Raw genomic sequence first — 56,574 nt, 5'->3', positions numbered from 1 at the left:
GATGCCGAGCACCAGCGGCACCGACAGCGCCACCACGATGCCGGTACGCCAGCCCAGCGCGACGAACGAGACGAACAGCACGATCGCGAGCGCCTCGACGAAGGAGTGCACGAACTCGCCGACGGCATGCTCGACCACCTTGGGCTGATCGGCGATCTGCTGGATGTCGATGCCCTGCGGCACCGCCTTCAGGAACTCGGCGGTCGCCTGCTGGACCTCTTTGCCGAGCTCGAGGATGTTGGCGCCCTTGGCGGTGACGACGCCGATGCCGAGCGCGGGCTTGCCTTCCTGGCGGACCTTGAAGGTCGGCGGATCGACATAGCCGTGGTTGACGGTTGCGATATCGCCGAGCCGGAACACGCGGCCGTTGCTCTCGACCGGCGTTTCGGCAACCGCCTTGACGCCGTCAAGCGCGCCGGTGACGCGCAGCGGCACGCGCTGCGACGACGTCTCGACGGTGCGGCCGGGGTGACATTGTTCTGCTTGGCAAGTGAATCGAACAGCGCCTGCGGCGTGATGCCGAGCGTCGCCAGCTTGGCATGTGAGAACTCGACGAAGATGCGCTCGTCCTGGGTACCGTAGAGGTCGATCTTGGTGACACCCGGCACCTTCAGCAGCCGCTGCCGGAAGCCTTCGGCGACCTTCTTCAGCTGCGCGTAATTGGCGCCGTCGCCGGTCATCATATAGAGGATCGAATCGACGTCGGAGAATTCGTCGTTGACGACGGGGCCGAGGATGCCGGAGGGCAGCTCGCCCTGCACGTCGACCAGCTTCTTGCGCAAGAGATAGAAGAGATAGGGCACGTCCTTCGGCGAGGTCGAATCCTTGAAGGAGACCTGCATCGCCGTGAAGCCCGGCTTGGAATAGGTCTGCACCTTGTCGAAGAACGGCAGCTCCTGCAGCTTCTTCTCGATCGGATCGGCGACCTGCATCTGCATTTCCTGCGAGGTCGCGCCCGGCCACATCACCGAGACGTTCACCACCTTGACGGTGAAGAACGGATCCTCGGCGCGGCCGAGCTTCTGATAGGAGAAGAAGCCGGCGGCGCGAGGATGATCATCAGGAACAGCACCAGCGTCGGATGGCTGACCGCCCAGGCCGAAAGGTTGAAGCGCTTCATCGAACTCTCCAAGTTCTAGACCAGGTCCCAGAACCGTTTCTGCTGATATTGCGAGGATCAGAACGACAGCGACGACACGACCCGCACCTTCTGGCTCGGATCGAGTTTCTGCACGCCGAGGGCGACCACCTTGGCGCCGTCGTCGACGCCGCCGGAGATCACGACGTTGTTGCTCTCATAGGCCTTCACCTTGACCGGCTTGAGCGCGACCTCGCCCTTTTCGTCGACGATGTAGAGCGAGGGATCGCCGCCCTGGCTGTACAGCGCCGACAGCGGCAACTTGGCGACGCGCTCGCTCGCCTTGTCGGCCAATGTTAGCGTCGCGGTCATGCCGAGCGACACGGCGTCGTCGGCATCCGGCAGCGAGAATTTCGCAAGATAGGTGCGGGTGGCGGGATCGGCCTGCGGCGCGACCTCGCGCAGCTTCGCGGCATAGGTCTTCTTCGCATCCGACCACAGCGTCACCGTGGCAACGCCCGACCTGGCACGAGCAAGAAGCGTCTCTGGGATCGCGACGACGGCTTCCTTCTCACCAAGTCGGGCGACACGGATCGAGGCCTGGCCCGCGGCAACCACCTGGCCGGGCTCGATCATGGTCGCTGTGACGACACCCCGGGTGTCGGCCACCAGCGTTGCGTAAGAGAGGGAATTCTTGGTCAGCTCGACCGAGCGCTCGGCACGGTTCAGCCGGGCGCGGGCCTCGTCGCCGGCCGCCTTGGCGGAGTCGAGCGCCGCATCGGTGGTCCAGCCCTTGGCCTTCAGGTCCTTGGCGCGCTGCTCGGCGGCCGCGGCCTGCGCCAGCACGCCGGTGGCGGCGCGGAATTCGGCCTCCGCCTGCTCGGCCTGCAGCTTCAGATCGACCTCGTCGAGGGTGGCCAAGGGCTGGTCGACGTCGACTGTCTGTCCGACCTCGACCAGCCGCTTGGCCACCTTGCCGGCAACCCGAAAGCCCATATCGGCTTCGATACGGGGCTTGATGGTGCCGACAAAGCTGCGCTCAGGGGTTTCAGCTTCGTAATGGACGGTCGCCACCAGAACCGGGCGTCCCGGATCAGCGGTTTCGGCCGCCTTTTCGTTGCAGCCGGTCAGCGCGAATACCGCGAAAGCTAACGATGCTCCCGTCAAGAGCCTGTAATAGCTCGAGAAAATAGAACGGCCGAACATCTGAATTCTCCATCGGGCTGACGACTGATGAAGAGTATCGATTTATCACTGATGAATGTCAATAATCATCAGTAGTAACCTGTTCGTGAGGACGGCCGTGAACGGCGCCGGAAGTGGCCAATGTTTTGGGTTGCGTAGCCCGGATCGAGCGGAGCGAAATCCGGGAGGCGGCCGATGCGACAATGGTCCGCGGACTACGCTTCGCTCTACCCATCCTACGCAGCGGCGCGAGCGTTACGCGCCGCTACTTCGCTTCCACGAACTCGGTCTTGGTCTCGTGGCTGCCGAGGAACACCAGCAGGCCGCCGATCAGCGGCAGCAGCGACAGCACCAAAAGGCCGGTCGATGTGCTGCCGGTGCTCTCCTTGACCCAGCCGATCAGGTACGGCCCGAGGAAACCGGCGAGGTTGCCGATCGAGTTGATCAGCGCGATCGCACCGGCGGCCGCGGTGCCGGACAGCCAGGCGGTCGGCAGCGTCCAGAACACTGCGAAGGTGCAGAAGACGCCGATCGCGGCGACCGTCAGGACGACCATGGTCAAGATCGGATCGGAGATGTAGCTGGAGACGGCGAGCGCGAGCGCGGTCAGGAGCAGCGGGGCGCCGACATGAAACACGCGCTCGCGCGTGGCATCCGAGCGGCGCGCCCACAGGATCATCGCGATGGTGCCGAACACATAGGGGATCGCGGTGACGAAGCCGGTCTGCGCATTGCTGAGGCCGAACGCCTTGACGATCTGCGGCAGCCAGAACTGCATGCCATAGAGCGCGGCGACGAAGCCGAAATAGATCGCGCTGAGCGCCAGCACCTTCGGCGAGCACAACGCTTCGAGCAGCGTGAAGTGCCTGGCCGCCTGCTTGGCCGCCACCTCGGCATCGAGCTTTGCCTTCAGCCATGCCTTCTGCTCGGCCGAGAGCCAATCGGCCCGCTCCGGCCGGTCGGTGAGATAGAACCAGGTGACGATACCGAGCAGCACCGAGGGAACGCCCTCGATGATGAACAGCCACTGCCAGCCCTTCAGCCCCATCACACCATCGAGCCCGAGCAAGAGGCCGGAGATCGGCGCGCCGATCGCGGTCGAGACCGGGACGGCGATCGCGAAGGCGGCGAGGAAGCGGGCGCGATATTCGGCCGGGTACCAATAGGTGAGATAAAGGATGATGCCGGGGAAGAAGCCGGCCTCGGCCACGCCGAGGAAAAAGCGCACCGCGTAGAAGCTGTGCTCGTCATAGACTGCCGCCATCAACGCCGACAGGATGCCCCAGCTCACCATGATGCGGGCGATCCACTTGCTGGCGCCGAACCGCTCCAGCGCCAGGTTGCTCGGCACCTCGAAGACGAAATAGCCGATGAAGAAGATGCCGGCCCCAAACGAGAACACCAGGGGCGAGAACTTCAGCTCGGTGTTCATGGTGAGCGCCGCGAAGCTGAGATTGACGCGGTCGAGATAGGAGAAGAAGTAGGCCAGGATCAGGAACGGGATCAGCCGCCAGGAGATCGCGCGGATCGTGGACGTCTCGACCTCGCTGTGGGTGCCGCGATCGGGCGCAGCGGTTGCGGTCTGGCTCATCTGTTTCCCCCAAGGCAAATGCTTGGCTTGAGGAATATTGTCTGGCCCGGCATTGGGCAATGGCAAAGAGTCGCAGCACGCGGTGCAAACGGGAACGCCGAGCGTTATCCACTGCGTCATTGCGAGGGGCTCGCGACAAGATTGCAGAGCAATTTTGCGCTGAAGCGACGAAGCGATCCATCCGTCCGTCTTGCGGTGCGATGGATTGCTTCGCTTTCGCTCGCAATGACGGATAGAGAGTTCCGGGACCTACTCCGCCAGCTGGAAGCGCTCGAAGCGGTCGAGCTCCTCCTCGATGCGGCGCTTCAGCTCCTTGCGCCCCGCTTGCCTCTTACCGTTGCCGACCCAGCTCCATTTCTGCATCAGCAGCTTCCTGTTCTGCCGGTCGGTCTTGAGGTCGAGGGCGGCAACGATGTCGTCGCCGACCAGCACCGGCAGCGCGAAGTAGCCGAACAGGCGCTTCTGCTTCGGCACATAGGCCTCGAAACGATGGCCGTAGCCGAAGAACAGCTCGGTGCGCTTGCGCTGGATGATCAGGGGATCGAAGGGCGAGAGGATGTGCACGAGCGCGGGATCGCCCTCGCCGCTCGCTTCCAGCGCCTCGGGCCGCGCCCAATGCTCCTGCTTGCCGGCGCCATCGAGCGCGATCCGGACCAGCTCCTTGCGGCGCACTCTCGCCTCGATCAGGCCGCGCACCGCCTTCTTGCTCGGCGCGTCGAGATGGCAGATCGAATCCAGGCTGACGATGCCCTGCGAGCGCAGTGCGCGGTCGAGCAGATAGGCGGTCCTGGCCGAGGCCGGCGCGGGCTTCGGCGGCTTGTTCCAGCCGAAATGCCTGTTCATCAGCTCGTAGGTCTTCAGCATGCCCGCGCGCTCGCTGATCGTGACCACGCCGCCATAGAAGGCGAGCTGCAGCGCACGCTTGGACGGTTTGCGGCTCTGCCAGAGATGCTCCTTCTCGGTCAGCACGTCGTCTTCGATGTCGCGGATGGTCAGCGGACCCTCGCGCAGCAGCCGCATGATCTTGCGCGTGTCCGCCGGGGTCACCGACGCGAACCATTTATGGCCGTCGCGCTTATGCGCCCTCATCGCCGGCAGGAAGATGTTGATGTCCTTGGACGGCACGTAGGACAGCGCGTGCGTCCAGTATTCGAACACGCTCTTGTCCTGGCTCTGCGCCTGCTTGAGGTCGGCGCGGCGGTAATCCGGAATCCGGGTGAACAGGATATGGTGATGGCAGCGCTCGATCACGTTGATGGTGTCGATCTGCACATAGCCGAGATGGTCGACGGCGGCCGCCACGGCTGACGCGCCCTCCCCGAACGGCGCCGTTGTATCGAGCCGCTGCGCACGCAGCCAGATATGGCGAGCGGCGGCATTGTTCAGGGATAAGGGTTCGGCGGCGCGAGGCATTGCTCCGGCAATGTAGTGAGATTCGCGCCGCTGTGGAGAGCCGCGCGAGGGAAATCGGCCGTGCATGATCATCGCCCCTCGACGTTGCGCGGCGCTTCGGGCCGCCTACGGCGGACCAACGGCTCCCCGCAACCAGGGAACGTCCGCCAGCGCCGCCGCGAGCGCGGCGTTCTCCTCATGGAAGACCCGGGACGAATGGCCGCCGATCGGAAACCAGCCGCGGCCATCTTCGACGTCGCGCCGATATTCTTCGAAGCCGATGCTGCCGTCCGGACGCAGGAAGATATCAACGCAGCGCGAGCCACCTTCGTCATTGATCGAGCGAAGGACGCGATTGACGTGGGCCATATGATCCTCCTCTCCGCCAAGCGCCCCGGCCTGGCACAGGGCTGGGCCGGCCCATGCAACCGTGACCTAGATCACATTCGGGGCTTTGAACCCGTCCTAGGTTCCCAGCATCAAAACGATAGCAGCCGGATTGGCTGGCCGGACATTCAAGGACCAAGACCATGACCCGCTCCCATTTCCTGTCTCTTTTGACAATCGGCGCTGCGCTGTCGATAACGGCGGGCGTCGCACTGGCCGGCAGTAACACCGTTCCCGCCGCCCAGATCCTCAATGCGCTAAAGCCGAAGTCAGCCACCCGCAGCCTCTCCGCCGGCACGCAGGTCGACCCGGCCGCTTCGGCCAAGGAGGCGAGCTTCCTCAATACCGTTCGCAACCGGCAGACCCGCTCGCTGTCACTGGGCGAACGCCAGGAGATCGCAGACATCGCCGCCAACAAGCCGAAGATCGATTTGGAGATTCACTTCGACTACAACTCGGCTGAGATCGCCAAGGGCTCGGCCCAGGCGGTGCAGGAGCTCGGCAAGGCGCTGTCGGATGCCAGCATGAAGGGCTCGACCTTCGTCGTCGCCGGCCACACCGATGCGATCGGCAGCGAAGCCTATAACCAGGATCTCTCGGAGCGCCGCGCCGACACCATCAAGACCTATCTGGTCGAGCATTACGGCCTGAACGGCTCCGATCTCGTGACCGTCGGCTACGGCAAGACGCGGCCGAAAGACCCGAACGCGCCGATGGACCCGACCAACCGCCGCGTGCAGGTGGTCAACATGGATACCAAGACGGCGCAGCAGTAATCTCCCGAACTTCCGATCCGCCTGTCGGACCCGACAGGCCGATCGCTTGTTTCAGGGCTTCAAATCCAGTTCTGGAACAGCATCAGCCGATTGAAGGTCGCAATCGACGTCTCGACGGCAGCGACCGTGATCGGCAGCATCGCGATGAAGCCCGCGCATCCGACTGCGACGAAGGCCCACAACAACCAGCGCGGCGCGCCCTTGCGCGTCAGGGCATAGACCAGCACGAGGCTCGCGGTGGTCGCCGCCGGCAGATAGTAATAGATGAAGCCGAGCGTGCGCGGCAGCAGCGCCCAGGCGAGATACGGACCGAGATAGAACGCAAGCACGAGAAACGCGTCGCGGCCGCGCTCGACGATCCAGTCGCGCAGCGCGACGATCAGCGCGATCAATGCCGGCCACAGCACCAGCGGATTGCCGAGAAACACGACCGCCGCGAACCTGTCATCGCCGACCTTCTCGAACAGATACCAGACCGGGCGCACCAGGAACGGCCAGGACGGCCATGAGCTCATGTAGGTATGGCCCGCAATCGCGGTCGTGGTGTTGTCGGCAAAGATGCGGCGCTGCGCCTCGACGAGGCCGCTGAACGAAAAGCCGACCAGCGGCACGAAGGTCGCGAGATAGACGGCCGACGGGATCAGCACGAAACAGACGATGAAGTGCGGTAGACGGAAATCCGGCCACAGGTCCGGCCGGTACCAATCCTCCGCATTGGCGTCGGCGAAGCGCGTGCGCCAGCCCTGCATCAGGCGGATCACCACGACGATCGCGATGCAGGTCGCGAGCACGAACAGCCCGCTCCATTTGCAGGCGCTCGCCAGCCCCACGGCCAGGCCCGCCAGCGCGAAGGCAGCGTGCGGCCGCGTTTGCCTGAAGCCGCGGATGAAAGCTGCGATCGCCAACAGACAGAAGGCGAGCGCGAAAATATCCAGCATCGCGATCCGCGACTGCACGAACAGCATCTGGTTGAAGAACGCCAGCAGCATGGCAGCAATCGCGCGCTCCTGCGACCCAAACAGCGCGAGCGCGCCGAGATAGACGCCGACCAGCGCCAGCGCGCCGAACAGCGCGGCGGGATAACGCCATCCGAGCGGCACGTCGCCGAACGCCTTGATCGAGAGGGCGATGATCTCCTTGGCAAGCGGCGGATGCATCGGGTTGAGGATCGGCCCCTCGACCACCGGCTGGAGCATCTGCCGCGCCGCCGGCACGTAATGCACCTCATCGAAATAGAGCTTGTCCGGCGCCGTGATCCCGAGCAGCAGCACGACATGGGCGACGATGAAGATGATCGCCGCGACGATCGCCGTGCGCGCAGGGGCACGCCGCAGAACGGAAGGAGATTTGGATGCGATGATCAAAGGGCGGGCACGCTGCGAGGAGGACAAGTGTGAGCGAAGTGTGAGCTACGATCGCGCCGTCGCACGCGGCGAGTGTGACCTGTGTGATCGGAACTCACTTTCACATCCATGGCGTTGAACGTGATCGAATCGACAGAGACTAACCATCCAGTCACCTCGGGGGGAGCTTGTGACATATATACAATATCAGATGCATGCCCGATCCGGTACGATGATGGCGTTCAGTCGATCGGTATTGCAATGAATTCGCCTCACAGCCTTTTCTCCCTGCTAGCACTCGGTCTTGCCGTCGCCGTGACGGCGCATCCCGCTCAGGCGCAGACACGCGTCGGCGAAGCGGCGATGGTAAAGAACGAGGTCGTCCGCGTTGCCGCTGCAACCACGCCGATCAATGTCGGCGATGCGCTGCTGCGCGATGAGACGGTGCGCACCGGTCTCGAGAGCGCGGCGCGGCTGGTGATGGCCGACAGCACCAACCTCTCGCTCGGGCCGAATGCCTCGCTCAAGCTCGATCGCACCGTGTTCGACGACGAGCATCACTATCGCGATGTCGCGGTCCGCCTGACCTCGGGTGCGTTCCGCTTCGTCACCGGCCACTCGGACAAGGCGGCCTACAAGATCACGACGCCGCTTGCGACCATCGGTGTTCGCGGCACGGTGCTCGATATCCTGTCACAGCGCGGCAAGACCACCGTGGTGTTGCAGGAAGGCGCTTCGACCGTGTGTACGTCGAGCCGGCAGTGCATCGATCTGACCCAGCCCGGCGACACCGCGATCATCACGTCGAGCGGCGGCCGCACCACGATCCAGAAGACCAACAACCCACCCTGGACTTTTGCCGCAACCTGCACCCAGGCCGCAGGGCTCTGCACCGTCACCCAGTTCGCGGATGCATCACCGGTGACGCCGCCGGTCGACGACGCCGGCATGCTGTGCGGACGGTGACAATGGCACTGCGCATCCATCACGTGGTCCTGTCGACGGCTCTGACGTTGGCACTGTCGCTCGCTATGCTGCAGGCGCTGGCTGGGCCGGCACAGGCTCAATCTCCAACGCCGAACTGCAACTCGGACAGCCCGTCGTCGAACTGTGGAGCGAGCCCCACACCGACGCCGACACCCACTGCCACACCATCGCCTACGCCGACCCCCATTCCCACGCCGACTCCAACGCCGAGCCCGTCGCCGACACCGATCACCGGCGCGCGTCGAGCGGCGGTTCGATCAACGGTCTCGCCGACCAGCGCTTCAACCAGATGATCACCAACCGCGTGCTCGGATCGGTGCTGCTCGGCGTCAACGAGCAAGTCAATTGCGACGACTGCATCAGCGCCTTCGGCTCCGCCGGCTCGTTCTCGGCCGGCATCCATGGCCGCAAGACCATCACGCCGAATCTGTCGCTGCTCGCCGGCATCGCCTACACGCAATATGGCGAGGGCGGCTACAACGTCACCAGCGCACCGATCGGCGCCTTCGCGCTGCGCTATGACTTCGTCGACTGGGGCTCGTCGCGGCCGTTCTTCGATATCGGCACCATCCTCTCGCCGTCCGAGAAGGTGCGCTACACCCGCAGCTACACGACCAGCCTCGGCCCGGTGTCGGTCACCGGCCAGACCTCGAGCGAGAATTACGGCGTGTACGGGCGCGCGGGCTGGATCAGCCGATTGTCGGCGCGCGACGAGGTCGCGGCCTCGGTCGAGGTCTGGCAGCTCTGGCAGCGGGTCAAGGGCTACAGCGATCCGGCGGTCGCCTTCAATCCGTTCGACGCCACCATCGCCGACGGCACCGATCGCACCAGCCTGGTCAAGATCGGCGGCCAGTGGACGCATCTGTTCGGATCGAACATCGAAACCAACATCAATGGCGGCTGGGTGCAATCCTTCGCCACCCATTCCGGCATCGTCGCGACCGTCACGGGCGATGGGACGATCGTGCCGACAATCGGCAATCAGGGCTGGTTCGAATATGGCGGCCGCGTCGGCTTCCGTATCACCAAGGGCTGGATCGCCGACCTGTTCCTCAACGGCACCGCCGGACCGCAACCGGTCGGCAACACGGTCCACGGCGGCGTCGGGCTGCGGATCAGTTACTAGGACGGGGGTCGTCGCCGGCCTCCAGCGAAGACACCCAATCGCGTTCAATCATTGTCCCAGTAGCCGTCGGAATATCCTTCCCGATACCCGGAAGTATATCCGTGATCATATCCGCCGGGATATTCGTCGCCGTATTCGTACACGTGACGATGATAGTGGACGACAGGGGCCGGCGGATAATACTCCCTCTCGTAGACATAGGCTGGATCTGCCCGGGCGGTCATGGTCGAGCCCAGCAAGGCGCCGACGGCGAGGCCGCCAACGATGCCGACAGCCACGGCATCTCCGCGCCGGCTACGCGCCGCAGCTTCTGTCGACGCAAGACTGCCCATGACGATCACGACGACAGCCGAAGCAACAGCTACTCGTTTCATTCAATCATATCCTCATTCGAGTTCGATAGCCACGCCGGCCGATGGCAGCGATCGACTATCGGGCTTACCGCAGGATGACATCGCGGCGGAACCGGCGTTCTCCGTTGCGCAACTGCGCGCTCCTAGAATGTGACGAGGTCCTTGATCTCGATCCTGACAAATCGCGGCACGACCCGTCTCGCCACGAAATCGTTCCAATCCTTGAACTTCGACTTCGCCCTCGCCTCCGTGATCGCGGTGACCCCGCGGACGCTGAGATGCGGAATCTTCACCAGCTCGCTGACAGGCGCGGTGTTGAGGTTGACCCTCTCGACATGACTGGTCGCCTCGCGTGTCGCGGGCGCCTGGTGGGCCGAACCGGTCTTCGATGGCGATGTCTGTGCCAACGCGGTGGCACCGATGACGGCGCACACGCCGAGGCTGATGCAAACCAACCTGATGAACATGGAGTGCTGTCCTTCGTGATATGACGCCCCTGACCCGGCTGCCGATAAAGCGGCGATCGATTACCGCAGGATTACAATTGCGATCGTCGCGGCGACATCCGACCGATGCCTCCGGTCAACGCATCAAGACGAGCAGGCCCTGCGACTCCGTGATTCCATCTGCGAGGATACGAGTCCTGGCCGGAGCAACATCATTGGCGAGGCTTGAAGCTGCGCCGCCCGGTTCGCGAAGCGGCGCCACCATGAATGCAACGAGGCTTCGCCTGACGCCCGGGATTCCGAACAAGCTCGATTGAACGGAGAATTCGCGCCTGACATAGCTTCCGGCCCGCGCCGCCATCTGTTCAGTCCATTCAAGGCAATCGTCTTGATCGGCGAAGCAGAGCGCAGCCCAACCGCGCTCCGGCGTTACCTGGCGAGGCAATGCCAAGGAGTACTGGTAGGCAAAGGAGCCGCCATAGTGCGGGTGATCCGAGCTGTAGAATGCCACCGCAAGCCCAAGGCTGTCATTGCCTCCAACGATCGACAGCGGCGTACGCATCTCTTCGTGCCACAGCCGGGTGAGCTCGTCGGCGGCCTGATGATAAAAGCTTCGTCCTTCATCGTAGCCGTGGCTGTTGCGGTAGAGCGCGTGAACCGGGGCTGCGACTACAGCGGCAGCGATCGCTATCCCTGCGACGAGGAGCGCGGCATTGACCGTGTAGAAGTGCTCGATCCGGTAGCTGGTGCTGCAAACGATCGGCACGGCGAGCAGGAACAATCCCTGCAGAGCCCATAGCGACGGCAAGTCGGTGCAGAGGAATATGGAGGTAACGACGGGAAGCACGATCGTGCCGATCGCGACGTGGAAGATGAGCTTCAGGTTTGGATCCGACGCCACGAGGTCTCGAGACAGCCGCCTCATTCGATAGCCGGCGATCATCACCCACGTCGCGGCGGACACGCCCACGGCCGCAGCAAGGCCCATCAGGAAATTGGCGGTATCTTGCAGAGCCGTAAAGAAATCGGCCCGCACATGCGTCGCGGCATAATGGACGGGCTCTGCGCCTGTCGTGGCCAACCAGTGCAGGTGGGGAAACAGCGCAAGCAGCCCCGCGGCGGCGGAGATCCAGGGCGAACCGGAGGTGAAATAGGCGCGCCGCGACGGGTGAATCATTGCCGACAACGCGAAGCTCGCGACCAGAAAGATGGAATAGTACTTGCCCAGCATCGCAAGGGAGGCCGTCAGACCTGCGGCAATCGCCCAGAGCGGCGCCCGTGTTTCAAAGGCGCGAAGGAAGCAATAGGTCGCAAGCGGCCAGACGGCGAGCAACACGGCGTTGGCATTGAAGCGCTGTGCGTGAAACTGGTACGCCGGGGTCAGCATGAGCAGGAGCAGCACGATCAGGCGCTTGTGGCCGCTCACGAACCGTCTTGCGATCAGGTCGACGAACCACAATGCCAACGCTGCATTCGTCATCGCCATCAGTTGCAACGACCAGTCGGTCAGCGGAAAGACCGAGGTCCACGCGCCCGTCACCCACCCCATCAACGGAGGGTGCTTGGGATACCCCCACGCGAAATGCCGTCCATAGGTCCAGGTCTCCAGCACGTCGGGGTGCAGGCCCGCGCCGTGATAGGCCACGGCCAGATACACCGTCCAGATGCCGACGAAGCAAGCGAGCAGCAGCGGCACCGCCCATCCCGCTTCGACCCCTTCCAGCCAACGATTGAACGGTCGGCGCCACCGCGCCGGGCAGCGGTCCGACTGCTTGGCCATCGCCGACAACGCAAAATCCACCGGCATCAAGCCTTCGTTTTCTTATCGCTAACGTCATGTCGGCGACTTCCATCGGCATGCTCTTCACAGCCACCATTACGACAGCCTGACGTGGCTCGACCCACGTCGCCGTGGATGCGTCCGCGCAGCGCCGATGGCGGTCATTTGGCGGTAATGCTGATGGATGCCTCTGGCGGAGAAATCTCGTCGCGGAGACACACATGCACAGACTTGCCATCATGATGATCATGACGCTGCTCGGCTTCGGGGCGCTTGGTGTTCGGAGCGGCGCCGGTTACGGGGCAGCAGTGGCCGCAGGGGTCATTGACGCGATCGCATCAGCCGCAGCGGCGAACCGTCGCGGGAGCGATTGAGCCGGATCTGCGCCCATTCTGACGGGCCTTGCACTGGGCCGCCGATCGCGCCGCAGCCTCACGCTCGCGGGATCAAAAAAGCGGGTGGAATCACCAGAAAGCGCTCAACACGTCAGTGTATTGAGATGAAAGATCGCAGTTTTCCGGCCAGCCGTAATCTTATGGTAATCCGTCCGTAATGGTAGAAGCCGTGTCTCATGCTTGGGAGAATGCGGTGCGAGTTCTGGTCGTGGAGGATGATCCTCAGCTTGGGCCATGGTTGCGGGATACTCTGGGAACGGCCTTCGGTTCATCCGACATGGTCACGACGCTCGAGGAAGGCCGGGCCGCGGTGGCCGTGCGGAATTTCGAACTGGTGGTGATCGACCGCGGACTACCTGATGGCGATGGCCTGGCCTTGCTGCGCGACCTGAAGCAACAGAAGCCCAGCCCCGCGACGATCGTGCTGACCGCGCTCGATGATCCCGTCGATATTGCACGCGCCCTCGACGACGGGGCGGACGATTATGTGGCCAAGCCGTTTGAACCGATCGAGCTGGTCGCGCGAGCAAAGGCCGTGCTCCGACGCCTCTTTCTGGATCGAGGGGCCGTGGTTCGCATCGGCAATCTGAGCTACGACGTGCTCAACCGCGAGGTCTGCGTCGATCACCAGCCGATTGTCGTCCCGCGCCGCGAGCTGGCAATTCTGGAAGCATGGTGCGGCGGATCGGCCGCGTTGTCCTGCGCGAGACCCTTGAAGTTGCGGCCTATGATTTTGACGACGAGATTCAATCAAACGCGATCGAGGCACATGTTTCGCGGCTGCGCCGGCGCCTCCGTGCGGCCAATTGCAGGATCGTCATCAAACCGGTCCGCGGCCTTGGATATCTGCTGAGTGGTGAATGATGATGTTGAAGTGGCAAACGCTCAAGCGCAGCCATCGCTCGATCGCGGTGCTGTCCGCGACGCTGATCGGCGCGGTGACGACCATCATGCTGCTCTGCGCAGCGGCCCTGCTGATCCGGTTCGGCGGTGACGATGATGGCACCTGGGCGGCGGCCGACGTCGCCGACGCATTGAAGGAGGCCGTCACACGCAACGAAGCCGGGCAACTCGCGCTCAAGCCGACGTCGCGGCTGGACGAGATCACCCGCAATTTCCCGACATTCTGGTACGTCGTGTCCGACAAGAGCGGAGAGGTCAGCTACGGCCCGGTACCAAAGTGGCGGCCACAGAAGACTCAGACATCTCGTGACGGGACGAGTTTCCTCGCCTACGCGTTCGACGGCGAAACCACGAAGCTGAAGAAGATGGCCGCGATCAGGAATACGCCGGTGGGTGAGGTGTGGATCGAAACCGGTGGCGTGGCCTATACGGCAGGCCAACTGACGACCGGAATGCTCACCGATGCGACCATCGTTGCGCTCCCCATCATCCTCGTCCTGGCGGCGACCGCGTTTACCGCCATGGTTTTCGTGCCGACGCTCATCGCGCGTCCCGTTCGAGCGGTCGCCGCGGCCGCCGAAATGATCGACGGGGTTTCGGACGGCCGCCGCCTGCCGGAAGACAATGCGCCATCCGAGCTCCTGCCACTCGTCGTGGCTTTCAATCGCGCGCTGTCGCGGATAGACACCGCTTCAAAAGCGCAGCGGAATTTCCTGTCGAATGCGGCACACGAACTTCGGACGCCCTTGACCAATGCGCGCACCATACTCGAGCAGGTCGAGGACGCTCCGTTGCGTACCAGGCTGATAGCCGAGAACCAGAAGCTGTCGTCGATTGTCACCATGCTGCTTCAGTTGGCGCGCATCTCCGCGGATCCTGCCGAGCTGATCGACATGGACCTCGGTGCGCTTGCGCGCAGGGTTGCGGCCGAACACGTGCCGATGGCGTTGAAGAACGGAAGCGACATTGCGTTCACGGAGCCGCGTCACCCGATCCGGGTGCGTGGCTCGGAAGCCGCGATCGCCGTCGCGCTCTCGAATCTGATCCGAAACGCCGTGACCCATGGAAGTGCCGGCGGCTCTGTCCTCATCAAGGTCGAAGCACCGGCGCGATTGAGCGTCGTTGACTTCGGGTCCGGCCTTGAGCCTGGCCAGCCCGAACGTCTGCTTGAGCCCTTCAGACGTGGAAACACCAGCGCGGAGGGGACTGGGCTCGGGCTTTCGATCGTTTCCCAGGTGATGACCACCCACAACGGGACCGTTGCTCTGTGCCAAACGCCCGGCGGCGGCACCACGGTCGAACTGAACTTTCCGGTCCCGGCCTGTCAGCCGTCCGACACGCCGTCAGGGAGAAAGGCCGGCCACGCCATCACCGACGCGCGGCCGAACGGCATCCCCGCCGCCTGAGGCCTTCATTCGATCTGTCCCGGCCTTTGCGGCCGGGCCGTCGATCGTGTTGCGCTGGATGGGAGCCCGGAGGTTGCGAGACGTAAACGTTCGCCGCCTCACCGTCGAACCACAGGCAGACTGGCACCTCTGACATCGATGGGCTCCTTGCCGCGGCGATCAGGCGGTAGCCGCAGCGGACTGCTTCGTCGCAGCCTCGACGTCCATCCACATCACTTCCCAGATGTGACCATCGGGATCCTCGAAGCTGCGGCCGTACATGAAGCCGAAATCCTGCTTCGGCGCCGGATCGGCGGTGCCGCCCGCGGCCTTCGCCTTGGTCACGTAGCCGTCGACGCGTCGCGGTTGGCCGCCGACAGGCAGACCAGGACCTCGCTCGTGGTCCGGGCGTCGGCGATCTTCTTCGGCGTGAACTGCCGGAATTTGTCGTGGGTCAGCAGCATGACGAAAATGGTCTCCGAAATCACCATGCAGGAGGCGGTGTCGTCGGAGAATTGCGGATTCTTCGTCGCGCCGATCGCCTCGTAGAACGCAGTGGCATGCGCGAGGTTGCTGACCGGCAGGTTGACGAAGATCATCGTGGGATTGGCCATGAAAGGCTCCTGTTGGCGGGGTTGTGCCCAGAGGACGAACCGTCTAGCCGCTTCCCGACATCGCCGCGCAAATTTTTGTTGCGGCGTCGTGCCGCAGGTTGGCTCAGGTCACGATCGGCGTCGGCATGGTGAGAAATGCCCGCGTCACGTGCCAGAACAGCTCACGATTGGTGGCGAGCACCACCGAATGGGCGGTACCGGGCAGGATGATGAACTGGCGGTCGCCGTTCGGCAGCTTGTTGAAGAACTCCTCGAGATCGGGCACCGACGCGATCCCGTCATACTCGCCGCGGACCAGCAGCACCGGCGCCAGCACCTTCTCCGGATGCACCACCGGCAGATTGGCGGTCATGTCGAGATAGGTGCCGGTCGGGATCTGGTCGCCGAACTGCATCTCGACATCGGCCAGCACCTCGACCACGGCGGGGTCGGACGTGCCCGGTTTGTCGCGGGTCGCGATCGAGCGGATCATGTCGCGGTCGCGCTTGCGCATGTTGTGGCTGCGATAGTAAGCGAGCTGCTCGGCGCGCTTTGCCAGCGTCGGCGAGCCCTCGCCCTTGTAGGTGAAGGCCGCGAACACCAGCCGGCCGATCCGCTCGGGCGCGGCCATCGCGAAGGCGCCGGCCCGCAGCGCGCCGGAGGATTCGCCGACGAAGTGATATCTGGCCAGCCCGGTCTCATGCGCGATCACCTCGACCGCCGCCTTCAGGTCCTCGACGCCGCTCGCGATATCGGCGTTGCCCGAGGTGCGGCCCGACCTGCCGTAGTTCTCGTGATCCATGGTCCAGCAGTCGAAGCCGTAGCGCGCAAACACGTTGAGCAGCGAATACTCGCCCTTGCCGGGCACCGTGAGGTCGAACACCTGCGATGTCACCGACGAGCCGTGGACGAAGAACACCACGGGCCGCGCCGGCTCGCCCGGCTTCGGCGCACCGATCCGCTTGCGGAACATCCACAAGGGGATCTCACCCTTCTTCGCCCAGTATTCGTTGCTCCATATTTCTCCTTCGGTGGGAATTGCGACAGTGGCCTGTGCCGGCGTCGCGCCGAGTGCACCGGCGGCCGCAGCAACGCCGATACCTTTGATGATGGCGCGCCGCGAATGGTCTGCTGGCATCATGGTTCGCTCCCTTCCGGATTTCTTCGTCCGATCCGCTGCGATCGAGCATAGCAGCGCGCATGAGCGGTTGCGCAACGCTCGCGCCTCGCGGCCGAAGATAGGATGCACGATTTTGTGAACGCCGCCGACGGCAGTCGGCACGGACGACGAACGGACTTGGTCCTAGTCTCCGCCGCGGTTCGACCGGAAAAATCCGGCGAGATGCGGGAGCGAAGAATGAGCAGCAATCTCACAGATGAAGAACTTGCCGCCTTGATGCCCTCCGAACTGTGCCAGTACCAGACGCCGATCCCGACCCAGATCGTCTCCAGCGACGAGTTCTATCCCGACCCACAGAACGAACGTCAGCGAGAGGTTGAGGGACGGCTGCTCGCGATGGCCGACGAACTCGGCGGCAAGCAGGGTCTCGACCGCCGCAAATTCTTCCAGACCGCGGCCGGCATGGCCGCCTCCTTCGTCGCGATGAATCAGGTTTATGGGCAGCTGTTCGACGTGACCCCGGCGGAAGCCGCAACGCCTGCGATGGCGCAAGAGCGCGCCAACGGCCTGAAAGACCAGTTCATCATGGACATGCACACGCATTTCCTGCGCGACGACACCCGCATCACGGGTTTCGTGGAAATGCGCAAGGCGGTCGGCAAGGCCGGCTGGAACAAGGAGCTCAACGATCACGAGCAGACCATCGAGGATCTCAAGTTCAACAACTACAAGAAGGAGATGTTTCTCGATTCCGACACCAAGATCGCGCTGATCTCCTCGGCGCCGTCGGATATCGAGCAGGACTGGTTCCTCACCAATGAGCAGATGGCCGACGCGCGCAAGAAGATCAACGACGAGGCCGGATCGCGGCGCGTGTTCTGTCACGCGATCTTCACGCCGGGGCAGCCCGGCTGGCTCGACAAGCTCGACGCTGCTTTGGCCTTGAAGCCGGAATCCTGCAAGGGCTACACGATCGGCGACAACACCCACAAGGAGATAAGCCGCTACCCCTGGCGGCTGGACGACGAGAAGGTCGCCTACAAGGGCTATGAGAAAATGGTGAAGGCGGGCATCAAGAATGTCTGCGTCCACAAGGGCCTGTTCCCGCCCGGGATCGAGAAGCAATATCCGAACCTGCGCGGCTTCGCCGACGTCGCCGATGTCGGCCAGGCAGCCAAGGACTGGCCACAGCTCAACTTCGTGATCTACCACTCGGCCTATCGCCATGTCGGCGGCGATCCCAAGGTCGCGCTCGCCGAGTTCGAGCGCACCGGCCGGATTGCGTGGACAAGCGATCTCGCCGACATCCCGGCGCAGTATGGCGTCAACAATGTCTACGGCGATGTCGGGCAGTTGTTCGCGACCACGCTGGTCGCCGAGCCCAATGTCTGCGCCGCGCTGATGGGTACCCTGATCAAGGGGCTCGGCGCCGATCATGTCGTCTGGGGCACGGATGCGCTGTGGACCGGCGCGCCGCAATGGCAGATCGAAGGCCTGCGGCGGCTGGAGATCCCTGAAATGATGCAGAAGAAGTTCGGCTACGTCCCGCTTGGGCCCGCCGATGGACCGGTGAAGACGGCGATCTTCGGCGACAACAATGCGCGGCTCTACAACATCCAACCGAAGCGCGCGATGCTCGACATCAAGGGCGACCGCTTCGCGATGATGAAGGCGCAGTACGAGAAGGCCGGCCCGGAGCCGTCAAATACACGCTACGGCTATATGGTGCCGAACGGGGTGATCGACCACACGGTGTTTGCGTAGTCCCTCGTCGTCATTCCGGGGTTCGACGCTTCGCCTCGCCCCGGAATGACGAGGCGAGAAGCCTCTTACTTTCCCTTGAAATTCGGCTTCCGCTTCTCGCTGAATGCCTTGACGCCCTCCTTGAGGTCGTCGCTGTCTCGCACTTCGTCAAGCAGCCGCCGCACGTCGGCGACGGTTTCCAATGGGCCCTTCGGCATCGCTTCACGGGCGAGCTTCTTCAGCGCGCGAACCACGAGCGGTGCGTTGCCGGCGATCTTCGCGGCCATCTCCTGCGCCATCGCGACATGCTGCCCCTTCGGGGCGACCTTGTTGACGAAGCCGATCTGCCAGGCCCGCTCCGCCGACATTTCCTCGCCCACCAGGAGGAATTCCATGGCGATCTTGTGCGGCATCCGCGCCATCACCGACGAGACGCCACCGGCCGTCGTGCCGATCTTGCCCTCGGGATAGATGAAGCGTGTCGTCTCGGACGCCACGCATAGATCGGCCATCTGGACCAGCACGAAGGCCCCGCCGACGACCCAGCCTGAGGTCGCCGCAATGACCGGCTTGTCCAGATCGACGCCGAGGCCGGGCACCGCGTGCCACATGTTGACGGGAAGGTCGGCGACATCGGCGCCGACCGAAAAATACTTCTCCTCCGCGGAAGCCAGCACCGCGACGCGATCGTCGCTGTCGCGGAACCGCAGCCACGCATCACGCAACTCCGTACACAGCGCGTTGTTGAGCGCGTTATGTTTCTCGCTGCGTGCCATCGTAATGGTGGCGACGTGATCCGCGCTCTCGTAACGAACGAGCGTCATGCTGGCCTCCCTGTTTTATTGTTCTTTTCAACGCGGCCGCGCCGCGCGCGTCACTTTTTCTCGTCGGGATGCCGATGCACCGGATCGACCCACAGCACGTTCTCCGGCTTCTCGACCGGCTCGATGTCGAGGTTGACCGCGACCGCCTCGCCGTCGGAGCGCACCAGCACGCATTCCAGCACCTCGTCCGGACTGGCATTGATCTCCTGGTGCGGCACATAGGGCGGCACGAAGATGAAATCGCCGGGACCGGCTTCGGCGGTGAACTGCAGCTTCTCGCCCCAGCGCATCCGCGCCTTGCCCTTCACGACATAAATGATGCTTTCGAGATGACCGTGATGGTGCGCGCCGGTCTTGGCGTCCGGCTTGATGCTGACGGTGCCCGCCCACAATTTCTGGGCGCCGACGCGGGCGAAATTGATCGCGGCCTTGCGGTCCATGCCGGCGGTCGACGGCACGTTCGGATCGAGCTGGTTGCCGGGAATCACGCGGACGCCGTCGTGCTTCCAGCGCTCGTCGTCGTGACGATGACCGTGGTCGTGAGAATGGGTGTGATCGTGGGAACCGCTCATCGTTCTTGCTTTCGTTGGTCGAGTTTCGTGCCTGGAACGCTATCGAAAAGCGCGCGCGCAGGCGAGCGCAAAATCGGAACATAGCCAATCGGAACATCGCGATGTCCCGGCGCGTTGCGTCAGCGTATTCCGAAGGAGTATTTCATGACCAGCACGACCGACAAGATCAGGGGCAGCGCCAACGAGGCGATCGGCAGGCTCAGGCGGCGCATTGGCAAGGCTACCGGTTCTCCCGCGATGCAGGGCCGGGGCGCGATCCAGGAAGCCAAGGGCAAGGGACAGAAGGCACTCGGCGGCGCCAAGCGAATCGTCGGAAATGCGCTCAAGAGAGCGACCTCAGCGGCCCATTGGCCTCGCTGAATGATAGACGAGACGGCCGGCCGATCGGGCCCGCCCGTTCGAGCATATGCGACGCCCGTCAGTCGCGTGGGCGCGGATGTGCCAGCACATCCGGATTCACCACATTGGTCGGCGCGCCAGTCGCATAGGCCACGATCTGATCGAAGATATCGGTGAACTGGATCTCGTATTCGTCGCGCGAGACGTAACCGAGATGCGGCGTGCAGACGACATTGTCCATATTGAGCAGCGGGTCCGCAGTGTCGCGCAGCGGCTCCTTCTCGTAGACGTCGATCGCGGCCATGCCGGGCCGGCCCGCGCGTAGCGCATCGACCAACGCGCCCGGCTCGATCAGCGGCGCGCGGCTGGTATTGACGATCAGCGCGGTCTGTTTCATCCGTGCGAGATCTTCCGCCTTGACGATGCCGCGCGTGGCGTCGACCAACCGCATATGCAGCGACAGCACGTCGCAGCGGGCGAAGAAATCAGCCTTGCTGACCGCGGTCTCGTAGCCGTCGGCGCGGGCCTTCGCCAGCGCGGCCTCGCGCGCCCAGACCAGCACCTTCATGCCGAACGCCCTGCCGTAGCCCGCGACCACGGCGCCGATGCGGCCATAGCCGTAGATGCCGAGCGTCTTGCCGCGCAACGTATGGCCGACGCCGATCTGCCATTTGCCGGCCTTGAGCGCCGCCATCTGCTGCGGAATCGCGCGCATCGCCGCGAGGATCAGGCCCCAGGTGAATTCGGCGGTGGCGTAGGACGGCGTATCGGCATGCTGGCTCGACGACACGATGATGCCGAGCCGCGTGCAGGTGTCGATGTCGATATGCGGATAGACGCTGCGCTGGCTGATCAGCTTCAGCTTCGGCAACCGTTCGAGCAGCGGCGTGCGGATCTGGGTGCGTTCGCGGATCAGCACCAGCGCGTCGGTGTCGGCGAGCCGCTTGGCGAGCGCATCGACGTCCTGGACGTGATCGTTCCAGATCGTGACGTCGTGGCCGTGGAGCTTGTCAAAGCAATCGAGGGTACGCAGCGTGTCGAAATAATCGTCGAGGATCGAGATCTTCATCGCTGCGCCCCCTGTTGTCGTGGGCCGGTTACCTGACGGCCTGTGGCTTACTTCACACCGAGCAGTTCGACGTCGAACATCAGCGTGGCGTTCGGTGGGATCACGCCGCCGGCGCCGCGCGCGCCATAGCCGAGGTTCGGCGGAATAATCAGCGTGCGCTTGCCGCCGACCTTCATGGTGGCGACACCCTCGTCCCAGCCCTTGATGACGTGGCCCTGGCCGATCGGAAACTCGAACGGCTCGTTGCGATCGACCGAGGAGTCGAACTTCTTGCCCTTCTGGCCGTTCTCGTAGAGCCAGCCGGTGTAGTGCATGACGCAGGTCTGGCCCGGCTTCGGCGAGGCACCGGTGCCGACCTTGCTGTCGATGATCTGGAGACCTGAGGCTGTCGTCATGGGCTTTCCTGCCGTTTGCGCCGTTGCCGTCCTGCTGACAACGGACGTGGAGACTGCCGCCGCAAGGCCGGCAAACGCAGTCTTGATGATCGTGCGTCGGGAAGATCGCATCTTGCACCTCTCGTGAAGGACGGCCGTCTCTAGCCCAGCGCGGGCCAAATCCCTAGCCATTTTTCAGTGACCGGCCATGCCGCCATCGCGGTCCAGTGCGAAATCGCCAAGTAATGGCGAGCCACGGCCGGCGATCAGGTCGCCGATCAATTGCGCCGCCAGATAGGAAAACGTGATGCCATTGCCGCCATAGCCATAGGCGGCGTAGACCCCCTTCGCACCAGGGACCGGACCGATCAACGGCAAGCCGTCGCTCGTCGTGTCAAACGTCCCCGCCCAGCGGTAGTCGATCTCGGTCTCGGCATAGGGCCACAGCGCGGCGAGACGCTTCGCCAATACGCGCGATTTCGCCGGAATGAGACGATCGCGCGCGTCCGGCTCGACGATCTCGTCGCTGTCCTCACCGCCGACGATGATGCGGCCATCCGGCGTCGTGCGTGCGTAGAGATAGTCCTTCGTGCATTCCCAAATCAGCACGCCGTCCTTCCAGATGTTGTGCGGCTGCGGAGCAGTCGCAATCGCCCAGCTCGAGGACACGGTTTCGACCTTCGAATGAACGATGTCGGGCATCGCATAGCCGGTGGCCAGCACCACCGCTTTCGCTGCAACTTCGCGGCCATTGTCGAATCCGACCGTGACCGCGCGACCTGCCGGATCAAATGCAACGGCCTCGGCATCGAACAGCCGCGCCCCGCGTGCGACCGCGAGGCGAAGCAAGCCGCGGGCGAGTTGCAGCGGATCGGCATCCGCCGCGCCGGGCGATAGGATCGCGCCGGCACGCGCCATGCCGAACGTTTCCAGCAGCCGCCCATGGTCGAGAAACTCGCCGGGCAAGCCAGCGCGGTTGCGCAGCCGGTACTCGTCGAGCAGTTCGGCCGCGGAGCTTCCCACCGCCAGATACAGCGAGCGCTTCGCTCTGATCTGTCCCGGAATACTGGCATTGCGGATCAGCGAGGTCAGGCCGGTCACCGCCTGCAGGCTCGCGCGATAGGCGCGTGCAGCCCGCTCGAAGCCGTAGATCGCGGTCAGCTCGATCAGCGGCCGATCGATCTCCCACAACAGCATCGAGGTGCTGGCCGCGGTACTGCCACGGCCGGGGTGCTCGCGATCGACGATGACGACGTCGAGCCCCTGGCGCGTCAGCCGCTCAGCGACCAAGGCACCGGTGATGCCGGCGCCGACGATGAGCGCATCGCAGGAAAGGTTTTCGACCAACGTCGTGCGCGGCACAAGCTTCGCGGCGGCAAGCCAGGGCGAGGCGCCGCCGCGCAGATCGGCCTGTTCGGTCTCGTCTGAATCGAAGGTGCGGATGATCGGCCTCGCGGGGAAGGGCTTTCAGCACCAACCCCCGCGACAACGCCCGGTTCCGCCGTTCCGGCCTGATCGGCCGCGACAATCAGTAGCCGAGTGCGCAGCCGTCCTTGCGCGGATCGGAGCCGCCGGTCAGCGTGCCCTTGTCCCAATCGATCCAGATCCCCTGGCCGCCGCCGAGCGGCGCGACCACGCTGGTGGTCTTGTGGCCGATCTTCTTCAGGCCTTCCACGATCTCTGCCGGCACGCTGTCCTCGAGCTGATAGACGCCCTCGTAGTGCAGGCCGCGCGGCATGTCGATCGCTTCCTGGATGTCACAGCCGTAGTCGAGCATGTTGGTCAGCACATGGGTCTGGCCGACCGGCTGATACTGCCCGCCCATCACGCCATACGGCATCACCGCGCGGCCGTTCATGGTGGCCAGCGCCGGGATGATGGTGTGCAGCGGACGCTTGCCCGGCGCGATGCAGTTCGGATGGCCGGGCTGAATGCGGAAGCCGCCGGCGCGGTTCTGCAGCAGGATACCGGTCTTGTTGGAGACGATCGCCGAGCCGAACGAATGCGCGATCGAGTTGATGAAGGAGCAGACGTTGCGATCCTTGTCGACCACCGTGATGTAGACGGTCGACGGATTCATCGGCGGCGCGACGTTCGGCAGCTCGAGCAGCCGGTCCATCCGGATGTTCCTGATGTGCTCGTCGGCGAATTCCTTCGACAGGATGGCGGCGACATCGACGTGGGCGTGCTGGGGATCACCGATATACTGCTCGCGCATCATGTAGGCGATGCGCGCGGCCTCCGCCTCGAGATGGAAGCGCTCGATGCTGAGCGGCTTGAATTTGGTCAGGTCGAAGCGCGACAGGATGTTGAGCATCACCAGCATGGTGATGCCCGGGCCGTTCGGCGGGCACTGCCAGACGTCGTAACCCTTGTACATCGTGCCGATCGGCGAGGTCGTCTCGGTCGAATGCGCCGCGAAGTCCTCCAGCGTGTGCAGGCCGCCGATGCCGCGCAGCGTGTCGACCATGTCGGCGGCGATCTCGCCGCTGTAGAACGCGTCGCGGCCCTTCTGCGCGATCGCGCGCAGCGTCTTGCCGAGCTCGGGCTGGCGGATCACGTCGCCGGCGACCGCGGGCTTGCCGTGCGGCAACAGATAGCGCTCGGTGTTGGTGCCGTTCTTCAGCTTCTCGAAGCCGTTCTTCCAGTCGAAGGCGATGCGTGGGGCAACGACATAGCCTTCTTCGGCGGCTTTGATCGCGGGCTGCAGCAGCCGGTCGAAGCCGAACTTGCCGTGATCCCGGAGGATCACGTCCCAGGCATCGATGGAGCCGGGAATGCTGACGGCATGCGCCGAGGTCAGCGGCACCGAATGGATCTTGCGCTCGAGGTACCACTCGGCGGTCGCCGCCATCGGCGCCCGGCCGCTGCCATTGTAGGCCGTGATCTTGCCCTCGCCCCGCGGCTGGATCAGCGCGAAACAGTCGCCGCCGATGCCGGTCGATTGCGGTTCGATGACGCCGAGCAGCGCGCAGGCCGCGACCGCAGCGTCAGCGGCCGTGCCGCCCTCGCGCATCACCTCGATGGCCACCAGCGCCGCCTGCGGATGCGATGTGGCGACCATCGCGTTCTGGGCATGGACCGTGGATCGGCCGGCGAAGTGAAAATTCCTCATAACGGAGAGCTCGCTTGATCGTGATGGTCTGATGCTGCTGCGGCGGCTGGGTGCGGAGTACATGGCACATTCATCCCCGGCAGAGCAATGCCTGGCATGCCAGAGGGATTATCCCGGTAATGCATGGCTTTGCGGGGTTACGCCGACCCGGCCGGCCTGATAAACCCCGGCCATGCCACTCAAGGTCGCCGCCTTCTATCAGTTCGCCGCGCTGCCCGACTTCCGCGCATTGCGCGAGCCGCTGCGCGCATTCTGCGCGGAGCTCGAGCTCAAGGGCAGCGTGCTGCTCGCGCATGAGGGCATCAACGGCACCATCGCCGGCAGCGATGCAGCGATCGATGGCTTCGTCGCCGAACTCAGGCACGGGCCGCTGTTCGGCGGCCGCCTTGACAATCTCGAGCTGAAGTTCTCCGCGGCCGCGCAGATGCCGTTCCAGCGGCTCAAGATACGGCTGAAGAAGGAGATCGTGACGCTCGGCGACACCACGGTCGATCCGACCCGGCAGGTCGGCACCTACGTCGACGCCGCCGACTGGAACGAACTGATCGCCTCGCCTGACATCATGGTGCTCGACACCCGCAACGCATTCGAGGTCGCGATGGGCAGCTTCGAAGGCGCGGTCGATCCCAAGATCGCGAGCTTTGGACAGTTCAGGGAATTTACCGCGCTGCACCTCGATCCCGCGAAGCACCGCCGGATCGCAATGTTCTGCACCGGCGGCATCCGCTGCGAGAAGGCGAGCGCCTATCTGCTCGCGCAGGGCTTCGCCGAGGTCTATCACCTCAAGGGCGGGATCCTCAGATATCTAGAGGAGACGTCCCGGCAGGACAGCCGCTGGCGCGGCGACTGCTTTGTGTTCGATGAGCGCGTCGCGCTCGGCCATGGGCTGCGCGAGCGTGGACGCGAGGACGCGGCGCATGAATGACACGGCAAGGCTGAGCGAGCGGATCGATGCGCTGGAGGTCCGCCTGACCTACCAGGACGAAGCGATCGAGACGCTCAACCAGACCATCACGGCGCAATGGAAGCAGATCGATGTGCTGACGCGCCAGCTCGCCGAGCTGCGCGACCGGCTTCAGGAGGCCGAGCGCCAGGCGCCGGGCCCCGCCAACGAGCGCCCACCGCACTATTGACCGATGCCGCCGCAACGCGACGACACCGGACTACATGTTGCTCGCCTGACGCATCGGCTTGGCGCCGCTGAAGAACAGGCTGGACAGCCGCTGCACCATCGCCGTCGCGCGGCTGCCCTCGAGCCCGGGCGAACACACAGCAGGCGCTTCTGCACCGGAAGCTCCGGAAGATAATAGTCCTTGGCCGAAATCAGCGATGACGGGATCATCCACTCGGGGCACGCCGTCAGGCCGTATCCGGCCCGCGCGGCTTCCAGCCGCAGCTGGTGGTTCGGGCTCCTGAACACGATCTTGTACGAGATGTTATGCTTGGTGAGCGTCCGGATCATCCAGTCGTCACCCGGCCACGCCAGGATCGGGATCGGGGCGCCCGGCCGCAGGACAAAGTCGCGTGATCGCACCCACACCGAACGCTCGTCGGCCTCGGCGGCGATCGTCACCTCGTCTTCGTTCTCAAGCGACGGGTTGCTGTAGACGAAGGCGATGTCGATGTAGCCGTCGATCAATCCCCTGATGACGATCGGCGACATGTCGGCGTGAACCAGCACGTCGGCGAGCACGTCGGCGGGATGCAGCTTGAGGAATTCCTCGGCGAGCATCGTGCTCATGCCGAGCCGCAACGGCTGCGGTCCTTCATGATTGCCGCCGAGCCGAAGCAGTTGATCGTTCGCTTCGAGGATGCGCCGTGCCTGCTGCACGGCAACCTTGCCGAGTTCGGTGGTCGTGGTGCCGTTTGCCGTTCTGACGAACAGCGCGCCACCAACCAGGCTCTGCAGTCGCTTGACCTGCGAACTGATCGCCGGCTGACTGAGGCCAAGACGCTCTCCGGCCTTCGATAGACTTCCCGTCTCTGCAATCGCAACGACGGTACGAACAATCTCGGTAGGAATATTCAAATGCTGACGTGGTCTGTGCATCGCGAGCCCTCCAATCTCAGCACGGGACGCAATTACGTTCTCCAGTATGTGATTTAGCTATACTAACATTTGGTTGCACTTTCGTTTAGTTTCAATTTGTCGCGCCGGCGCCGTGATTGCTCGCCATATGTATTGTTACGTGCATTGCCACGTAATGCTACGGTATCTGACGGCTGCATCTGCACATGCACGCAGCACCTCGACACCATCGGACCCCGGGTTTCTGCGGACACGGCATCAAAGATTTTGATCGCCCCATAACGCATCGCGCACCCGATAAGTTCGAGCGTCGCCATTCATCTGAATTGGCGTCGCTGATTCGCGAAAGCGTTTTCATAGTTTTCCTTAATCAAAGCCTCGCAACGTGGCGCCCTAGGTTGCGTTTCGAGGTGTCTCATGACCAAGTTTTTTCGCTGTCGAAGCGGCGCTTCTGCTGTCGAATTTGCGCTGATGCTGCCGCTGTTTCTCGCTTTTATTTTCGGCATCATTGTATTCGGTTCCTATCTCGCGATGGTGCATGGCGTTCAGCAGCTCGCCGCCGAAGCGGCGCGGTCGTCGATCGCCGGAATGACCGACACCGAGCGCAACAGCCTCGCAACCAGTTACGTCACCGCCAACGTATCGACCTATCCGCTGCTCGTTCCCAGCAATCTCACCGTCAATGCCGCGCCGTCGCCGTCGAACGCCAACGTCTACATCGTGACGCTGAACTACAACGCGGCCGGCAACTTCATCTACAGGCTGCCTTTCGTGCCGGCGCCCGCGAGCACCATCGTCCGCTCCGCGGCGATTCAGTATGGGGGGTTCTAGGATGAGCGGCATCCTCACACTGATGCGGCGCTTCGGCGCCGACGAGCGAGGAAACTTCGCGATGATCAGCGCCGGCCTGATGACGCTCCTGATCGGATGCGCCGGGCTTGCGATCGATCTCGGCACGATCTTCGCGGACCGGCGCAAGACCCAGAGCACCGCCGATCTCGCCGCGATCGTCGCCGCCGCCAATTTGAGCAACCCGGTCAACGCCGCCACCGCGACGGTGACGCAGAACAACTATCCGGCCAGCGCGCTGGTCAGCGTCGACACCGGGACCTACACCGCAAACAGCGCCATCGCACCGCAGTCCCGCTTCGTGACCCCGGCGGTCGGAATTCCGAATGCCGCGCGCGTCACGTTGACGACCCAGACCCCGCTCTACTTCGCGCGCTACATCACCGGCGCCAGCCACTTCAACATCACGACGACTGCCACCGCGACATCGACCGAGATGGCGACATTCGCGATCGGCTCGCGGCTGCTCTCGGTCAACGGCGGCGTGCTCAACGCATTGCTCGGCTCGATGCTCGGCACCACGCTGTCGCTCTCGGTGATGGACTACAACGCGCTGATCAGCGCCAAGATCGACGCGCTCGACTTCCTGTCGGCGCTGGCAACCCGGATCAACCTGACCGGCGTCACCTATAGCGACGTCCTGAGCAGCAACGTCAAGGTCGGTGATTTGATGGCGGCTGCGCTGACCACCCAACAGCTCACCAACGGCGCGGGCGCCGCGACCACCGCGCTGTCGACGATCTCGCAGGCCGTCACCGGCTCCTCGACCAAGGTTTCGCCGGGCACGCTGATCGACCTCGGCCCCTTCGCGAACCTCACGGTCGGGCAGAAACCAAAGGTCGGCGCCAGCGTCTCCGTATTCGACCTCGTCAACACGGTGGCGCAGATCGCCAACGGCAGCCATCAGATCGCAACCTCGGTCAATTTCGGCCTGCCCGGCATCGCCAACGTGTCGGTGATCGCGACGATCGGCGAGCGCCCGGTCGGCTCGAGCTGGATCGCGATGGGCACCCAGGGCGTGAGCGTGCACACCGCGCAGACCAGGATCCTGGCAACGGTCAACGTGCTCGGCTCCGGCAGCATCGCGTCGATCAATCTGCCTGTATATGTCGAGGTCGCCTCGGGGACCGCGACGCTCAACGCAGTGTCGTGCGGCCATCCGAACATCAGCACCTCGCAGGTCACGATCGGCGTGACGCCGGGCATCGTGGACGCCTGGATCGGCAACGTCACGGTCGCCGACATGACCAACTTCACGACCAAGCCCAATCCGCCGCCGGCAACGCTCGTCTCTGTGCTGGGGATCCCGATCACGGGCCTGGCCCACGTCGGCATGGGCAACACCACGCCGACCAACGTCAATTTCAGCTACAGCGACATCCAGGCAGGCACGAAGAAGACCGTAACGACGACCAACTTCCTCACCTCGCTGACATCAAGCCTGCTCGGTGACCTCACGCTCAACATCGCTGGCATTCCGATCCCGGGATTGGGCGCACTCGTCATGAGCATCCTGAGTGCCGTGACGAGCCCGATCGATCAGGTGCTGGCATCCCTGCTCTCGACGCTCGGCATCGGGCTCGGCCAGGTCGACGTCTGGGTGCTGGGCATCCGCTGCGACGGCGCGGTGCTGGTGAACTGAAGCACGATCCGCGACCAAATCGGGGCTGGGAGATTGCCGTGAGCACAACAATAAGAAGATACAAGACCGACAGCCAGCGAGCGGCCCTGATGAAGCGCGGCACGATCTTCTTCCGCAACACCAGCATCGGATGCGTTGTGCTCAACATCTCGACCGGAGGCGCGGGACTTGCGGTGGAAAGCGACGCCGCACTGCCATTCGCATTTGAACTCGAGATCGAGAGCGAGCCGATCCGGCGGCACTGCATTCTGGTCTGGCGCCTGGAGCGCCGGCTCGGCGTGACCTTCGAATTCGAGCGGATGCAGCGCCCCGAAGGCGGCCCCGTCTAGCCGATCACGGCGGTCACCCCGCATCACAGTGATCGACCCCAAGCCGCAGGCGCGGTCCGCGTCGGACCGCCACGATGCGGCGGTTCGTTCCAGAACGATCGAACCGATTTCGCATCGTGGTTAGCAATCGCTGCGATATACCAGCTAATTGTCCCGATCGCCGTCGTGCTTCGACGGCGCCGGCTGCGTGGCGCTGACCGGATCGGACGCCGGGAAGGTATCCTCCAGTCCCTCCTTCAGCCGCGAGCGCGCCTTGCGCTCGGCAGCCTGTGCCTCGTGCGGCTTCTCGGCATGCTTGTCATGCGCGGCGGGATCGAATTTTTCGGCCATATCGTTCCTCCATTGCCCGAAAATGGCTTCGAGGGACAACCGCCCGCGCGACGCGCGGTTCCAGAACCGTCTTGGCCCATCGCGCCGCAGCGTGTATCAGGGGCCAAATTTCGATCGAGATTAGGAACTTTGGCGTGCCCCAGGATCCCACCAAGAAGCCGTTCATCGACGTCCTCTCGGGCCACCGGCAGGCGGTGCCGCCGCTCTGGATGATGCGGCAGGCCGGCCGCTATCTGCCGGAATATCGCGAGCTGCGCGCCAAGGCCGGCGGCTTCCTGGATCTCTGCTTCACGCCCGAATTCGCCACCGAGATCACGCTGCAGCCGATCCGCAGGTTCAACTTCGACGCCGCGGTCATCTTCTCCGACATCCTGGTGATCCCTTACGCGCTCGGCCGCTCGGTGCGCTTCGAGGCCGGCGAAGGGCCCAGGCTCGATCCGCTGGCGACGCCGGCGGAGATCGCGACGCTGGCAACCCAGGCCAATTTCGACCAGCTCGAGCCGGTGTTCGAGACCCTGCGCCGGGTCCGGCGCGAGCTCGCGCCCGAGATCGCGGTGATCGGCTTCTGCGGCGCGCCCTGGACGGTTGCGACCTACATGGTGGCCGGACAGGGCACGCCGGACCAGGCCCCCGCGCGGATGCTCGCCTACCGCCATCCGGACGCGTTCGCCAAAATCATCGACGTGCTGGTCGAGAACTCGATCCACTATCTGGTCGGCCAGTTGAAGGCCGGCGCAGATTGCCTGCAGATCTTCGACACCTGGGCCGGCGTGCTGCCGCCGCGCGAGTTCGCCCGCTGGTCGATCGAGCCGACGAAACGCATCGTTGCCGGCGTGCGCAAGCAGGTCCCCGGCGCCAGGATCATCGGCTTTCCGCGCGGTGCCAGCGGCATGCTGCCGGCCTATGTCGAAGAGACCGGCGTCGATGCGGTCTCGATCGATTGGGCAGCCGAGCCGTCGATGATCCGCGAGCGCGTCCAGAGCCGCGTCGCCGTGCAGGGCAATCTCGATCCGCTGGCCCTGATTGCCGGCGGCGCCGCGCTCGACCGCGCGGTGGACGATGTTCTGGAGAATTTCGGCAAGGGGCGGCTGATCTTCAATCTCGGCCACGGCATCCTGCAGGAAACGCCGATCGCCCATGTCGAGCAGATGGTCGCGCGGGTGCGGGCATATAAGGGCTGACGTGTTGTAGCCCGGATTGCGGGCCGATCACCGTCATCCCGCGCAAAGGCGAAGCCTTTGTCGCTGGAGGTGCGAGTTCTTGCGAGCCTCGAGGGATGCACGGCCACCAGCCGGGCCCTCGACCCTTCGAGACGCGCTAACGCGCTCCTCAGGGTGACGGACTGAACAGCGGCGAACCTACCTTGCATCCTCCAAGATCATGTCGGAGGCCTTCTCCGCGATCATGATCGTCGGCGCATTGGTATTGCCCGACATCAGGTCCGGCATCACGGACGCATCGACCACGCGCAGGCCATCGATGCCGCGCACCTTGAGCCGCTGGTCGACCACCGCGAGCGGATCGTTGCCCATCCGGCAGGTCGAGGTCGGATGATAGACCGTGCTGCCGGTACGGCGGCAGAATTCGAGCAGGTCGTCGTCGCTGACCACCTTGGCGCCGGGATCGACCTCCCCGACCGCGTATGATTTCAGCGCCGGTGCGGCCAGGATCTTGCGCAGGATACGGATGCCGTCGATGAAAGCGCGGCGATCGGTCTCGGTCGCGAGATAATTGATGCGGATTTCCGGCGGCGCGCTTGGGTCCGCGCTCCTGATCTTCAGCGAGCCGCGGCTCTCCGGACGCAGCTGGCAGACCGACGCCGTGAAGCCCGAGAACGGATGCAGGTTCTCGCCCATCTTGTCGGTCGAGAACGGCAGGAAGTGGATCTGGATGTCCGGCGAGGCCAGCCGCGGGCTGGTCTTGAAGAACGCGCCCGACGTGCCGGCGGCGATCGTCAGCGGCCCCTTGCGCAGCGCCGCGTAGCGCAGGCCGGCCATCACGCGGCGCAGTGGATTGTTGACGACGTCGTTCAGCGTGACGCTCTGCGCGCAGCGCGTGACGATGCGCACCTGCATGTGATCCTGCAAATCGTTGCCGACGCCGGGCGCATCGAGCACGACCTCGATGCCGTGCTGCTTCAACAGATCGGCCGGGCCGATGCCGGAGAGCTGCAGCAATTGCGGCGAGTTGTACGCGCCGCTCGACACCAGCACCTCCTTGCGCGCCTTGGCCCTGCGCAATTGCCCGTTTTGCTTGTAGGCGACGCCGTTCGCGCGCTTGCCGTCGAACAGGATCCGCTGCGCCAGCGCCGAGGTCTCGACATGCAGATTGCCGCGTGTCAGCGCCGGCCGCAGATAGGATCGCGCCGTCGAGGCGCGCCGGCCGCGCCGCGTCGTGGTCTGGAAGAAGCCCGCGCCCTCCTGGGTCGCGCCGTTGAAATCCGGATTGGTCGGAATGCCGACCTCGGCCGCGGCGTGCACGAAGGCTTCCGAGAGCGGATCGTGATGCCGCCAGTCCGACACCGGCAGCGGGCCGCCCGCGCCGTGATATTTGTCGCCGCCGCGCTGCTGGTCTTCCGCCTTCCGGAAATAGGGCAGGACGTCGTCATAGCCCCAGCCGGCATTGCCACGCTGCCGCCAGCGGTCGTAGTCCTCGTGCTGGCCGCGCACATAGAGCAGGCCGTTGATCGAGCTCGAACCGCCAAGCACTTTTCCGCGCGGCTGGAACACCTGCCGCCCGTTCAGGCCGGGCTCCGGCTCGGTCTGGTACATCCAGTTGACGGATTTTTCCTTGAACAGCTTGCCGTAGCCGAGCGGGACATGGATCCAGATGTTGGTGTCCTTCGGTCCGGCCTCGAGCAGCAGCACCGAGTGCTTGCCGTCGGCGCTCAGGCGGTTGGCGAGCACGCAGCCGGCCGAGCCGGCGCCGACGATGACGTAATCATACTCGGCCGCATCATTGTTGTTCACTGGTTTCCCCCGGCAAGTCTTTTTCCAGATAGTCTTTGTTCTGGTGGTACAGACAAAGCGGCGGCTTGAAAAGGCTAGCGCCCTGCGCTGAGGTTCTGGAGCAGTTGCTCGACAAGCATATTGAGCTCAGCGGCGCTGCCGGCGGCACCGAACACATAACGGTCGGGCCGCACGATCACCGCCGCGGCGCCATGCTGCCGCATCCAGTCAGCGAACAATCCGTCGCGCTCCACCACGCTTAAAATACCGTTGGCATCGGCACTGTCGCCTGATGTGGTGATGACGACGCGCTCACCGGCGAGATGCTGCCAGGCGGTACGGGACACCTCCGACAGCCACGCCATCGGCTCGGCGGCCGCCGTCACGATCGCGAATTCCGGTTGCAGCAGATCGTCGAGCCGGCAGGTCCGCCCGTCCGGCGCACGCACATGCGGCTGCACGAACAGCCGTCCGGCGAGCACGGTGTCGCGCGCGATCAAGCCGCTGACGAGATCGGGGATGAATTTCTGCCTGATGGTCTCGGCCTTGCCGGCCTTCAGCTCGGCGCGTAGCCGCAGGTCGCGCTCGGCTGCCGCAACCGGATCGAGTTCCCCGATGATCTTGCCGAACTCCTTGGCGCTGGCGACGACGGCGCGGACATGCGGCTTGCGCTCGATCTCGTAGCTGTCGAGCAGTGTCTCGGCGGCGTCGCCACGCAGCACCAGCCTCAGTTTCCAGGCCAGGTTCACGGCATCGCGGATGCCGGCGCACAGCCCCTGCCCGAGGAACGGCGGCGTCTGGTGCACGGCGTCGCCCATCAGCAGCACGCGGCGGTCGCGCCAGCGCTGCCCGAGCAAAGCGTGGAAGCGATAGACCGCCGAGCGCCAGATCGTAAGATCGGAGATGTCGGTGAAGCCCTGCAGCAACCGCACGACATTGTCGGGTGCACCGGCCGCCTCGGGATCCTCGCCCGGCAGCAGCTTGATCTCCCAGCGCCGCAGATTGCGCGGGCCCGGCACGAAGGTGCCGGGACGCGACGGCCAGCAATACTGAAAGCTCTTGGCCGGCCGCTTGGCGGGATCGCTGGTCAGCGTATCCACCACCATCCACCATTCATCGAAGGCGAGGTCGTCCAGGCCGATGTCGAGCTGCTTGCGGACGAAGCTGTTGGCGCCGTCGCAGCCGACCAGATAGCGCGCACGGATCGGGAACTCCTCACCTCGCTCGCGCCGCGCGGTCAACGTCACCGCGCCGTCGTCCTGCTCGAGCGCCACGCCGGCGGTCGCAAGGAAAACGTCGACATGCGGATATTCGGCGAGCTTGCCACGCAACGCCTGCTCGAGGTCGGGCTGCACGAACGTGACGTTCGGGATCCAGCCGAGCGGAAACGGCGGCGGCATCGGGTCGAAGATCTTGATGATCTCGCCGTCGACACCGAGATAGTGCGAGCCGTTATGCGGGGCGATCGCCTGCTCCATGAAATCGCCGAGCCCGATCGCCTGCAGCACGCGCAGCGCCTCGTGGTCGAGCGTGATCGCGCGCGGCTTGTCGTAGATGTCGGCGACGCGCTCGACGACGGCGACCTTCAGGCCGGCTTTCGCGAGCAGGTTGGCGAAGATGGCCCCGACCGGCCCGAGGCCGACGATTGCCGCATCGTAGATCTCGTCATGCCCGGGGTTCGCGACTGACAACGACATGCTACTTCGCGAGGTAGCTCTCGAGCGTCAGCGGCTTCGGCTTCAGCTGCGGCTCGCGGATCGGAACATCGGCAAACGGCGTCGCCTCCTCGAACCACGCCTGCCGCGCCGGCAATCCCCATGGAAACGAGATCTTGTGGTCGGACGGATCCCAGCCGATCGGCTCGTTCTCGATGTCCATGATCTGGTAGTGGGTGTTGAACAACTCGACGCGGTGCCCGTCGGGATCGCGCATATAGACATACATCGCGTGTCCCGGCCCATGCCGCCCCGGACCGCGTTCGACGGCCGCGCCATAGCCGAGCTCGCCGGCGAGATCGCAGGCGTTCAGCAGATGGTGGACCTCGGGCGCGAGGAACGCGAAATGATGCAGCCGCGGTCCCGCGCCGTTGAAGAACACGATGTCGTGCGGATTGCCCTTGCGCTGCAGGAACACGCCGCGCAGATCGAAGGTGCCGGCCGGCGCGATGTACTCGCTGAGCCGGAAGCCTGCCGCGGTGTAGAACTCGCAGGCCCTTCGCACCTCCGGCGTCAGCACCTGATAATGATCGAGCCGCAGGGCCGAGCCGCCGGCATGGCGGGTGAATTGGGTGATCATGCGCGGCTCGACCGGCATGGTCGCGCAGAACTCCAGCGGCGTGCCGGCCGGATCGGTCGCCTGCAAGGTGCGGCCCTGATATGGCACCTCGGCCCAAACGGCCCGGCAGCCCTGCGCTTCGAAGAAAGCCTTGAGCCGGTCGAGGTCGTCGTCCCTGAACACCCGCAGACCGAGCCGCGCGCACACGGCGTCCTCGCCCTTGCGCAACACGAGGCTGTGATGACAGGCCTCCTCGACGCCGCGGAAGTAGAGCGCATCGCCCTCCTCCGCGGTCAGGATCAGCCCGATCACTTTTTCGTAGAACTGCCGGCTCACCGCGAGGTCACGGACGGTCAGGACGACATGGCTCGCCCGCGTGATCCGGAACCCGGGATCGTGGTTCGTGGTCGGCAGGCCCATGCGCACCTTCTGGGTTTTTCGTTCGCTGGAACCCAACTCATTGCGAAAAACCGGCTACCGATCAAGCCGCGCTTGGATCGGCAGCCCTTGCCGGTCCGTGACATCACATCACGCTGCTGTATCGACCCATAAGCGATGCCCCCGGTGGAGCGGCGCCGCATGCCGCGTGGTCGGGTCCGTTCCAATAGTTCATAGTTTGTCAAAGGTTTGCAGAGAATTCTTGGTCGTCGCGCCATGGTCAATCGCAGTGGCGACGTAGTGATGCGCAGGCAACGTGGTGAGATGCGTACTTATCTCAGATCATATTTCGCGGCCCTGTTCGCCGGTGACCTCGCAGCCTTCGGCGCACCACCGACGGATGAAGCACTTGCCGGCCACATCCGCGCCGAGCAGGTGTCGCTCGTCCTCGGCTATTCCTTCGGCATCATGCTGGCCAACGCCTGCAACGCGCTGGTGCTCGCCATTGCACTCTGGCAATCGCCGGACTGGGCCTTTGCGCTGGTGTGGGCCGCCGCCGTAAGCAGCGCCGCACTGTTCTTCGGCCTGCAGGCGCGCGCCTCGCGCCGCATCGCCAAGCCGCAATTCGTCTCGCGCCGGACCATGTACCGGCTGGTCCGCAATGCGCTGGCGCTCGGCGCCGCCTGGGGCGTCGTCCCGGTCGCCTTCTTCGCCAATGCATCGAGCGGCGCACAATTGGTGATCACCTGCCTTTGCGCGGGAATGCTGGCCGGCGGCGCGTTCGCTTTCTCCACCATCCCGATCGCCGCGATTGCGTTCACCGCACCGATCTTCGTCGGCACCGCGATCTGCCTCGGCCGCGACGGCGACTTCATCTATCTGCTGATGGCGGTCCTCGTGCTGGTCTACGGCTCCGTGCTGCTGCGCGGCGTGTTCGTCAATGCGTTCGAGTTCCGCCGCCGCATCATCGCCCAGCACGAGGCCGAGCGGACGGTGCGGCAGGATCCGCTGACGCATCTGCCGAACCGCGTCGCCTTCAACGAGGCGCTCAACGGCGCGCTGAGCCGGCTGTCGCGCTCGGGCGAGGAATTCGCCGTGCTGCTGCTCGATCTCGATCGCTTCAAGGAGATCAACGACAGGTACGGCCATCCGGCAGGCGACGAGTTCCTGGTGCAGGCGGCCGCCCGGCTGCAGCGCTGCACGCGCGCGGCCGAGCACGTCGCGCGGATCGGCGGCGACGAGTTCGCCCTCATCATGTCCAACCTGACGCGGCCCGAGGATGCGCTTGCGATCGCCGAACGGTTCGTGGCGGCGTTCGTCGATCCATTCCCGATCGACGGCTTCGAGATATCAGGCGCGATCAGCATCGGCATCGTGCTCGCGCCACGGGACGGCAGCACCTCCCACGACCTGCTCAAGCATGTCGACATCGCGCTCTACCGGGCGAAGAAATCCGGCCCCGGCACCATCTGCTTCTTCGAGGCCGGTGACGACCAATCGGCACGCGACCGCCGCGCATTGCAGCGCGATCTGGAACAGGCGATCGAGGCGAACGAGCTGTTTCTGGTCTACCAGCCGTTCCTCGACATCCGCAAAGGCCGCATCACCGGCTTCGAGGCGCTGCTACGTTGGCAGCATCCGGTGCGCGGCCTGATCCCGCCGAGCGTCTTCATTCCGATCGCCGAGGAGAGCGGCCTGATCCACCAGCTCGGCGAGTGGGTGATCCGCCACGCCTGCGCGATGCTGTCACGCTGGCCTGACGACATCAGGATCGCGGTCAATTTCTCCGCGGTCCAGTTCCAGAACGTCGGCATCCTGCGGACCATCGTCGAGGCGCTTGCCGAGGCCAACGTCGCGCCGAACAGGCTCGAGATCGAGATCACCGAATCGATGCTGATCTCGAAATACGGATCGGCGCCCGCGATCCTGAACGGGCTGCTCGAACTCGGCCTGACCGTCGCGCTCGACGATTTCGGCACCGGCTTCTCGTCGCTGACCTATCTGCGCAAGCTGCCGTTCAGCCGGATCAAGATCGACCAATCCTTTATCCGGGACATGCTGACCCAGCCGGATTGCGCCGCGATCGTCAAATCGGTGATCGCCCTCGCGCAGGACCTGCAGATCGGCGTCGTAGCGAGGGCGTCGAGACTGCCGATCAGCTCGAATATCTGCGCCAGACCAGTTGCGACGAGGTCCAGGGCTATCTGATCGGCCGGCCGATGTCGGGCAGCGAGATCGCCGCGCTGCTCGATCACGATCCGCGGCACTCGGTGCACGCGGCGTAACCTGAGCGGACGCCCGCGCGCGTCAGGGCGCGTCGGCGCGATGCAGCGTGTCAACCGTGATGGTGCCGCGCGCACGGGAGACACAGGCGCAGATCTTGCGGCTCGCCTGCTTCTGGTGCTCGCTGAAGAAGACGTCGCGATGGTCGATTTCGCCGTCGACATCGACCACGTCGAGCGCACAGACGCCGCACTCGCCGCGCCGGCAGTCGCTCATCACCTCATGGCCGGCTTCGTTGAGCACGTCGAGCATCGAGCGGTCGCGCGGGATGATGAACTCGGTGCCCTCGTCCCTCAGCCGGACGCGGAACGCCTCGGTCGGCAGCAGCCCGCTCGATCCGAAGGTCTCGTAGCGCAGATCGGTCATCGGGCGGCCTGACGCCTCCCAGGCGCGCCGCGCCGCATCGAGCATCCGCATCGGGCCGCAGAACAACGTCATTGTATCCTGCGGCAAGGCCGCGAACACTCCATCGAAGTCGAGCCGCCTGCCCTCGTCACCGGCATGGACGATGAGGCGGTCGCCGAGCAGACCTTCGAGCCTGTCGAGATAGGCCGCATCGCCGCGGGCGCGCACGGCATAATGCAGCCTCACCCCGGCGTCGCGGCGGGCCAGCGCCTGCGCCGCACCGACGATCGGCGTGATGCCGATGCCGCCTGCGATCAGGCAGAACTGCCGGCGCGTCCAGTCGAGCTGCACCAGCGAGGTCGGCAGCGTGATGTTGAGCCGTGCCCCCGGCGCGAGCGACCACATATAGCGCGAGCCGCCGCGGGAATCCGCTGCGTGCCGCACCGCGATCCGAAAACCCTGCGGGTCGACTTCGCCGACCAGCGAATAGGAGCGGGTCTGCGGCTGGCCGTCGATCGTGACGCCGACATCGATATGGCTGCCGACGGGATAGGGCGCGCCGGCGAAACCGTCGGGCCGCAGCAGGAATTCGCGGATGCCCGGCGTGAGGTCGCGCACAGCGACCAACGTGGCGGATGTCCAGGTTTCGATGAATCGCATGGCGCGCTCCGTTCAGCCGGCCGAGATCAGTGCCAGTGCCGGCAGCAGATCGAGATGGGTGCGGTTGCGCAGTGCGAGCCGCAGATTGCGCGCCGCAAGCCTTGCATGCTCGCGCATGATCGCCTCGGCGCGGGCGCTCTCGCGGTTCTCGATGGCGTCGACCACGACGCGATGGTGGTCCTGCGCGATCAGCAGGATCTGGCGCGCCTCGGGCAAGGCCGATTGCGCCATCACGAAGCCGCTCGGCGAAGCGAACGGCAGCGCCGAGGCGCGGTCGATCTGCCGGATCAGCGGCGGACTGCGCGACAGCTCGGCCAACAACGCGTGGAAGCGCGCGTTGAGCGCGACATAGGACGAAAACGCCTCCATCGAGATCGGCTCCTGCCGCACCAAGCCGTCGATCTCATTGAGGCATTCCTTCAACGGCTCGAGATCGCGCGACGAGACGCCGCGCTCGGCGGCAAAGCGTGCGGCCAATCCCTCCAGCGTGCCGCGCAGCTCGATCGAATCGAGAATGTCGCGCTCGGAAAATGCCTTGACCATGAAGCCGCCGGACGGGATCGCCTCCAGCAGGCCTTCCTCTTCCAGCCGGACCAGCGCCATCCGCACCGGCGTGCGCGACACCCCGGTGACCTCGACCGCCTGCAATTCCGAGATGCGCTCGCCCGGCCGCAGGCCGCCGGAAACAATCAGTTCACGCAGCGCGAGCTGCGCCCGCACGGTCTGCGACACTGAACGCTCGGCCTCGCGCTCCGCCATGCCGCCTACTCCGCCGCCTGCAGCTGTTGCGGCGGATTTTCCTTCGCCACCATGCAGTCGATGACGCGGCGTGCCCACATCGCGCCCGCATCGATGTTGAGATTGTAGAACACGCGGTCCGGATTCTCGTCCATCGCGCGCTGCTGCGCTTCCAGGATGATCTCGTCCTCATGGAAGATGCCGGCGACGCCGTCGCGGATTTCGCTGGTCAGGCGCTGCTCGGTGATGCGGTGATTGCGGACGAAGGCCCAGAAGTAGTGGCAGGTCTTCTCGGTCTCCGGCGTGATGGTGTTGAGCACATAGCCGTTGACGCCCTGCGAGCGATCGCCCTCCGGCGCGCCCGATCCGGCCGGTGCGACACCGACGTCGATATTGACGGTGCACGGTGCCTCGAAACGGATGATCTGCCAGCGATCGACCGGACCCGGCTTCTGCAATTGCCTGGCCCAGAACGGCGGCGCCTCGATGCCCTGCATCCAGCGCGTGACGGTCACGGTCTTCTCGCCATGGGTGACGTCGAACGGCGCTTCGGCGACCGCGTCATTGCCGATGCTCGAGCCGTGCACGAAGGTCTCGTGCGTCAGGTCCATCAGATTGTCGACGACGAGGCGATAGTCGCATTTGACGTGAATGGTCTTGCCGTCGCCGGCCCAGGCCGGATCGTGATTCCAATGCATGTCGGGCACCAGCGCCGGATCGGCCAGCGCGGGATCGCCCATCCAGAGCCAGATGAAGCGATGGCGCTCGACGACGGGATAGGCGCGCACGCAGGCCGACGGATTGATCGTCTCCTGCGAGGGCATGAAGGTGCAGCGGCCCTGCGCATTGTATTTCAGGCCGTGATAGCCGCAGACCACGGTGTCGCCGTCGAGCCGGCCCTTGGAGAGCGGCACAAGGCGATGCCAGCAGGCATCCTCGAGCGCCACCACCTCGCCGTCGCCCTTGCGGTACATCACGACGTGCTTGCCGCAGATCGTTCGCGGCAACAGCGCATGCTTGATCTCGGCGTCCCAGCCGGCCGCGTACCACGCGTTCATGGGAAAGGGCTTTGGCACGAGATTCCTCCCTCTTGTGAATTCAGACTGTATACATTAGCGCCGGAAATCTGGCAATCTATCTAAGAAATTCGATGGATAAAGCCCGTATAAGTCAGATTCAGTATACACATAGAGGCAGAACCAGATCGTTTGGCCAAGAAAATCGATTTTCGATTGACGACGGTAGGGGCGTCCGCCAGTCTGCAAGGCCATGAACATCGGGTTGAGTTTTCGCGAGGGCTTGGCCGGCGACGGGCCGCGAAGCCTGACATCGGCGGTTCAGGAGCGGCTACGGGCCGACATCCTGTCGACCCGGCTGCTTCCGGGCCAGAAGCTGCACATCGCAGGGCTCGCCAAGCAGTTCTCGGTCAGCCTCGCCGCCGTCCGCGAGGCATTGTCGCGCCTGGTGGCCGACGGCCTGGTGCAGGCCTCCGACCAGCGCGGCTTTCGCGTCTGCCCGGTCTCGCTCGCCGATCTCGCTGATGTCACGCAGACCCGGATCGACATCGAGGGATTGGCATTGCGGCGCTCGATCGAGCGGGGCGACGAGGTCTGGCTGTCGTCGGTCGCCGCGGCCTGGGAATCACTGAAGGCCGTACCGCATCGCTATCCCGACGACCCCACCGTGCACTACGAGGAATGGGTCGTCCGCCACCGCATTTTCCATCGCGCGCTGGTCAACGCCTGCGGGTCGCAATGGCTGCTCGGCTTCCGCGACGTGCTGCATGAGCAGAGCGAGCGCTACCGGCGGCTTTCGATCCGCCGCGAGGTCGGCAGGGCGCGCGACGTCCAGGCCGAGCACGCCGCGATTGTGGACGCGGTTTTCGCGCGCGATGCGGATGCGGCAGTTCACGCATTGTCAAAGCACTTCGGCACCACCAGGGAATTCGTCGAGCTCGCGGCGCCGCGCATTGCGGAGGTCAACGGCACGTCCTGATCCACGGCGCGCAAAGCGCTGAAATAACAACAATCGATATCCGGGAGAAACAGAACCATGAGCATCACGCGACGCCGCGCGCTGGCAACCCTGATCGCCACCACCCTGCTGGCCGGCCCGGCCTTCGCGGCCGACACGATCCGCGTCGGGCTGCCGACCAAGACCTATTGGCCGACGACGATCGCCGAGACCGCGGTCCGCCAGAAGCTGTTCGAGAAGGAAGGCATCAAGGCCGAGCTGACCGTCTACCGCAGCGGCGCCGAGACATTCGAGGGCATGGCGGCAGGCGCCGCCGACATCATCCTCGATCCGCCGTCGCTGGTATCAGCCGGCCGCAAGAAAGGCGTGATGTCGCGGATCGTCGCCAATGCTGCGATGGGCAATTTCGGCTGGCAGCTGATGGTGCCCGCCAAGTCGACGCTCGAGGTCAAGGATCTCAACGGCAAGAAGGTCGGGATCACCGCGGCGGGCTCCGGCTCCGACCTGCTCGCGCTCTGGACCATCCAGGACAAGAAGATCGACTTCACCCGCGTGCCGGTCGGCGGTGGCGGCCTGGTGCCGAACCTGCTCGCCGGTAACGTCGATGCCGCGGTGGTCTATTCGCCGCTCAGCTTCCAGGTCGCCAAGTCGGGCGAAGCGAAGACCATTCTCGACTATGCGACCGCGGCGCCGCCGAACCTCACTGCGGGCTGGATCGTGCTCGACAAGTTCGCCGAGGCCAAGCCGGACGTGGTGCAGAAGGCCGTCAATGCGCTCTATGGCGCCCTGCAGTTCATGCGCGCCAACCGCGACGTCACCGTGAAGCTGATCGCCGATCTCTACGAGATGCCGCCCGAGATCGCTGCGATGGAATACGACAACACCATCATGAAGCTCGAGACCGACGGCGACATGGGCGCGGCCAATGTGCCGGCGGCCGTGCAGCTGTCGCTCGATCTCGCCAAGCTCGGCGGACTGAAGGACATCGTTCCGGTCGAGGACGTGATCTCGACCAAGTTCAAGCCGGTCCCGACCAAGCCATAGGATGCAGGCCACCCTCACCATCAAGCTCGCGCGGGTCGCGATCGTGATCGCGATCTTCGCGCTGTGGGAAATGCTGTCGCGGACCGGGGTCGTCAATCCGCGCCTGCTGCCGTCGGCATCGGATACGCTCGCAACGCTCGGCGACCTGCTGCAACGGTCGAGCGTCCGGACCGACCTGCTGGTGACCGCGACCGAGGTGTTGGCCGCCTTCGCGCTGGCGGTGCCGATGGGTGCGCTGATCGGCTTCCTGATCGCGGAGAACCGCTATTTTGCCGATGTGGCGAAGCCATTGCTGTTCTTTGCCTTCAGCATCCCGAAATCGATCTTCCTGCCGATGTTCATCCTGGTGTTCGGCGTCGGCTTCGCCCAGAAGGTCGGGTTCGGCTTCTTCTCGACGATCTTCATCGTGATCATGTCGACCACGACGGCGGTGGAATCGGTCAAGGTCGAGCACCTGACGGTCGCCCGCTCCTACGGCGCCACGCGCGCGCAGACGGCATTCCGCGTCTATCTGCCGAGCATGCTGCCGGTGCTGCTGGAAGCGCTGCGGATCTCGATGATCTTCAACCTGACCGGAGTGATCCTCGCCGAGATGTATGCCTCGCGCGACGGCATCGGCCACCAGATCGCGACCTGGGGCGAGAATTTCCAGATGAAGCAGCTGCTTGCCGGCGTCGTGATGGTCGCCGCGATCGCCATGACCTTCAACGAACTGATCAGATGGGTGGAAACACGATGCAGCCACTGGCGAACGTGACACCGTTGAAGCCGCCGCCGCGCGCCGGCGCGATCGAGGTGAGGAATGTCGGCCAGGTATTCCGGACCAGGTCGCAGGACGTCGTCGCGCTGGAGGATGTCTCGCTCGACATCAAGCCGGGACGCTTCGTCGTGCTGGTCGGCCCGAGCGGCTGCGGCAAGTCCACGCTGCTGATGATGATGGCCGGACTGCGCGCGCAGACCGCAGGTACCATCACCATCAACGGCGCACCGATCCCGCAGCCTGACCCGGACCGTGTCGGTGTGGTGTTCCAGGAGGCGAGCCTGTTTCCATGGCTGACCGCCGAAGACAATGTCGAGTTTCCGCTGGCACTGCGCGGCGTCGCCAAGCCGGAGCGCCGGGCCAAGGCGCAGGACGCGCTCAAGCTGGTCGGCCTCGAAGGCTTCGGCAAGCGCCACCCGCATGAACTGTCCGGCGGCATGAAGCAGCGCGTCTCGATCGCGCGCGGCCTGGTGCAGGATCCGCCGGTGCTGTTGATGGACGAGCCGTTCGCCGCACTCGACGAACAGACCCGCATGACGATGGGCGACGAGCTGCTGCGGATCTGGGCCGCGACCGGCAAGACCGTCGTGTTCGTCACCCACAGCCTGACCGAGGCGGTCTATCTCGCCGACGAGGTGATCGTGATGTCGCCGCGGCCGGGCCGCATCGTCGATCAGCTGCAGGTTAGCTTGCCGCGGCCGCGGACCTACGAGATGCTGAGCGGAGACGCCTTCGGCGCACTGCGCGACCGCATCTGGCGGCACATCCGCAAATCGGCGTGAGACGGCGATGAGCGCGAAAACCCTTCGCCATCTGATCGTGATCGGCCTGCTCGTGCTGTGGGAGCTGCTGCCGCGCACCGGCGTGATCCCCGAGCTGTTCCTGCCGTCGCTGTCCTCGACCCTGCTCGCCGGCTGGAACGAGGCCGCCGAATATGGCCATGCGCTGGCGGTGACGCTCTACGAGGTTGCGGTGTCGATGGCGTTCGCCTGCGGTGGCGGCATCCTGCTCGGCGCCATCGTCGGCAGCCTGCCGCGCCCGCGGCTGCTGATCATGCCGATGGTCTCCAGCCTCTATGCGGTGCCGCTCGTGATCCTCTACCCGGTGTTCACCGTGTGGCTCGGCATCGGCTCGGAATCCAAGATCGCCTTCGCCTCGATCTACGGTTTCCTGCCGACCATGCTGGCGACCGCGGCCGGGATCCAGACCATCGACCCGCAGCTGCTGCTCGCCGCCCGCAGCATGGGCGCGACGCTGAGCCAGCGGCTGGTCCGCGTCATCATTCCCGCCGCGATCCCCACCGTGCTCTCCGGCCTGCGGATCGGCGGTGCGCTGGTCATCGTCGGCGTGGTGGTCTCGGAGATGCTGATCTCCTCGGCGGGGATCGGCTATCTGATCTCGCGTTACCGCACCATTCTCGACAGTCCGCACGTGTTCGCCGGCGTGCTGCTGGTGTTGTTCATGGCGATCGCCTTCAACACCGCGATCCGCTGGGTCGAGCGCAAGGCCGCGATCTGGCAGACCGGAACGCGCGCCGGCCAGGGCGCCGACGAGGTCGGCTCCGGCGCGATGCAACCGGCGACGTAAGGGGATCGCTGCGTGTTCGACCTCACCCTGACGTTCGACAATGGACCCGAGCCCGACGTGACGCCGCTTGTGCTCGATATCCTTCGCGAGCGTGGCATCAAGACCACGTTCTTCGTGATCGGCGAGAAGCTCGGCGATCCCGAACGCCGCCGCCTCGCCGCCCGCGCCCACGACGAAGGCCACTGGATCGGCAATCACACCTTTACGCACAGCACGCCGCTCGGCCTGCAACCCGGCGTGGACACGGCCGAGCGCGAGATCGGCCGGACCCAGGCTGTGATCGGCGAGCTCGCCCATCCCAACCGCTGGTTCCGGCCGTTCGGCGGCGGCGGCAATCTCGACGACCGGCTCTTGAAACCCTCCGTGGTCGATTATCTCGCGCATAACAAGCACAGCTGCGTGCTCTGGAATGCGATCCCGCACGACTGGGACGATCCCGACGGCTGGTCCGACCGCGCGCTCGAGCAATGCCGCGCGCAACCATGGACGCTGCTGGTGCTGCACGATTTGCCGACCGGCGCGATGGCGCATCTCGGCCGCTTCCTCGATCGCGCCACGGCGAACGGCGCCCGCTTCCGTCAGGATTTTCCGTCGCAATGCGTCCCGATCCGCAACGGCGAGATCGCGCTTCCCATCCGGGATTATGTTTCCTCCATCGAAGAGAGTGAGAGACCATGAAGATCGCAAGTTTCAAGGCGGCGGGCACCGCAAGCTACGGCATCGTGACCGATGCGGGAGTGATCGACGCCGGCAAGCGGCTGAAGGCGTATCCGACGCTGAAGGCGCTGCTGACGACGGGTTCGCTGAATGAGCTGAAGAAGCTGCAGAGCGAGCTCGCCGATCACGCGCTGAAGGATGTCGAGCTGCTGCCGACCGTTCCCGATCCGGACAAGATCTTCTGCATCGGCGTCAACTATGCGACGCACCTTGCCGAGAGCGGCCATCCGACGCCGCCGCATCCGATGATCTTCACCCGCTTCGCCAACAGCCAGGTCGGCGCCGGCCAGCCGATGATCCGGCCACTGGAATCCGAACGCTTCGACTATGAGGGCGAAATGGCCGTCATCATCGGCAAGGCCGGCCGCCGCATCCCGCGCGAGGCCGCGCTCGGCCATGTCGCCGGCTATGCCTGCTACAATGACGGCAGCATCCGCGACTGGCAGCGTCACACCTCGCAATTTGCGCCGGGCAAGAATTTCGTCGGCACCGGCGGCTTCGGACCCTGGATGGTGACGTCGGACGAACTGACGGACATCAGCAAGCAGCAGATCGCGACCCGGCTCAACGGCGTCGAGGTGCAGGCCGCGCCGATCTCGGACCTCGTGTTCGACGTCGCCACCCTGATCGCCTACTGCTCGACCTTCACCGAGCTGGTGCCGGGCGACGTCATCGTCACCGGCACCACCGGCGGGGTCGGCGCCTATCGCACGCCGCCGCTGTGGATGAAGGAAGGCGACGTCGTCGAGGTCGAGATCTCCGGCATCGGCGTGCTGCGCAACCCGGTGAAGGACGAAACCGCGGCAACCGCAACGCGCGCGGCTTGATCCGGCCGCACGATAACGAGAAGGAGGACATCATGAACCTGCCCACGCATCTGCTGCCGACCACCGTCGTCGGCAGCTATCCGCAGCCCGAATGGCTGGTCGATCGTGCGATGCTGTCGAAATCGGTGCCGCGCACCCGCATGCACGCGATGTGGCGGCTGCCGGCCGAGCATCTGGAGGAAGCACAGGACGACGCGACGATCGTGGCGATCCGGGACATGGAGCGCGCCGGCATCGACATCGTGACCGATGGCGAAATCCGCCGCGAGAGCTACTCCAACCGGTTTTCTACCGCCCTTGAGGGCGTCGATGCCGACAACCCCGCTGTCATCACCGCACGCACCGGCAACACGCAGACGCCGGTGCCGCGCGTGGTCGGCCCGGTGAGGCGCAGGGGACCGGTCGAGCTGCACGACATGCAGTTCCTGCGCAAGAACACCGACCGCGCCGCCAAGATCACACTGCCCGGCCCGTTCACCATGAGCCAGCAGGCCAAGAACGAATTCTACAAGGACGACGAGGAGCTTGCGATGGCCTTCGCCGAGGCCGTCAATGCCGAGGCGCGCGACCTTGAGAAGGCCGGCGCCGACGTCATCCAGCTTGACGAGCCCTGGGTACGCAACAACCCGGAGCTGGCGAAGCGCTATGCGGTGAAAGCGATCAATCGTGCGCTACAGGGCATCAGCATCCCGACGGTGGTGCATCTCTGCTTCGGCTATGCCGCTGTCGTGCCGGGCTCGACCAAGCCGGCCGGCTATTCCTTCCTCGCCGAACTCGACGACACCATCGCCGATCAGATTTCGATCGAGGCAGCACAGCCGAAGCTCGATCTCGGCGTGCTCAGGGATCTGTCGTCGAAGAAGATCATGCTCGGCGTGCTCGACCTCGGCAATCCCGAGATCGAATCCGCAACCGTCGTCGCCGATCGGATTCGCAACGGCCTGAAGCATGTGCCGGCCGAGCGGCTGGTGGTCGCACCGGACTGCGGCATGAAATACATGCCGCGGCCGGTCGCTTTCGGAAAATTGAAGGCGATGTGTGACGCCGCCGCGATGGTCAGGAAGGAGATCGGCTAAGCGGCGCCCGACGCAGTCAGCGGGTCGTATCCGGGGCTCTTCAAGAGTGCATGAAGCTGGCGGCGGCGCACGCCCATGTTGCCGCCGTCGAACAGCGGATAGGCCATCGCATCCTGCAACAGTCCGGCCAGCGGACATTGGTGGTCGTAGCTTTCGATGCCGACCACGCGCATCAGATCGGTGATCACCTTCACCGCGGTTTCCGAGCCGAACACCTTGGCGTGCAGCGCGAGTTCGAAGGCACCGGGCGCATTGCTGTCCATGGCGTGACAGGCCTTCCAGCTTAGATAACGCGCCGCCTCGATCGCCATCTTGGCATCGGCCAGTGCGTAGCCGACCGCCTGGTGCTCGATGATCGGCGCCGCGCCGCCGCGATGCTCGCCCCTAGCGAAGTTCAGCGCATAGTCAAAGGCGGCCCGCATCAGGGCGACACCGAACACGCCGACCAGCGCGGCGGTGCCGGCAAAGCTCATCTCCACCAGTAACAGGCCGCCGCCGACGCCTCCCAGCACATTGTTCCTGGACGTGCGGACCTGCTCGAGCCGGAAGCGCGGCGTCAGATGGGCGCGATGGCCCATCAGGTCGGCCGCGCGTTCCAGTGCGATGCCCTTGATGCCACCGGCGGACCGCGGCACCGCGATTACGGAGATCGCGCTGTCGGGCGCGCAGCGGGATCGGTGCGGCAGACCACGCAGATCAGGTCGGCGCCGTTGCCGTCCCAGCCGGTCGCGCTCGACACCCATTGCTTGGCGCCGGTGATGACCCAGTCCTCGCCGTCGAGATGCGCCGCCGTCCGCAAGCCCGTTCCCGGCACCGGCGAGGCAAAGTTCGCGCTGCCGCCGGGCTCGCTGAAGGCGAAGGCGGCGAGCGGCGCGCCGGCACGTTCGAGGAACGGCGCGATCAAGGTCTTCTGCTGCGCCGGCGACCCCGCCAGCATCACCGGCATCAGGCCGAGCAGCGAACCGAACAGCGTGAGCGAGACGTTGACGTCGACGGACTGAAACTCCTCGGCGACGATGGCCATGTCGAACACGCCGGTGCCCTCGCCGCCGAGCGGCGCCGGGATCATCCGGCGCAGGAAGCCGGCCTTGACCACCTGCTCATAGAACGGCCGCGTGGCCGCGAAGCGCTCCGCAGGCGTGGCGAGATGGCGGGTTGCGTCGGCGACGCCTGAAAGCACGGTCCGCGCGAAGCCACGGGCGGACATCTGCAGCTCGCGCTGTTCCCTGGTCAGGGTGAAATCGATCGGCATGGTCGGCTCTCCTCCGGCGGGTCGAATGGCCGAAGGTGAGATGCCGGCCGGCCGAAGTCATTGACGCTGCGTCCACGCCGGTTTGGCAAAATGTCCGCCTGACTGGCACGGCAATTGATTGTAAGCTCATGGCCGGCTTCCGTCCTGACAGGCAAACTCCGGCACGCGAACATGGGCGCAACCTGGAATATGCACGACGTCGCACCGGCAGACCGCTTCGCCTATTGGCGCGAAGCGGTGCTGCGGACCTATCTGCCGCTCGAACCGGAGAAGATCTCGCCCGACGATTTCGATGGCGCCATCACCAGCATCGGCAGCGCGGCACTGCCGTTGTCGCGCGTGCAGTCCGTGCCCAATGCCATCCATCGCACGCGGAAAGGAATCGGCAGCTTCCAGGATGGATCGTTCTTCGCGAATCTCCAGATCACCGGCGATGCCGTGGTCGAGCAGTATGGGCAGAAAACACTGGCGCGCCCCGGCGACATCGTCCTGCTCGACACCAACGAGCCCTTCGCGATGCGGTTCGAGCAGGGCTGCGACCTGATCTGCGCCACGATTCCCGGCACGCGGCTGCGGCGACATCTGCAGCAGATGTCGGGCCGGCCGCCGAACGTCATCGCCGGCCGCGGCGCGGGCCGGCTCGCCTCCGCCTATCTCGGCGCGCTGCGCGATATTCCTGACGATTTCGCGCTCGTCGATGACCTCGCCGCCAGCCAGCTCGAAAGCTTGCTGCTGCGGGCGACCGCCATCGGCGTGCCGGCGGCCGGATCGGCATCACCGCGCGAAGCGATGCTGCGGCAAATCCAGAGCTTCATCCTGGACGAGCTGCACAATCCGCAACTCTCGGCGAAATATATCTGCCGGCATCTGAAGATCTCGCGCAGCCATTTGTTTGCCGTGCTCGCCGACGCCGGAACGACGTTGGCAGCGCATGTCCGCGACGCGCGGCTCCGCCACAGCCTCAACCAGCTTCGTGATCGCCGATTGAACGATCTTCCGATCGGCGAAATCGCGTTGCGTGTCGGGTTCAAGAGCCACGAGAGTTTTGCCCGTGCGTTCCGCCGCGCCTATGGCACCTCGCCCGGCGCTATGCGCGTCGGAGACGAGGACACGAACTGAAGAAGGGGTTGATACGCCGGCCATGCCGGCCCGCGGCTTTAAGAGTTCGACGCCGCGCGGGTCGAGGCCGATTTGACGTCCTTGATGCTGACCACGACGGCAATGCGCCTGATCGTGCCGCTGCGATAGGCCTGCAGGAATCGGTCGTAGTGCTTGACCGAGATGCAGCCGTTGGAGTCGCCGTTCGGCCCGAGCATGTAGCTGTGCACGAGCAGGCCGACGCGCCCGAACGTATCGCTGCCATCGACCGGGGTCATGCGCAGCGCGGGCACGCCGTGGAACAGCTTTTCGCGCGGCTTCATCTCGTAGATGCCGGGCGGCGTCGCACCGGCGTTGCGGGCGTTCACATGCGACGGATCGTCGAGCAGATTGCCGAGGCCTGAATGCGCCTCGAACTTGGTGCCGTCGGGCATGTACACGATGCGGCCGGTGATGTCGTAGACCGCCGTGGTGCTGTCATAGCCGAGCGCGCCGAGATCGGGGCTCGGACCGGACAGCAAGCCGTCATTCGGATCGATCGAGGCCAGCTGCAATTTGCCCGGCATCATGTCGGCGATCTTCTGCAGGAACGTCCGGTTGTCGCCCTGCTGCACCGGCGCCTGCGGCGGAGGCGGCAGATCGTTGCGCGCCAGCAGATTGGCTTCGGCCGGCCGCGATCGCGGCATCGGCACGGCGGGTGCCGTCGTCGTGGTCGTAGCCGCGACGGAGGCCGACGCCGGCTGGCTGTCGGGAATCTCGGTCTGCGTGTCACGCAGCTGACCAGACAGCGCGTCCTCGATCTGACCGAACTCGGAATTGAAATCGCCGCGGCTCGAACGGAACCCGCGGCGCAGAGGATAGTATAGCGAAGCCGTGTTGATCGTGGAGCGAGAGCCGAAGCGATCGTCGAAATTCAACGAGGCGGTGGTGTTGGCGAGGGCCGGTCCATGCAGCCATGCGGTCGGGTCGATGCCGACCATCCAGGCGGCAAGGCCAGACGACAGGACGAGCGCGCTCACGGCGAACGCCGTGCTGCCCACCAGAGACATGCCGCGGCTTGACTTCCGCCCGGCAGCTTTCGTCGTACGTTGACCCATCATCCCCAAGTTCGGTGTTCTGGGGCCTGTTAGCCGGCCCACGTGGGATTCACCGATCACTCATCATATCAGGGAATTAGAGTAAGGCATAATCGAGACGAAGCCGGCAACGACAGGTTTTTTAAACGTTTTTCGGATGGAAAGTGCCGGGGAATCAGCCCCGTAAGGGCTGAAACGGATAAAATAGTCCCGATTCGGGACAGTTCCGCCGACTCAGGCGATCTTTTCTTCCCGGAGGGTCAGCACCGGGACCGGCTTCCCGATCGCGTAACCCTGGACGTAGTCGACCCCGATCTGGCGCAGCTCGTCCAGGATCGCGAGGCTCTCGACGAACTCCGCGACCACCTGCTTCTGCATGATCTTGGCGGTCTTGGTGATCATCTCCACCATCGCGCGGTCGACCTTGCTGTTCAGGATTTCTTTCACGAACGAACCGTCGATCTTGATGATGTCGACCGGCAGGTGCTTCAGATAGGCGATCGAGGACATGCCGGTGCCGAAATCGTCGAGCGAGAAGCTGCAGCCGATCTCGCGCAACCGCGCGATGAACTTCTGCGCCTCGTCCAGGTTGGAGATCGCGCTGGTTTCGGTGATCTCGAAACACACCAGCGCCGGCGGGACGTCGTGCTGCGCGAACAGCTCGGCGACGAAGTCGACGAAGTCGCTGTCGCCGATGGTGGCGCCGGACAGGTTGATGGCATAGCTCGCAATCTTGCGCGGATGGTGCTTGCGCTCGGCGATGATCTCGAAGGCGCGCCGCACCACCCAGCGGTCGATCAGCGGCATCAGTCCGTAGCGCTCGGCGGCGGGCAGGAAGCTGCCGGGCGGCACCAGGGCGCCGCTCTCGTCGCGCAGGCGCAGCAGCAACTCGCGCCGGTCGTTGCCCTTCAGCATGCCGTTCACCGGGCGTATTTCCTGCTCGTAAAGGCAGAAGCGGCCCTCGTCCAATCCCTTGCGGATGCGATTGACCCAGCTCATCTCGGCGACCCGCACCGCCATGCCGGTATCGGACGGACGATGCTCCTGGACGCGGTTGCGTCCCTTGTCCTTGGCAAGGAAACAGGCGACGTCGGCGAGCCGCAGCGCGTCCTGCACGCCTGCGCTGTCGGCAAGCCCGACCAGGCCGATGCTCGCGCTGATCCGGAAGCTCGAGCCCTCATGCACGAAGCTCGACTGCTCGACCACCGCCCTGATCCGCTCCGCGACCTCTGCGGCCACGTCGTGCATGGCGGAGCCGTCGTCGCGCAGCAGAATGCCGAATTCGTCGCCGCCGAGACGGGCAACCAGCCCGCTGCCGCCAACCTCGGCAGTCAGCAATCTCGCCACCTGTTTCAGCAGGCGGTCGCCCGCCATGTGGCCGCAGGTGTCGTTGACGATCTTGAACTGATCGAGGTCGATCAGCATCAGATCGGCGCTCGTCGCCGGCGTGCCCGACATCGCCTTGTGCAGCTCGAACTCGAACTGCCGCCGGTTGGCGAGGCCGGTGAGCGCGTCGTGCGAGGCCGCCCAGGCCAATTCCTCGACCAGCCGCCGCTCGGCGGTCATGTCGTGAATGATCATGACGCGGCCGGACGGTTCGCCGGCATGCACGATCGGGGTCTCGACCACCGAGACCGGCACGCTGGAATGATCCGGCCGCACCAGCAGCCGCTGCTGCGGCCGGCTTTCGTCATCGCCATCCGCGCTCTGGAACGATCCGCGCACCGGCTGCTCGGCGATGTTGAACAGCGATGAAAGCTGCCATCCGGTCACGTCCTGTCCCGTCGCGATCAGCCGCTGTGCGGCGGCGTTCATGTAGCCGACGCAATCGTCCTGCGTGGTCACGATGACCGCATCGCCGATCGAGGCCAGCGTGAGCTGGGCGCGTTCCTTCTCGACCGCGAGCGCGGTCTCGGCCAGCCAGCGCCGCCAGAGCATCCGCCGCGTGTGGAACAGGACGATGCCGGCAAGGCAGGCCGCAATCACGAGATTGACCAGCAGCAGCAGCGCGGAAACTTGACGCGATGCCTTGCCCAGCTCGTCGGAGAAATCGACCGCGAGCGTGCTCAGTGCGGCATCGACCGCGCCGATCCGCTCGGACCAGTGCTTGATGGTCGCAGCCGAAGGATCATGCAGCGCGACGTCGTTCGCGGCCTCGTTCCTGATTTCGATCAATTGATCGAGCAGCGCATCCGAATTCCGCCAGGCTGTCACCGCGCCGGCGACGTGGTGCATCTTGCGGAAATATTTGAACAGCCAGATCAGGCCGCCGATGTCGTCATCATGATTGCCCGCTTCGGCAAAACCGGCGCGGGCCACCGCGTCGTTGTTGCCCGGCGATTCCAGCGCACGCCGCGCCGTGCGATCGGCCAGCGGCGCCGCGATCGCGGCGTCGAATTTCTGCAGGTAGAGCGGCGCGCCGGTGCTGACATAGGTCTGGAGATAGTGAATGGCGTCCTTCTGCCCCTTCGACCACATGCTTTCGCCCGCCACATAGGCCCTGACCGCGGACATCACCTGAAGACTGCCCGCCGACAGGCCGCCCAGCAGCAGCACGATCGCCAGCAGAGGCCCGACGACCCGCCACAGCGCCCAGCTTCGGAATGAAAAGAACATGCCCAAATGCGGCCGACCCCTGAAATTATCGGGCAAGCCTAGGAATTGCGACTTAACCTCACGTTGCAAAACGCGATGAGTTTGAAACGACTTGGTTGTAATAGAATTGCGTCAAACTTTACGCGTCCGCCGACCCGGCCGCAGCACTCAGGGGCGCAAGGTCGGCGACGTATTCGGCGCCGGCGCGTGCTCCATTTCGGCCTCTTCAGGCAGCTTGTCGGCATGGACGGCGAGCGGCGTGCCGATCCAGAGCGGATCGTCGCGATGGTCGCGGCGCGGATTGGTCGTGTTGGGATGGACCAGGATGCTCAGGCTGCCGTGGTTCAGCATCAGCCACGGCACCAGGGTCGGAAACAGCTCGGCGGCAAACGCCACCTGATACATCGCCTGGTCGTGCGGGCCGACCTTGACGTCGTGCCAACGCCCGAGCGTGACCAGGAAACGATCGCCCATCCAGTTGCGCAGGCGCTCCGCCTCGCCCCGGCTGGTCGTGGGGTCGTAATAGACATGGGCGTGGTAGCTCGCGATCTCGCCGATCGTCCGTGGCGCGTCGGTCATCTCACCTCTCCTCATGCGGCCGGTCACTTGCGCCGCAGCACACTGAACTGGAACGACTGCGTCGCGCCCCAGGGCGTGACGTGCCGGTGCGCCTCATGCGCGATCAACTCGAAGGCCGGACCGACGGCCCCGCCGAGCGTTGCCGGATCATAGCGCTGCACCGGCAGGCCGCTGCATTTCTCGGGACCGTCGAGTGCGAAGGTGCCGATCACGGCGTGGCCGCCTGCCCTGACACCGCGATGCAGCCGGTCAAGATAGGCCGCGCGATCGTTGTCCTCGACGAGAAAATGAAACGCCGCGCGATCGTGCCAGATGTCGAAAGCCCGCGGCGGCTGCCAGACGGTCGCATCGTCGGCCACCCAGCGCACCGCTTCGCCTGTCGCGCCGATCCGCTCCCGCGCGCTCGCCAGCGCCGCCTCGGAAAGATCGAGCACGGTCAGATCATGGAAGCCGCTTGCCAGCAACGCATCGACAAGGCGCGAGGCCCCGCCACCGATATCGATGATCGACGCGTCGCGGCGAGGTGCGACGGATTTGATCAGGCGCAGCGACGGCTGCGGATCGGCCTGCGACCAGCTCACCTGCTGTTCGCCCTTGCTGAGATAGACGGTCTGCCAATGCGATCGGCGATCAGAAGCGGTCATTGCGATGCGTCCGGAAAGCTGTGGCAAGCTGCGTTGCGTACGGTTAACCATGAGCTAGGCGCGGCGCCATCCCGCGTCAACCGGCAGCAGCCGCGCGGCGGCAAATGCCGCATTTGCATCGCCGCATTTTCCAATTAACCTGACCGGCAGGTTGAGATCGGGGCGCCCCGGGGATGGCCAATTTCGGCTGGACACGCGTCAACAAGCCTGGACAAGCGGAGGACGCCGCCAGCGACTTGCGCGGCCTCAGCGATCCCTCGGCGTTTCTCGCCGCGCTCGACAAGGTGGTGCCGCGCTATCTCGATCTCGCCGATAACGGCGTGCTGGCCTATCCGGCGTGCAAGCGCAAGCCCGGCGACCTGCTCGGCGATGCCAGGGCGATCTGGGAGCACACCCGCCTCGAAGCGATGCGTTATATCCCGATGGTGCCGCGGAAGGACACCGCGCTGCTGACCGATCCGGCGCGCCAGGCCGAGATGATCGACGCCTTCCTGCGCCAGCAGGCACACGACAAAACCGTCGTCGATTTCACAGGCAGCGCGATCGAGGATTACGGCATCGCGATCTATGCGGCGCTGAACTGGCTGAACCATTGCGGCGCCATCGTGAACGCCGATCCGCAAAAATTCTCCGGCACGCTGCGCAGCTTCCGCAAGGTGATGGTCGTCGCCCGGCAGTGGTGGGCGCTCGACGGCGCCGCGGAGCGTTGCCGGCAGATGCTGGAGGCGCGCGAGCGGCCGCCGCTGGTGTTCTTCCTGCTATGGGCCGAATGCACCAATCTGGCGCGCGAGATCGCGATCGCAGCGGCAGGCGCCGCTGCGACGGAAGACAGCATCGCGCGGATGCGCGCGGCCGAAGATCCGGAACAGCTGTAGGGAAGCGGCGAAGCCGGCGGTCAGGCGACAGGGTCCGCGTCGGCGGACACCACCAGCAGATCCTTGGACTTGCGCGCGATCAGGCGGCCGAGGTCACCCTGCTTGTAGCTCTCGACGAACTTGATGGCGAAGCCGTTCGGCAGATGCCGGACCACGCGCCCGACGCAGGCGCCGATCGCCAGCGGCATGCCGACCGGCGGCTGCACCTCCGAGGATACCGCGGCGCCCGACAGCGACATGTCGATGATGAAGCAGCTCTGCATGGTGCCGTCCGCCAGCGTCAGCATCGCGTGCGGCACGACGGGAACGAAGCGCGGATTGTTGCGCGCCTCGCGGATGCTCGGATCCTTCTGCTTCTTTTCGATCCAGGTCAGCTTGTCGGCGAACTTCTCGCGCTTGGCATGCGTCATCTCGAGTTCGAGCAGGAAGCTGCCGCTCATCGTGTCGGTGATGCAGCCCTCGAACTTGCCGAACTCCTCGAAATACGAGGTCAGCCTGTCGCCGACCTTGCCGACGACGGGTACGTCCACGATCATGCGGAACGGCGACACGCGGGTGGTGCGGCAGGCAAAGGTGCGCAGTTTGCCCTGCGCGTCGTACCAGTTCGGCAGCGTGTAGCTGCCGTTGACCGTGATCCTGACAGCGCGTTGCTTGAGAAACTTCTCGACGGACACGACTGGACCTCGCCGGAGGCGATGTGAGTGCACGGAGTCTGGATTGACCGACATCCCGGGTCGGCCCGGTGGTGGGACTTCCGCTACCGACGCGCTTGCAGCGGGAAGGCCGCGG

The 56,574-nt window shown here is 64.9% G+C and carries 52 protein-coding genes and 5 pseudogenes (1 of these 57 running past the window's edge); 25 read left to right on the top strand and 32 right to left on the bottom strand.

Translation table 11 applies throughout. The features are described from left to right. The 5 genes and pseudogenes from ALC15_RS10415 to ALC15_RS10395 all read right to left on the bottom strand — a co-directional run. Positions 1–1,120, bottom strand: a pseudogene (locus ALC15_RS10415) (efflux RND transporter permease subunit) (it extends 2,016 nt beyond the left edge of the window). Positions 1,121–1,177: 57 nt separating this feature from the next. Then, positions 1,178–2,284, bottom strand: coding sequence for an efflux RND transporter periplasmic adaptor subunit (locus ALC15_RS10410; protein ID WP_050627173.1), 1,107 nt, complete (start codon positions 2,282–2,284; stop codon positions 1,178–1,180). Positions 2,285–2,528: 244 nt separating this feature from the next. After that, the gene (locus ALC15_RS10405) at positions 2,529–3,854 is read right to left on the bottom strand and encodes an MFS transporter (protein WP_050627172.1); all 1,326 of its coding nucleotides are present in this window, start codon (positions 3,852–3,854) and stop codon (positions 2,529–2,531) included. A gap of 249 nt (positions 3,855–4,103) precedes the next feature. Continuing rightward, the gene (locus ALC15_RS10400) at positions 4,104–5,267 is read right to left on the bottom strand and encodes a winged helix-turn-helix domain-containing protein (protein ID WP_050627171.1); all 1,164 of its coding nucleotides are present in this window, start codon (positions 5,265–5,267) and stop codon (positions 4,104–4,106) included. Positions 5,268–5,372: 105 nt separating this feature from the next. Then, entirely contained in the window at positions 5,373–5,615 is a 243-nt protein-coding gene (locus ALC15_RS10395; RefSeq protein ID WP_050627170.1) for a hypothetical protein, read from the bottom strand. A gap of 161 nt (positions 5,616–5,776) precedes the next feature. Here ALC15_RS10395 and ALC15_RS10390 point away from each other — a divergent pair, with 161 nt between their 5' ends. Next, a complete protein-coding gene (locus ALC15_RS10390) occupies positions 5,777–6,409 on the top strand; it encodes an OmpA family protein (protein WP_050627169.1) in 633 nt (210 codons plus the stop codon). Positions 6,410–6,468: 59 nt separating this feature from the next. Here ALC15_RS10390 and ALC15_RS10385 read toward each other — a convergent pair whose 3' ends face one another. Further along, positions 6,469–7,773: a phospholipid carrier-dependent glycosyltransferase gene (locus ALC15_RS10385; protein WP_050627168.1), complete on the bottom strand. Its 1,305-nt coding sequence runs from the start codon at positions 7,771–7,773 to the stop codon at positions 6,469–6,471. Between the two features lie 240 nt (positions 7,774–8,013). Between ALC15_RS10385 and ALC15_RS10380 the strand changes: the two genes are divergently transcribed. Further along, positions 8,014–8,718 carry a FecR family protein gene (locus ALC15_RS10380; RefSeq protein ID WP_050627167.1) on the top strand — a complete coding sequence of 235 codons (705 nt, stop codon included), beginning with the start codon at positions 8,014–8,016 and terminating at the stop codon, positions 8,716–8,718. A gap of 2 nt (positions 8,719–8,720) precedes the next feature. Beyond that, positions 8,721–9,865, top strand: a pseudogene (locus ALC15_RS10375) (hypothetical protein). 44 nt (positions 9,866–9,909) lie between these two features. On the opposite strand, the gene ALC15_RS10370 reads toward ALC15_RS10375, so the two are convergent. The 3 genes from ALC15_RS10370 to ALC15_RS10360 all read right to left on the bottom strand — a co-directional run bounded on the left by ALC15_RS10370 (position 9,910) and on the right by ALC15_RS10360 (position 12,471). Further along, entirely contained in the window at positions 9,910–10,239 is a 330-nt protein-coding gene (locus ALC15_RS10370; RefSeq protein ID WP_050627166.1) for a hypothetical protein, read from the bottom strand. A gap of 122 nt (positions 10,240–10,361) precedes the next feature. Further along, complete coding sequence (locus ALC15_RS10365; RefSeq protein ID WP_050627165.1) at positions 10,362–10,685, bottom strand: ComEA family DNA-binding protein; 324 nt, start codon at positions 10,683–10,685, stop codon at positions 10,362–10,364. 115 nt (positions 10,686–10,800) lie between these two features. Then, complete coding sequence (locus tag ALC15_RS10360; protein WP_050627164.1) at positions 10,801–12,471, bottom strand: glycosyltransferase family 39 protein; 1,671 nt, start codon at positions 12,469–12,471, stop codon at positions 10,801–10,803. Positions 12,472–12,665: 194 nt separating this feature from the next. Between ALC15_RS10360 and ALC15_RS45430 the strand changes: the two genes are divergently transcribed. From ALC15_RS45430 to ALC15_RS10350, 3 genes and pseudogenes are all read left to right on the top strand, one after another. Beyond that, positions 12,666–12,818: a hypothetical protein gene (locus ALC15_RS45430; protein ID WP_210168583.1), complete on the top strand. Its 153-nt coding sequence runs from the start codon at positions 12,666–12,668 to the stop codon at positions 12,816–12,818. 214 nt (positions 12,819–13,032) lie between these two features. Next, positions 13,033–13,703, top strand: a pseudogene (locus ALC15_RS10355) (response regulator). Next, a complete protein-coding gene (locus ALC15_RS10350) occupies positions 13,703–15,148 on the top strand; it encodes a sensor histidine kinase (RefSeq protein WP_050627242.1) in 1,446 nt (481 codons plus the stop codon). Before ALC15_RS10355 ends, ALC15_RS10350 begins: the two are co-directional and overlap by 1 nt. Before the next feature lie 159 nt (positions 15,149–15,307). Here ALC15_RS10350 and ALC15_RS10345 read toward each other — a convergent pair. Further along, positions 15,308–15,741 (bottom strand): annotated as a pseudogene (locus ALC15_RS10345) (VOC family protein). A 103-nt stretch (positions 15,742–15,844) separates the two neighbouring features. Then, positions 15,845–16,861 (bottom strand): alpha/beta hydrolase, encoded by a 1,017-nt coding sequence (locus ALC15_RS10340; protein ID WP_050627241.1) that lies wholly within the window; start codon positions 16,859–16,861, stop codon positions 15,845–15,847. 216 nt (positions 16,862–17,077) lie between these two features. On the opposite strand from ALC15_RS10340, the gene ALC15_RS10335 reads away from it, so the two are divergent. Beyond that, the gene (locus tag ALC15_RS10335; protein WP_050627163.1) at positions 17,078–18,604 is read left to right on the top strand and encodes an amidohydrolase family protein; all 1,527 of its coding nucleotides are present in this window, start codon (positions 17,078–17,080) and stop codon (positions 18,602–18,604) included. A 65-nt stretch (positions 18,605–18,669) separates the two neighbouring features. Here the strand turns inward: ALC15_RS10335 and ALC15_RS10330 are convergent, their stop codons facing one another. After that, entirely contained in the window at positions 18,670–19,407 is a 738-nt protein-coding gene (locus ALC15_RS10330) for an enoyl-CoA hydratase/isomerase family protein (RefSeq protein WP_050627162.1), read from the bottom strand. A gap of 50 nt (positions 19,408–19,457) precedes the next feature. Then, positions 19,458–19,979, bottom strand: a complete 522-nt coding sequence (locus ALC15_RS10325; RefSeq protein WP_050627161.1) for a cupin domain-containing protein — start codon at positions 19,977–19,979, stop codon at positions 19,458–19,460. Positions 19,980–20,123: 144 nt separating this feature from the next. Between ALC15_RS10325 and ALC15_RS10320 the strand changes: the two genes are divergently transcribed. Next, positions 20,124–20,339, top strand: coding sequence for a CsbD family protein (locus ALC15_RS10320; protein WP_050627240.1), 216 nt, complete (start codon positions 20,124–20,126; stop codon positions 20,337–20,339). 58 nt (positions 20,340–20,397) lie between these two features. Here the strand turns inward: ALC15_RS10320 and ALC15_RS10315 are convergent, their stop codons facing one another. From ALC15_RS10315 to ggt, 4 genes are all read right to left on the bottom strand, one after another. Beyond that, complete coding sequence (locus tag ALC15_RS10315; protein ID WP_050627160.1) at positions 20,398–21,387, bottom strand: D-2-hydroxyacid dehydrogenase family protein; 990 nt, start codon at positions 21,385–21,387, stop codon at positions 20,398–20,400. Positions 21,388–21,434: 47 nt separating this feature from the next. Further along, entirely contained in the window at positions 21,435–21,893 is a 459-nt protein-coding gene (locus ALC15_RS10310; RefSeq protein ID WP_094193799.1) for an FKBP-type peptidyl-prolyl cis-trans isomerase, read from the bottom strand. 63 nt (positions 21,894–21,956) lie between these two features. Next, positions 21,957–23,207 carry an NAD(P)/FAD-dependent oxidoreductase gene (locus tag ALC15_RS10305; protein WP_430649152.1) on the bottom strand — a complete coding sequence of 417 codons (1,251 nt, stop codon included), beginning with the start codon at positions 23,205–23,207 and terminating at the stop codon, positions 21,957–21,959. An 82-nt stretch (positions 23,208–23,289) separates the two neighbouring features. Next, positions 23,290–24,876 (bottom strand): gamma-glutamyltransferase, encoded by a 1,587-nt coding sequence (gene ggt / locus ALC15_RS10300; RefSeq protein ID WP_050627158.1) that lies wholly within the window; start codon positions 24,874–24,876, stop codon positions 23,290–23,292. A 172-nt stretch (positions 24,877–25,048) separates the two neighbouring features. On the opposite strand from ggt, the gene trhO reads away from it, so the two are divergent. After that, positions 25,049–25,801, top strand: a complete 753-nt coding sequence (gene trhO, locus ALC15_RS10295) for an oxygen-dependent tRNA uridine(34) hydroxylase TrhO (RefSeq protein ID WP_050627157.1) — start codon at positions 25,049–25,051, stop codon at positions 25,799–25,801. After that, positions 25,794–26,009: a SlyX family protein gene (locus tag ALC15_RS10290; protein WP_050627156.1), complete on the top strand. Its 216-nt coding sequence runs from the start codon at positions 25,794–25,796 to the stop codon at positions 26,007–26,009. The genes trhO and ALC15_RS10290 overlap by 8 nt, the downstream gene beginning before the upstream one ends. On the opposite strand, the gene ALC15_RS10285 is transcribed toward ALC15_RS10290, so the two are convergent. After that, positions 26,003–26,926, bottom strand: a complete 924-nt coding sequence (locus ALC15_RS10285; protein ID WP_244486015.1) for a LysR family transcriptional regulator — start codon at positions 26,924–26,926, stop codon at positions 26,003–26,005. The two genes, ALC15_RS10290 and ALC15_RS10285, sit on opposite strands and share 7 nt — an antisense overlap. A 396-nt stretch (positions 26,927–27,322) precedes the next feature. Here ALC15_RS10285 and ALC15_RS10280 point away from each other — a divergent pair, with 396 nt between their 5' ends. From ALC15_RS10280 to ALC15_RS10270, 3 genes are read left to right on the top strand one after another with little or no spacing between them, the layout of a single operon-like run. Then, the gene (locus ALC15_RS10280; RefSeq protein WP_050627155.1) at positions 27,323–27,736 is read left to right on the top strand and encodes a TadE/TadG family type IV pilus assembly protein; all 414 of its coding nucleotides are present in this window, start codon (positions 27,323–27,325) and stop codon (positions 27,734–27,736) included. Between the two features lies 1 nt (position 27,737). Next, positions 27,738–29,396, top strand: coding sequence for a pilus assembly protein TadG-related protein (locus tag ALC15_RS10275; RefSeq protein ID WP_050627154.1), 1,659 nt, complete (start codon positions 27,738–27,740; stop codon positions 29,394–29,396). 38 nt (positions 29,397–29,434) lie between these two features. Beyond that, on the top strand, positions 29,435–29,725 hold the full coding sequence (locus ALC15_RS10270; protein WP_244486014.1) for a PilZ domain-containing protein: 291 nt from the start codon (positions 29,435–29,437) through the stop codon (positions 29,723–29,725). A 144-nt stretch (positions 29,726–29,869) separates the two neighbouring features. On the opposite strand, the gene ALC15_RS10265 is transcribed toward ALC15_RS10270, so the two are convergent. Beyond that, positions 29,870–30,055 (bottom strand): hypothetical protein, encoded by a 186-nt coding sequence (locus tag ALC15_RS10265; RefSeq protein ID WP_050627152.1) that lies wholly within the window; start codon positions 30,053–30,055, stop codon positions 29,870–29,872. 134 nt (positions 30,056–30,189) lie between these two features. On the opposite strand from ALC15_RS10265, the gene hemE reads away from it, so the two are divergent. Then, the gene (gene hemE / locus ALC15_RS10260; RefSeq protein WP_050627151.1) at positions 30,190–31,236 is read left to right on the top strand and encodes a uroporphyrinogen decarboxylase; all 1,047 of its coding nucleotides are present in this window, start codon (positions 30,190–30,192) and stop codon (positions 31,234–31,236) included. Positions 31,237–31,413: 177 nt separating this feature from the next. On the opposite strand, the gene ALC15_RS10255 is transcribed toward hemE, so the two are convergent. The 3 genes from ALC15_RS10255 to ALC15_RS10245 all read right to left on the bottom strand — a co-directional run bounded on the left by ALC15_RS10255 (position 31,414) and on the right by ALC15_RS10245 (position 35,697). Beyond that, positions 31,414–33,024 (bottom strand): GMC family oxidoreductase, encoded by a 1,611-nt coding sequence (locus tag ALC15_RS10255; protein ID WP_050627150.1) that lies wholly within the window; start codon positions 33,022–33,024, stop codon positions 31,414–31,416. Positions 33,025–33,098: 74 nt separating this feature from the next. Then, on the bottom strand, positions 33,099–34,700 hold the full coding sequence (mhpA, locus tag ALC15_RS10250; RefSeq protein WP_050627149.1) for a bifunctional 3-(3-hydroxy-phenyl)propionate/3-hydroxycinnamic acid hydroxylase MhpA: 1,602 nt from the start codon (positions 34,698–34,700) through the stop codon (positions 33,099–33,101). Position 34,701: 1 nt separating this feature from the next. After that, positions 34,702–35,697, bottom strand: a complete 996-nt coding sequence (locus ALC15_RS10245; protein WP_050627148.1) for a VOC family protein — start codon at positions 35,695–35,697, stop codon at positions 34,702–34,704. A gap of 282 nt (positions 35,698–35,979) precedes the next feature. Between ALC15_RS10245 and ALC15_RS10240 the strand changes: the two are divergent. Then, positions 35,980–37,940 (top strand): annotated as a pseudogene (locus tag ALC15_RS10240) (putative bifunctional diguanylate cyclase/phosphodiesterase). 22 nt (positions 37,941–37,962) lie between these two features. Here ALC15_RS10240 and ALC15_RS10235 read toward each other — a convergent pair. The 3 genes from ALC15_RS10235 to ALC15_RS10225 are packed head-to-tail and all read right to left on the bottom strand — an operon-like array spanning position 37,963 to position 40,757. Then, positions 37,963–38,943: a PDR/VanB family oxidoreductase gene (locus ALC15_RS10235; protein ID WP_050627147.1), complete on the bottom strand. Its 981-nt coding sequence runs from the start codon at positions 38,941–38,943 to the stop codon at positions 37,963–37,965. 12 nt (positions 38,944–38,955) lie between these two features. After that, on the bottom strand, positions 38,956–39,702 hold the full coding sequence (locus ALC15_RS10230; RefSeq protein ID WP_050627146.1) for a GntR family transcriptional regulator: 747 nt from the start codon (positions 39,700–39,702) through the stop codon (positions 38,956–38,958). Positions 39,703–39,707: 5 nt separating this feature from the next. After that, positions 39,708–40,757, bottom strand: coding sequence for an aromatic ring-hydroxylating dioxygenase subunit alpha (locus ALC15_RS10225; RefSeq protein WP_162240482.1), 1,050 nt, complete (start codon positions 40,755–40,757; stop codon positions 39,708–39,710). Positions 40,758–40,950: 193 nt separating this feature from the next. Between ALC15_RS10225 and ALC15_RS10220 the strand changes: the two genes are divergently transcribed. Genes ALC15_RS10220 through ALC15_RS10185 form a run of 8 tightly spaced genes read left to right on the top strand, consistent with a single transcriptional unit; the run spans position 40,951 to position 47,666 of the window. Then, positions 40,951–41,676: a GntR family transcriptional regulator gene (locus ALC15_RS10220; protein ID WP_063781805.1), complete on the top strand. Its 726-nt coding sequence runs from the start codon at positions 40,951–40,953 to the stop codon at positions 41,674–41,676. A 57-nt stretch (positions 41,677–41,733) separates the two neighbouring features. Beyond that, on the top strand, positions 41,734–42,699 hold the full coding sequence (locus tag ALC15_RS10215) for an ABC transporter substrate-binding protein (protein ID WP_050627144.1): 966 nt from the start codon (positions 41,734–41,736) through the stop codon (positions 42,697–42,699). Position 42,700: 1 nt separating this feature from the next. Then, positions 42,701–43,456 carry an ABC transporter permease gene (locus ALC15_RS10210; protein WP_050627143.1) on the top strand — a complete coding sequence of 252 codons (756 nt, stop codon included), beginning with the start codon at positions 42,701–42,703 and terminating at the stop codon, positions 43,454–43,456. Next, on the top strand, positions 43,435–44,241 hold the full coding sequence (locus ALC15_RS10205) for an ABC transporter ATP-binding protein (RefSeq protein ID WP_050627142.1): 807 nt from the start codon (positions 43,435–43,437) through the stop codon (positions 44,239–44,241). Before ALC15_RS10210 ends, ALC15_RS10205 begins: the two co-directional genes overlap by 22 nt. Positions 44,242–44,248: 7 nt before the next feature. Continuing rightward, positions 44,249–45,046: an ABC transporter permease gene (locus ALC15_RS10200; protein WP_050627141.1), complete on the top strand. Its 798-nt coding sequence runs from the start codon at positions 44,249–44,251 to the stop codon at positions 45,044–45,046. A gap of 12 nt (positions 45,047–45,058) precedes the next feature. Then, positions 45,059–45,724 (top strand): polysaccharide deacetylase family protein, encoded by a 666-nt coding sequence (locus tag ALC15_RS10195; RefSeq protein WP_050627140.1) that lies wholly within the window; start codon positions 45,059–45,061, stop codon positions 45,722–45,724. Continuing rightward, positions 45,721–46,590 carry a fumarylacetoacetate hydrolase family protein gene (locus ALC15_RS10190; RefSeq protein ID WP_050627139.1) on the top strand — a complete coding sequence of 290 codons (870 nt, stop codon included), beginning with the start codon at positions 45,721–45,723 and terminating at the stop codon, positions 46,588–46,590. Before ALC15_RS10195 ends, ALC15_RS10190 begins: the two co-directional genes overlap by 4 nt. A gap of 32 nt (positions 46,591–46,622) precedes the next feature. Then, on the top strand, positions 46,623–47,666 hold the full coding sequence (locus tag ALC15_RS10185) for a cobalamin-independent methionine synthase II family protein (protein WP_200914657.1): 1,044 nt from the start codon (positions 46,623–46,625) through the stop codon (positions 47,664–47,666). Here ALC15_RS10185 and ALC15_RS45150 read toward each other — a convergent pair. Together ALC15_RS45150 and ALC15_RS45145 are read right to left on the bottom strand one after the other, a co-directional pair. Next, positions 47,663–48,301, bottom strand: coding sequence for an acyl-CoA dehydrogenase family protein (locus tag ALC15_RS45150; protein WP_200914656.1), 639 nt, complete (start codon positions 48,299–48,301; stop codon positions 47,663–47,665). The two genes, ALC15_RS10185 and ALC15_RS45150, sit on opposite strands and share 4 nt — an antisense overlap. Before the next feature lie 5 nt (positions 48,302–48,306). Further along, a complete protein-coding gene (locus ALC15_RS45145; protein ID WP_200914655.1) occupies positions 48,307–48,918 on the bottom strand; it encodes an acyl-CoA dehydrogenase family protein in 612 nt (203 codons plus the stop codon). 171 nt (positions 48,919–49,089) lie between these two features. Between ALC15_RS45145 and ALC15_RS10175 the strand changes: the two genes are divergently transcribed. Continuing rightward, the gene (locus ALC15_RS10175) at positions 49,090–50,037 is read left to right on the top strand and encodes an AraC-like ligand-binding domain-containing protein (protein ID WP_050627138.1); all 948 of its coding nucleotides are present in this window, start codon (positions 49,090–49,092) and stop codon (positions 50,035–50,037) included. Positions 50,038–50,075: 38 nt separating this feature from the next. On the opposite strand, the gene ALC15_RS10170 is transcribed toward ALC15_RS10175, so the two are convergent. The 4 genes from ALC15_RS10170 to ALC15_RS10155 all read right to left on the bottom strand — a co-directional run bounded on the left by ALC15_RS10170 (position 50,076) and on the right by ALC15_RS10155 (position 54,910). Continuing rightward, on the bottom strand, positions 50,076–51,035 hold the full coding sequence (locus tag ALC15_RS10170; RefSeq protein WP_244486013.1) for a DUF2778 domain-containing protein: 960 nt from the start codon (positions 51,033–51,035) through the stop codon (positions 50,076–50,078). Positions 51,036–51,326: 291 nt separating this feature from the next. After that, positions 51,327–53,708, bottom strand: a complete 2,382-nt coding sequence (locus ALC15_RS10165) for a putative bifunctional diguanylate cyclase/phosphodiesterase (RefSeq protein WP_050627136.1) — start codon at positions 53,706–53,708, stop codon at positions 51,327–51,329. A 147-nt stretch (positions 53,709–53,855) separates the two neighbouring features. Further along, a complete protein-coding gene (locus tag ALC15_RS10160; protein ID WP_050627135.1) occupies positions 53,856–54,266 on the bottom strand; it encodes a DOPA 4,5-dioxygenase family protein in 411 nt (136 codons plus the stop codon). Positions 54,267–54,289: 23 nt separating this feature from the next. Next, positions 54,290–54,910 (bottom strand): class I SAM-dependent methyltransferase, encoded by a 621-nt coding sequence (locus tag ALC15_RS10155; RefSeq protein WP_050627134.1) that lies wholly within the window; start codon positions 54,908–54,910, stop codon positions 54,290–54,292. A gap of 173 nt (positions 54,911–55,083) precedes the next feature. On the opposite strand from ALC15_RS10155, the gene ALC15_RS10150 reads away from it, so the two are divergent. After that, positions 55,084–55,785: a hypothetical protein gene (locus tag ALC15_RS10150; RefSeq protein ID WP_050627133.1), complete on the top strand. Its 702-nt coding sequence runs from the start codon at positions 55,084–55,086 to the stop codon at positions 55,783–55,785. A 20-nt stretch (positions 55,786–55,805) separates the two neighbouring features. On the opposite strand, the gene ALC15_RS10145 is transcribed toward ALC15_RS10150, so the two are convergent. Further along, a complete protein-coding gene (locus ALC15_RS10145; protein WP_050627132.1) occupies positions 55,806–56,459 on the bottom strand; it encodes a PilZ domain-containing protein in 654 nt (217 codons plus the stop codon). Positions 56,460–56,574: the final 115 nt, after the last annotated feature.

The sequence above is a fragment of the Bradyrhizobium viridifuturi genome (genome assembly GCF_001238275.1).
GTDB classification, from domain to species: Bacteria; Pseudomonadota; Alphaproteobacteria; order Rhizobiales; family Xanthobacteraceae; genus Bradyrhizobium; species Bradyrhizobium viridifuturi.
Note: the sequence above shows the minus strand (reverse complement) of the source record. Positions and strands in the feature narration are given on the sequence as shown.

Coding starts and splice junctions, on each gene's coding strand:
- ALC15_RS10410 (WP_050627173.1), bottom strand. CDS start 2,284: ATGTTCGGCCGTTCTATTTTCTCGAGCTATTACAGGCTCTTGACGGGA.
- ALC15_RS10405 (WP_050627172.1), bottom strand. CDS start 3,854: ATGAGCCAGACCGCAACCGCTGCGCCCGATCGCGGCACCCACAGCGAG.
- ALC15_RS10400 (WP_050627171.1), bottom strand. CDS start 5,267: ATGCCTCGCGCCGCCGAACCCTTATCCCTGAACAATGCCGCCGCTCGC.
- ALC15_RS10395 (WP_050627170.1), bottom strand. CDS start 5,615: ATGGCCCACGTCAATCGCGTCCTTCGCTCGATCAATGACGAAGGTGGC.
- ALC15_RS10390 (WP_050627169.1), top strand. CDS start 5,777: ATGACCCGCTCCCATTTCCTGTCTCTTTTGACAATCGGCGCTGCGCTG.
- ALC15_RS10380 (WP_050627167.1), top strand. CDS start 8,014: ATGAATTCGCCTCACAGCCTTTTCTCCCTGCTAGCACTCGGTCTTGCC.
- ALC15_RS10370 (WP_050627166.1), bottom strand. CDS start 10,239: ATGAAACGAGTAGCTGTTGCTTCGGCTGTCGTCGTGATCGTCATGGGC.
- ALC15_RS10365 (WP_050627165.1), bottom strand. CDS start 10,685: ATGTTCATCAGGTTGGTTTGCATCAGCCTCGGCGTGTGCGCCGTCATC.
- ALC15_RS10360 (WP_050627164.1), bottom strand. CDS start 12,471: ATGCCGGTGGATTTTGCGTTGTCGGCGATGGCCAAGCAGTCGGACCGC.
- ALC15_RS45430 (WP_210168583.1), top strand. CDS start 12,666: ATGCACAGACTTGCCATCATGATGATCATGACGCTGCTCGGCTTCGGG.
- ALC15_RS10350 (WP_050627242.1), top strand. CDS start 13,703: ATGATGTTGAAGTGGCAAACGCTCAAGCGCAGCCATCGCTCGATCGCG.
- ALC15_RS10340 (WP_050627241.1), bottom strand. CDS start 16,861: ATGATGCCAGCAGACCATTCGCGGCGCGCCATCATCAAAGGTATCGGC.
- ALC15_RS10335 (WP_050627163.1), top strand. CDS start 17,078: ATGAGCAGCAATCTCACAGATGAAGAACTTGCCGCCTTGATGCCCTCC.
- ALC15_RS10330 (WP_050627162.1), bottom strand. CDS start 19,407: ATGACGCTCGTTCGTTACGAGAGCGCGGATCACGTCGCCACCATTACG.
- ALC15_RS10325 (WP_050627161.1), bottom strand. CDS start 19,979: ATGAGCGGTTCCCACGATCACACCCATTCTCACGACCACGGTCATCGT.
- ALC15_RS10320 (WP_050627240.1), top strand. CDS start 20,124: ATGACCAGCACGACCGACAAGATCAGGGGCAGCGCCAACGAGGCGATC.
- ALC15_RS10315 (WP_050627160.1), bottom strand. CDS start 21,387: ATGAAGATCTCGATCCTCGACGATTATTTCGACACGCTGCGTACCCTC.
- ALC15_RS10310 (WP_094193799.1), bottom strand. CDS start 21,893: ATGCGATCTTCCCGACGCACGATCATCAAGACTGCGTTTGCCGGCCTT.
- ggt (WP_050627158.1), bottom strand. CDS start 24,876: ATGAGGAATTTTCACTTCGCCGGCCGATCCACGGTCCATGCCCAGAAC.
- trhO (WP_050627157.1), top strand. CDS start 25,049: ATGCCACTCAAGGTCGCCGCCTTCTATCAGTTCGCCGCGCTGCCCGAC.
- ALC15_RS10290 (WP_050627156.1), top strand. CDS start 25,794: ATGAATGACACGGCAAGGCTGAGCGAGCGGATCGATGCGCTGGAGGTC.
- ALC15_RS10285 (WP_244486015.1), bottom strand. CDS start 26,926: ATGCACAGACCACGTCAGCATTTGAATATTCCTACCGAGATTGTTCGT.
- ALC15_RS10280 (WP_050627155.1), top strand. CDS start 27,323: ATGACCAAGTTTTTTCGCTGTCGAAGCGGCGCTTCTGCTGTCGAATTT.
- ALC15_RS10275 (WP_050627154.1), top strand. CDS start 27,738: ATGAGCGGCATCCTCACACTGATGCGGCGCTTCGGCGCCGACGAGCGA.
- ALC15_RS10265 (WP_050627152.1), bottom strand. CDS start 30,055: ATGGCCGAAAAATTCGATCCCGCCGCGCATGACAAGCATGCCGAGAAG.
- mhpA (WP_050627149.1), bottom strand. CDS start 34,700: ATGTCGTTGTCAGTCGCGAACCCCGGGCATGACGAGATCTACGATGCG.
- ALC15_RS10245 (WP_050627148.1), bottom strand. CDS start 35,697: ATGGGCCTGCCGACCACGAACCACGATCCCGGGTTCCGGATCACGCGG.
- ALC15_RS10235 (WP_050627147.1), bottom strand. CDS start 38,943: ATGCGATTCATCGAAACCTGGACATCCGCCACGTTGGTCGCTGTGCGC.
- ALC15_RS10230 (WP_050627146.1), bottom strand. CDS start 39,702: ATGGCGGAGCGCGAGGCCGAGCGTTCAGTGTCGCAGACCGTGCGGGCG.
- ALC15_RS10220 (WP_063781805.1), top strand. CDS start 40,951: ATGAACATCGGGTTGAGTTTTCGCGAGGGCTTGGCCGGCGACGGGCCG.
- ALC15_RS10215 (WP_050627144.1), top strand. CDS start 41,734: ATGAGCATCACGCGACGCCGCGCGCTGGCAACCCTGATCGCCACCACC.
- ALC15_RS10210 (WP_050627143.1), top strand. CDS start 42,701: ATGCAGGCCACCCTCACCATCAAGCTCGCGCGGGTCGCGATCGTGATC.
- ALC15_RS10205 (WP_050627142.1), top strand. CDS start 43,435: ATGCAGCCACTGGCGAACGTGACACCGTTGAAGCCGCCGCCGCGCGCC.
- ALC15_RS10200 (WP_050627141.1), top strand. CDS start 44,249: ATGAGCGCGAAAACCCTTCGCCATCTGATCGTGATCGGCCTGCTCGTG.
- ALC15_RS10190 (WP_050627139.1), top strand. CDS start 45,721: ATGAAGATCGCAAGTTTCAAGGCGGCGGGCACCGCAAGCTACGGCATC.
- ALC15_RS10185 (WP_200914657.1), top strand. CDS start 46,623: ATGAACCTGCCCACGCATCTGCTGCCGACCACCGTCGTCGGCAGCTAT.
- ALC15_RS45145 (WP_200914655.1), bottom strand. CDS start 48,918: ATGCCGATCGATTTCACCCTGACCAGGGAACAGCGCGAGCTGCAGATG.
- ALC15_RS10175 (WP_050627138.1), top strand. CDS start 49,090: ATGGGCGCAACCTGGAATATGCACGACGTCGCACCGGCAGACCGCTTC.
- ALC15_RS10165 (WP_050627136.1), bottom strand. CDS start 53,708: ATGTTCTTTTCATTCCGAAGCTGGGCGCTGTGGCGGGTCGTCGGGCCT.
- ALC15_RS10160 (WP_050627135.1), bottom strand. CDS start 54,266: ATGACCGACGCGCCACGGACGATCGGCGAGATCGCGAGCTACCACGCC.
- ALC15_RS10155 (WP_050627134.1), bottom strand. CDS start 54,910: ATGACCGCTTCTGATCGCCGATCGCATTGGCAGACCGTCTATCTCAGC.
- ALC15_RS10150 (WP_050627133.1), top strand. CDS start 55,084: ATGGCCAATTTCGGCTGGACACGCGTCAACAAGCCTGGACAAGCGGAG.